Origin of the sequence: Salinimicrobium catena (assembly GCF_900102915.1) — a bacterium.
GTDB lineage: Bacteria > Bacteroidota > Bacteroidia > Flavobacteriales > Flavobacteriaceae > Salinimicrobium > Salinimicrobium catena.
In genome coordinates, this window is the sequence record NZ_FNGG01000004.1 from 114,609 (window position 1) to 172,279 (window position 57,671).

Below are 57,671 nucleotides of genomic sequence, written 5' to 3' on the forward strand. Positions count from 1 at the left end.
AGACCCTATGACGTTGCCAAGGGAAATATCTGAAAAACCATTGAGCGCTGCCTGCAGGCTCACCAGAAGTTCTGGAGCCGAAGTGGCAAAAGAGACCACTGTGAGACCTATTACCATGCGGGAAAGGTTAAGGCGAAATGAGATGGCCACCGATGACCTTACAAGGAACTCCCCTCCTATTACCAGTAAAACAAACCCCAGGAAAATAAATAAAACGCTCATCAATTTTTTTTTGCGAAGATAAAAGATTCCTGACGAACCTTTAATAAAAGCGCCTTTAAGTAAAATTTCTCAACTTGTCCTATCTTTGAAAAAACCAACCGAACATGAAAAAGCGATTTTTCAAAACTCTAGCGCGGCTCAATAAAAAGTTGTTACCCAGCTACAGCAAGAAGAGACTGGACCTGGCAAAAGCCAGCACCTTCCAAAAAGCCATTATTGGCTGGAAACTATGGGTGACCAAGAGGGCGCTTGATTAAATGGAAAGCAGGGAAACTACCTGGTAAGAATCCAGTTTGTCTTTTCCGTTAAGGAAACCCAGCTCCATTAAAAAATTGCACTGTACGATCTCTCCGCCCATTTTCTCGACCAGCTTACAGGCTGCGGCAGCCGTACCACCGGTTGCCAGGACGTCGTCATGTATCAGTACCTTTTCACCCGGCTTGATGGCATCGCTGTGGATCTCAAGCACATCCTCGCCATATTCCAGGGAATAACTTTCCTGCAAAGTATCGTAAGGCAGCTTTCCCGGCTTGCGAATTGGAATAAAACCGGCATTTAGCCTTTCGGCCAGTAAGGTCGCAAAAAAGAATCCGCGGGACTCGATCCCAACCACCTTGTCTACCTTTAGACCTCCTATTTTTTCCATAAGAGCATCGGTAGTCTTTCTGGCCGCTTCAGGGTCCTGAAGCAATGGAGTAATGTCTTTATAAACAATTCCCGGTTTTGGGAAGTCCTTGATGTCACGAATATAATCCTGTATCTTGAACATGCGAGAAATTTTAAAGCTACGAAGATAGAATTTTTCCGCAGCAAAAACCACCTGCAGCCCGCATTATTGCCACATTTTCTTACACAGGTTTGGCAAAATATCAACAAAGAATTATTACCTGTTTAACTGCGCAATGCCTCTTCATTGGTTATTTTAGACTGAACCAAAAAATTGTGAGAGATGAAAGATTTAAAAGATTTATTTGAACACGAATTAAAGGATCTATACAGTGCCGAAAATCAGCTTTTGAGGGCGCTTCCAAAATTAAAAGATCACGCGAATGACGATAAGCTCAAAAAAGCTTTTGAGAACCACCTTAAAGAAACTGAAGGTCATGTAGAACGCTTAAAGGAGATCTGTGATGAGTTAGGCATTAAGCCTACTGGGGAAACCTGCAAGGCCATGCAGGGACTGGTGAAGGAAGCAGAATCCTTCCTTGAGGAAAAAGCCGATAAAGAAGTGATGGATGCCGGCCTTATTGCGGAAGCGCAGCGGGTAGAACACTACGAGATCTCGGGCTACGGAACTGCTGTACGTTTTGCCAAAGAACTGGGCTATGATGACATTGCAGCCAAACTGCAAAAGACCCTTGATGAAGAGTATAAAGCCGATGATCTTTTGACCGATATGGCCGAAGACAGGCTCAATCGAAAAGCCAAAGCACACTAGATTTTTGCACAAGCAAATTTCAGTTTCCGGGATCGCCTGAAAAAGCATTTTTTCAGGCGATCTTTTTGTAGGAATACACAGCTTTTTCACCAAATTTTTGACAGTATCTTCTACATCTACTAAAATCCAGTTAATCAACTGAACAACAGTTGGTTGGCAGGCTAATTTTGAGTATATTACCAAACATAAAAGTCCGAATTTTCAAGCATACAAAATGAACTCCCATAACCTAAAAACAAAGCAGCTTCAACTGCTCATTGAAGATAACTTTCTGGTAGCCAAACACTGCCGAAAAACCATGGAAACCATAGCGGAAGTTTCCCTGAGATATTATTTTCAAAAGTTGGCAGCAAAAAGATCTCAATTCGCTATGGAACTGGGCACCCAACTAAATGCTTTGGGAGGCAAAAATCCCTATGTACCTACTTCGACCTTTGAAAAAAGATGGTCCGATATTTCTGAAGAGAACAAATTAAAGAATGTGAGGAAAAGCTTAAAGCTGTACAAGCAAAGTACCAGGAACTACAAAAGAGCGTTGTCGTATATCAATGACGGGTGTTGCCGCGAGATCTTAATCAGGCATAAAGCCCACTTTGCCCGTACTGTTCCAGAGCTTAAGGCTTTAAAGAACCTGATCAAGGAAAAACAGGAAAAAGCCAAAGGACAGGGTTCTCATGCCGAGATAGAGTAAATGCTTCTGAAGAAAATAAATTTTAAAAAAAGGATCTGACGCTGCTCGCGCCAGATCCTTTTTAAGTTATTCAAATTCCGTTATTTTTCCTACATTTAAGAAACTAAACTTTCTTACAAATGAAAAATATCCTGGTCGCCATCAACTTTGAAAAAAATGCCGAACACCTCATTAGTAAAGCAGAAGAAATGGCGGTGGCCTTTAATTCAAAGATCTGGATCCTTCACGTAACCGAACCCGACCCGGATGATTACCTGGGCTTGGAAGCCGGTCCCCAGTTTGCCCAGGACCGCCGAGTCGCAAAAAGAAAAAAAGAACAGGCGCTGGTAGAGGATTTGACCCAGAAGTTAAAAGACAAAGGATTTGATGCAGAAGGCCTGCTCATCTCTGGCCCTACTGCGAAAACCATCAAAAAGGAAGTGAAACGACTGGATATCGACATGGTGATCGCAGGTCATCATAAAAGGAATTTCTTTTACCAAATGTTCGTGGGCAATGTGGAACAGGACATTATTGAAGATCTCAAAGTTCCGGTTTTACTGATCCCCTTGAACTAAAAACCTTTCCCATAATATTAATTTATTATTAGTAATTTTTTTCCTACTTTTCCAACTCTTCCATTTCGATAAAAAACTCTTTAATTCGCCTTAAAAGCTGATAAAGAAGAGTTTAATTTGGAAAGATGTGGTTTTATTTTATCTTTACCTTCTTGGAAAATTAACAAAATATTAAGGTTGTTCTTCATCCCTGCTAAAGGAACACTTAAGTAGAAAGAAGAAAGAGCCGTCTTGTAGGAAGCCTATGAACACGTGCAATTGGGAAGAAATATTCAAAGCTGTTCCACTACCCTGTCTTTTACTCAAGCCACAAAACGATGGTTGTTTCCTTATCCTGGCAGCTAACGAATCATATCTGGAGCTTACAGGTACCACTCCGCAAGACTTACTTGGAAAGAAGAGTAATGAAGCCTTTCCGCAGAACCCTGATGGACCTTCACACGGCAATATCCTGTTGGAACAGACTTTACAAGAAGTTAAAAATACAGGGGGAAAAAGAAGTATAGAGAAACTGCGTTTTGACATTCCGGTGAGAGGAACCAGTCGCTTCGAAGAACGATATTGGAGTAACCAGAACATCCCCTTAACAAATACATCGGGCGAGGTGGAATTCATCTTGCACACTGTTCAGGATATATCCAAAGAAATAGCCCATGAGGAACGGGAAAAAGAACTGCAGGCACAGATAGAAGTCAACCGTCAGCAGTACAGGAACTTCATTAGGAGTAATCCGGATGGACTCTTTAGGCTTGATCTTTCAGGCAATTTCCTTCACGCCAATCAAGGTTTGGCCAAAATGGCAGAAATGCCCCTGGAGGATATCCTCAAAATGAACTTCCAGCCCTTTTGCGCGCCTCACCATAAAGATTTTATTCTTGAAAAATTTGAGCAGGCTATAGAAGGAAAGACCATTTCTTTTGAAGCAGATTACATTTCAGCAAAAGGTAACCCCCTCATCCTGAAAGTGCTTCTCATGCCTATGTACATTGATGGTAAGGTAGCTGAAGTGCACGGGATCACCAAGGATATTTCAGGTCTTAGGGAATCAGAAAAAATTGTGGTCGAGAAAAGCAGGTTCCTGGAAGTTAACGCAGCCTTTATCAGTTCCCTCCTTGAGCATGAACTGGATGACAAGGCTCTTTATGACACCTTTGAGGTCATAGCTACCACTGTCAAGGCAGACAGGATGTACTATTTTGGGGCTGACAAAGATCCGGAATCAGGAGAGATCCTCATTAGCCAAAAGGTGGAATGGTGCAGCGACAAAGCCAGTGTACAACTGGACAATCCGGAAATGCAGAACATGCCGATCAAAAAGGTGGAAGAGATCATCGCGCCGCTCACCAAGAATGAGACCTTTACCGCTACGCTTTCTCAGCTCTCAGAAGGAGATCTTAAAGATATATTTATAGAGCAGGACATACAGTCCATGTTGCTCCTGCCCATAATCGTGAGGGGACAACTTTTTGGATTTGTTGGCTTTGACGACTGCACTTCAGAAAGAACCTGGAAGGAAGAAGAAATTTCCTTTTTAAGAAGTCTCACCCAGAATCTTACCAATGCCTTCGAAAAAAGAATAGCCCTTGATCACGTAAAAAGACAGGAGGAGGAGCTTAGAAAGAGTGAACGCAAATTCAAGGCTTTGGTCCAGGAGGGATCAGACATGATAGCGATCGTTGACATGGAAGGAAAGGCAAGATTCGTGAGCGAGACCTCCAAAGCCATTTTGGGAGTAGAATCAGAAAAGCTGCTCGGGAAGAACCTTTTTGAAATGGTGCATCCCGAAGACAAGGAAAGGCTGAGAAGTGAATTCCTTCAGCTGCAGGAAAAAAAGCAGAAGAAATCCACCCCTTACAGGATCCTGAACAAAGATGGAAAATGGAGATGGATACAATCTGTAGGCACCAACCTTTGTGATGATCCTGCAGTAGAAGGCATTGTTCTCAATTCAAGGGACATTACCACGGTCATTGAGCAGGCAAGGGAGATAGAACACATCAACGAACGCTACCAGCTGGCTGCTACAGCCACCGAGGATCTTATATATGATTGGGACCTGGTAACCCGTGAAGTAACCCGTTTTCACCGAAGCATGAAAGAGCTCTTTGGCTACCCGGCCGAAGTGGTGAATAAAAGAAATTTCTGGAGAGAACATATTCATCCGGACGATTATCCTGAAGAACAACGGAAACTGGATCAGGTACTCCAGGATCCAACCCGCAACTACATCAAGACCGAGTATAGATTCAGACGTGCAGATGGCACTTACGCGCGGGTTAGCGATAAAGGATACATTCTTAGGGACAGCGAAGGCAAAGCCCTGCGCCTTATAGGTGCTACCAGCGATATCTCTGAGATCGTGGCTAAAAAAGAAGCTCTTAAGATCGCCAACAAGCGTTTCCAGATCGCCATGAAAGCGACCAATGAAATGATCTGGGACTGGGATATTGCGACAGATTCGGTTACCCGAAGCAAGGGCTATAAGAACATTTTTGGCTACGACACCAACGACGCTACCTCTGTACACTCCTTCTGGCTCACGAAGGTAGCACCCGAGGATCAGCTAAAGATAAGGGCTTCCCTCAATCGCGCTTTAGTAGACCCGAAACAGGAAAAATGGAAACTGGAATACCGCCTCATCAAGGCAGACGGTTCTATCGCCTATGTAAGCGACCGCGGATACATCATAAGGGACAGTGAAGGCAAGGCCACAAGAATGGTAGGCGCTGTACTTGATGTGACCAATTCCAGGAGGCTCATAAGGCGGATCAAGCGACAAAATACCGTACTTAAGGAGATCGCCTGGGAACAGTCTCACGTGGTACGGGCACCACTTGCCAGGATCAAGGGCTTATTGCACATCTTAGAAAATGAAGATTATGGGGAGATGTCGCGGGAGCAGGTGTTATTCCACATTCGCACCTCGGCAGACGAGCTGGATGGCATCATCAGAAACATAGTAGGCAAGACCGAGGAAATACACGTGCAGGCCTAGCCGTAAATTTTTTCAGTGATACTTCAGCTGAAAGAAGATCCTAAGGAACATTTTTTGAGCCACCGGACAGCTTCCGAAGAAATTTAGTATCTTCAAAAGAAAAATGAAAAAGATCAAAACCGCTTTGGCCGGATTTGGATCGGGAGGAAAGGTATATAATGCCCCTATCATTTCCAGCGTTCCCGGCTTCTCCATAAATAAGATACTGACTTCAAGTCCTGAAAATATAAAGGCTGCCAAAGAGGATTTTCCCAATGCCGCTATTGTCAGCGATTATTCCGAGATCATTGAAGACCCTGAGATAGAGCTGGTGATCATTTTACTGCCGAACCACCTTCACTGCGAACATGCTCAAAAAGCCCTTTTAAAAGGCAAACATGTGGTGGTGGAAAAACCTTTTACTTCCACCGTCAAGGAAGCCGAAGAACTCATCCAGTTAGCCCGACAGAACAACCTCCTGCTAAGTGTGAATCACAACCGAAGGTATGACAGCGATATCCAGACCATAAAAAAGCTGATTGAAGAGAAGAGGCTGGGAGATGTTGTGGAATATGAAGCGCATTTTGACCGCTTTAGAGACAAGGTCAAGGACAGCTGGAAAGAAAATCCGGAGCTGCCCGGGAGCGGCATTTTGTACGATCTTGGCAGTCATTTGATCGACCAGGCGCTGATGCTCTTTGGAAATCCTTCGGAAGTCTTTGCCGACATAAGAACGCAACGCGAGGGCGCAAAGGTTCCCGACAAGTTCGAGATCCTTTTGTTCTATCCTGATCTTAAGGTAAGCCTGAACGCCGGAATGCTGGTAAAGGAAAAAGGTCCGACTTACAGCATTTTTGGCACCCGCGGAACTTTTCTGAAATACGGAGCCGATGTACAGGAAGAAGCTTTAAAGAATGGAGAAAGACCACAGGACGATCCGAAATGGGGAGAAGAGCCTGAAGCCATCTGGGGAAAACTGAGTACTATGGACAGGGAGGAAAAGATCAAAAGCGAACCCGGTGATTACCGAAAGATCTACGAGAACATCTATAAGGCTATTACCGGAAAGGAGGAGTTACAGGTCACTGCAGAGCAGGCCCGGGATGTTATCAAGGTCATTGAACTCGCCTGTCAAAGCCATTCAGCCAGGAGGGCCCTGGAATTCAATGTGAGCTAGATCTTGAGCTTGGCGAAATATTTCTTCGCCTCCTTCAGTACCCTTGGCGCCATGATCAAAGTGGCCGTCATGGTAGGAATAGCCATTAAGGCAAAAAACCCATCTATCAGGTTGATCATCATGCTCAGGGAAGTCGTCGCCCCTACTAAAATACTCAGCACATAAAAATAGTTATAATAATGCTTTTTTTCAGCCCCGATCAAAAATGATAAACATTTTGTTCCGTAGTAAGAGTAAGAGAAAAGGGAAGAGATACTAAAGATGGCGATACACAGCAACAGCAGGTAATTACCATAGACAGGCATGGAAGCATTGAAAGCAGCCGCCGTAAGACTTACCCCATTGACATCTGTTGTCTGCCACACACCCGTAACAAGGATGGCCATCCCGGTAAGAGAACAAACCACAAGCGTATCAATGGCCGGTCCTAACATGGCAACCAGGCCTTCACGAACAGGCTCTGTGGTCTTTGCAGCCCCGTGAGCCATAGGTGCGGTTCCAATTCCCGCTTCATTGGAGAATGCCCCTCTGCGGATCCCCAGAATAATGATCCCGCCAAGCACACCTCCCAAAAAGGGTTCGCCGCTGTAATTTTTGGCGGCAAAGGCATCGGTGAAGATCATGGCGAAATAGTGCGGTACCATATCATAGTTCACAACGAGAATGATGAGCACAGACAGGAAATAAAGCGCCACCATGGCTGGCACCAGTCTGGACACTGTATTACTGATGCGCTGCAGTCCGCCGAAGATCACGATCGCGGTAATACCTGCCAGGATGATCCCGACTATAAGATTGGAAGTAAAGTTAACCTCTACCCCGTTCGGGCTTAACAGAATATAGTTTATCGCCTGTGTAAGTTGATTCACATTAAAAACCGGAAGGGCCCCTATCAATCCGGCAAGACTGAAGAAAGCGGCCATTGCCCACCATTTCTTCCCAAGGCCTTCGGTAATGAAATACATAGGGCCACCCTGCAACTCACCCTTGGTATCCCTGCCTCGGTACATCACCGCGAGCGTGTTGGTAAAGAATTTGGTTGCCATCCCAATCACTGCGCTCACCCATAGCCAGAACATGGCTCCCGGGCCGCCAATTGCAATTGCTACCGCTACTCCGGCAATATTCCCCATTCCAATGGTGGAAGCCAAAGCAGTGGAAAGCGCTTTGAAGTGATTTATTTCCCCCGGATCGTCGGGGTTATCGTACTTCCCCCTCAGTACTTCAATGGAATGTCTAAGGTATCTGTAGGGTAAGAATTTTGAATAGATCAGCAGATATAATCCGCCACCGGTAAGCAATATTAAAAGCGGAAGTCCCCACACAAAGGAGGCAAATTCAGCTATAAACTCGTCTAGTTTAGCCATGAAACAAATATAGCAGAAGCGTTAAGAAAACCTAAATTTTTTTCTGAAGAACCAGGAGGTTCGAAAATGGCATTTTTAACGGGATTCCTTCCGAAGCACTTCCAGTGGCGGACTTTTAATGATGCCCAGACTATTACCCAAACCGACTGCCAAAACCAGTAAAGTAATGGCCGGAAAGATGATCAAGAACGGGATGATTGACGGCAGAAAACTGGCGTCAAACAGCAGCCAGGCCAGCAGCTGACTGGCAATAAGGGACAGCAAGATCCCGGAAAGACTGCCCAGCGCACCTAAATAAAGATATTCCAAAGCGGTGATCTTCAGGATCTGCCTGCTGCGGGCGCCGATGGTCCTTAGCAAAACACTTTCCCTTATCCTTTGATATTTACTGGTCCTCACCGCGCCCAGCAGAACAATGACCCCGGTGAAGATACTAAAGAAGGCCATGAAATTGATGAGCAGGGAGATCTTATCAAGGATATCCCCTATTACGGTGAGTACCTGCCTAAGATCTATGATGGAAACATTGGGAAATTGACGGACCAGTTCCCGCTGCAGGTGGGCTGAGGATCGTTCATCAGGAACGCGAGTTGTAAGCACTTTGAATTGTGGCGCGTTTTCCAGGACGCCTGCAGGAAAGACCAGGGAAAAATTCAGCTGCATTCTTGCCCAATCCACTTTTCTAATGCTCTTTACAACAGTTGGCATCACCACTCCCTGAACATTGAAATCCACGGTGTCTCCCACGCCAACCATTGCGCTTTGGGCAAAGCCATCGCTTACCGAGATGGGAATTATTTCCTGCTCTTTATATTCAGGCACCCACTGCCCTTCCTGGAGGGTTTCCGAAGCAATGATAGAATCGCGGTAAGTCACCCTAAACTCATGATTCAGGATCCAGGTATTGACTTCGGAAGCAGTATCCTTCCGAAGCTCATTCACAGGAATCCCTCTAAGGTTCTGTACCCGCATGGTCACGATGGGAATGGTGTTTATGACCGGAAAGCCCTGTTGCCTTATAGTGGCAACAACTTTATCCCGCTGCTCTGTCTGCACATCGAGCAGGATCAAATTAGGGCTGTCTGCATCCCCCTCGATAGAAGCCTGTGCCAGTAACAGATCCCGGGTAAAATATAAAGTGCTGATGAGAAAAGCTCCTACTCCAATTGTAAGAACCAAAGTAAGCGTTTGGTTCTGCGGCCGAAAGAGATTTCGCAGGCTCTGCCTTGGAACGAAACCCCAGGATGCGGGAAAATATTTTCTTATCAGGTTCATAAAGAGACTTGCTACTCCTGCCAGAATAGCAAATGTCAGCATCATGCCTCCCACGAATCCGGCAGCATACAACCAGTCATTCAAGAGCCAAAAGGAAAAGAGATAAATAAAAAGAAATATTGCCAGAGACACCCATATTGCTGATCTTTTGGATCGCCCGGTTCCTTTTTCCCTAACCCGCAATGTCTCCAAAGGGGAAACATAAAGCGTTCCCATCAACGGGTATAAGGCAAACAATACAGAAATGATCACTCCCAGCAACAGCCCCATAAATACCGGTTGCCATGAAAAGCTAAGCTCTACCTGAAAAGGAAGCAGATCACCAAGAACCACTGGGAAGGATCGCTGCAGCAATAGGCCGAGCAAAGTCCCCATTAAGCCTCCCAGGAAACCCATAACAGCAATTTGGATAAGGTAGATCAAAAAGGTCTGTTTGCGGGTAGCGCCAAGGCACTTGAGCAAAGCCACAGCCTTTAGTTTGCCTTTTATGTAGATGTGAATGGCACTGGCTATCCCCACGCAGCCGAGCAGCAAGGCTATGAAGGCGACCAGGTTCAGGAATTTCGAGAAATTTTCATACCTGCGGCCAAGGCGTTCACTGGTGGAAGAATGTGTGTCAAGATCGGCGTCATTTTGATCTAGTACAGGATCAAGTTTTTCCTCCAGCTCCTCCATGTCAGTTCCCAGAGAGGATCTAAAGTAGAACTCGTAATCTATGCGGCTGCCCTTTTGAACCAGACCCGATTCATCAATATATTTATATGGAATGATCACCGGGGGAGCCATGGAACTGAAGAGGGAGGAGCTTCCCGGCACTGAAATAAGCTCTCCTGCAACAGGCAATTTCACCGCACCTATCTTGATGCTGTCGCCAATCTCCACTCCCAGCTGCGCCATGGCCGTAGCATCTACCAGGGCCGCATCACGTGTTCTGAAATCATTCGCTGCAGATGACGGTTTGGTTTCCAGTTCTCCATAGAACGGAAAATCCCCTTCTATTCCTCTCACCTGCACCAGTTTGGTCGCGTCAGTTCGTGAAAAAGCAGCCATTGAAGCAAATCTTATTTCCCGCGCATCGGCACCACCCAGGGAATCGATTATTTGCTGTACTCTCTCGTTTGGCGGATCTTCACTGTCTATAGTAAAATCTGCACCCATCAAGGATTTCGACTGGCTTGCGATGTTATCTTTTAAATTCTCACCAAAAGACTGGATGCCCACAACTGCTGCTATACCCAGCACAATGGACGCCATGAACAGCGTAAGTTTTCTGCTGCTCGCTTTCCCGTCCCTCCCGGCCATTTTTAAGAGCCAGGAGAAAGAACTTCGGAAAGATCCAAACTTTCTCTGCTCTTTCATGTTGCCGAAATATCTTTTGCTATTATTTTCCCACCTTTTAACCTCAGGATCTTCTGAGTTTTTTGCGCAAGTTCCATGTCGTGGGTCACGATCACCAAAGTGGTACCCAGCTCCCGGTTCAACTCGAAAAGAAGCTGTTCTACTTTTTCCCCTGTCTCGGCATCCAGGTTGCCCGTGGGTTCATCGGCAAAAAGGATCGAAGGCCGGTTAGAAAATGCCCTTGCCACAGCAACTCTTTGTTGCTCTCCTCCTGAAAGCTGCGACGGATAATGATGTAACCTGTCTCCCAGACCGACTTTTTCAAGCAACGCCTTTGCGGCTCCCGAAGCATTTCGTTCACCCTGCAGCTCCAGGGGAACGCTTACGTTCTCTAATGCGGTAAGGGTTGGCAACAACTGGAAATCCTGGAAAACAAAACCCACTTTTCGGTTCCGCAGCACAGCTCGTTCGTCCTCATCAAGAGGATTCAAATGGGTTCCGCAGATGGAGATCTCTCCGGAATCGGGCCTGTCCAGCCCGGCGCATAGCCCCAGGAGCGTGGTCTTTCCGCTTCCGGAAGGACCAACGATGGCAAAGGTTTCCTTTTCCTCCACATTGAAACTGATGTCCTGAAGCACCTTCAGCTGTTTTGAGCCACTGGAGTAGCTTTTCTCCAAATTGTCCACGGTTAATATCTTTGCCATCCTCTTTTGCCTATATTAGAACAAGAAAAATAAGGATTTGATTTTGAAAAAGAAGCTTTCACCCATGAGAAACTTAAACCCAAAACTGCTGTTGATCATTATGACCCTTTTCCTATCCTGCGGAGAGCAAAAGCAGGAACAGGAAAAACCGGCCGAAGAAAAGGAAACCAGGGAAGAGAAAAAAACCGCAAAGAACATCCTATTCTTCGGAGACAGCCTTACTGCAGGAATGGGCCTTGACCCCAATGAAGCTTTTCCAGCCGTGATCCAGGAGAAGCTTGATTCGCTGGGGTTAAATTATAATGTCATCAATGCCGGGCTTAGCGGGGAGACCACCGCAAGCGGCAAGAACCGGATAGACTGGGTCCTGAACCAGGAGGTGGATATTTTTGTGCTGGAACTTGGGGCCAATGACGGCCTTCGTGGTATCCCGCCCCGAGAGACCCGAAAGAACCTGCAGGAGATCATCAAAATTGTAAGGAAGAAAAATCCAGATACCCGAATCATCCTCGCCGGGATGCAGATCCCTCCTAACATGGGGCCTGAGTACACAGCGGAATTCAGAAAGATCTTTCCTGAACTTGCTAAGAAGAACAATGTGGAACTCATTCCCTTCTTGCTCGAAGACGTGGCCGGGAATCCGGAGCTAAACCAGGCTGACGGCATCCATCCCACAGAAGAAGGTCACCAGATCGTGGCCGAAAATGTATGGGAGGTATTGAAGCCGATGCTTAAAAACTAAATCCCACAGCCCCTTCGAAGTTCGAATTTCAGGAATAAAAAAAGGTCTGCACTTTCATGCAGACCTTTCATTTTTAGTGACCTCGCCAGGATTCAAACCTGGAACCTTCTGAGCCGTAATCAGATGCGCTATTCAGTTGCGCCACGAGGCCTTTTTGCGGGTGCAAATATAGATTTTCTTTTCAATAAACGAAAAGAAAATTCGAGAAAAAAATATCCTTTTTTTCCAAAACCCTCTATTTCTCACAGACACCAAAAAAGGATATTTATTCGAGGTCAAAAGCTGTTCAACATTTTCCTACTCATAGGAAAACATTAAAAAGAACTTTTGAGAAACATGTTTGTCCAACTAATCCAAAATTGGTTCTGTTATAATTGCTCTTTCGGCTAACCTCCTCTCCTTCATAGCAACCTGGTAAGTCTTATTTCCTCCGTCAAGGTTTTTTACTTTTAGACCATTCTCCTCGAGGATACGCGTAGCCAGGTAGCCTCTAAGACCGGCGTGACAGTATAAGTAAATGGTTTCAGAAGCAGGAAGTTCGCTGATGCGGTCTCGTAAAGTATCCAGTGGGAAGTGCACGGCACCTTCTATGTGACCGGCCTCCCACTCCTTTTCTTCTCTGACATCCAGAATAAAAGCTCCGGATTCCTGTAGTTCTGCCACGTCATACCATTGAAAAGTTTCAAGCCTACCGTCCAGCATGTTCTGGGCGACATAACCCAACATGTTCACCGGATCTTTGGCCGATGAGAATGGCGGCGCATAAGCCAGTTCCAGCTCAGGAAGATCATAAATGGTGAGGCCTCCCCTTATGGCTGTTGCCAGCACATCAATGCGTTTGTCTGCCCCTTTGGCTCCCACCGCCTGTGCGCCAAGAATAGTTCCATCTTCAGGTGAAAAAAGCATTTTTAAGGCTAGTGGCGCCGCTCCGGGATAATACCCGGCGTGGGAACTGGGGTGTATGTGCACAATCCTGTAAGCTACCCCCATTCTTTGCAGCATCTTTTCGTTATTGCCCGTGGTAGCCGCAGTAAGATCAAAAACCTTGGCAATTGAGGTTCCCAGAGTTCCTTTGTATGCAGTGGGTTTCCCGGAAATAGTATCTGCCACAATGCGCCCCTGCCGGTTCGCAGGCCACGCCAGGGGCACAAAACTGCTTTCCCCGCTTATGTAATCTTTCACCTCGATCGCATCCCCAACCGCGTAAATTGAAGGATCTGAAGTCTGCAGGTATTCATTCACCTTGATGCTCTTTCGGCTTCCCAGTTCCAGGCCGGCCTCTTCTGCCAGCTTGCTCTCCGGCTGTACTCCTGCTGCCATGATGATCATATCGGCATACAGTTCTTTACCGTTCTTCAGGATCACTTTTTTCCCTTCAGCTTCAATGCGCTCCATTCCATTATTCAGAAAAAGCTGTACTCCTTTAGCGCGCAAATGCTGCTGCACAATCGCAGCCATTTCAAAATCCAGGACCGGCATCACCTGTTCAGACCGTTGTACCAGGCTCACGTTTATACCCAAATCATTAAGGTTTTCGGCCATTTCCAGGCCAATGAATCCGCCACCCACTATCACCGCGGTTTTTGGCTGGTATTTCTCCACGTAAGATTTGATCCTGTCGGTATCGGGAATATTGCGTAGGCTGAAAAGGTTTTGGGCCTCTGCTATTCCTTCCACGGAAGGCAAAAACGGTTTTGCCCCGGGAGAAAGCAGCAGCACGTTGTAAGATTCTTCATATTCTTTTCCGGTTCTAAGATCCATGATCCTGACCGCTTTTTTGGCCCGATCAATGGAAAGTACCTCGCTCAAGTTTCGGATATCCAATTTGAACCTCCTGGACATACCTTCTACTGTTTGAACCAGCAGCTTCTCCCTCTTTTCTATGGAACCACCAATATAGTAAGGCAGGCCGCAGTTAGCGAAAGAAATATGCTCGCCCCTCTCTAAAAGGACGATATGGGAATTTTCATTTCTACGTCTTAACCTGGCGGCAGCTGTTGCCCCGCCGGCAACCCCACCTACTATCACTATTTTTTGTTTTTCCATAGGTTTACAGCACGAATTTGTTTTCAAGGCACAAAATTCAGGTGTTTTGTAGGAAAAATTTATGACTCAGGTCAGGAGGCGGGAAGTTTTGAACTGAACCCCTTCTCATTTATAGCTTACGAATGTTTGGGTAATTAATCTTATCTAATCAAACTAAAACTGCCTTTTTTAACATCAAATCCCTCTATTTTGATTTGATACCAGTAATCATCTGCCGGAAGCTCCTTACCAGCCGATGTGCCATCCCATCTAAAAGTATCCCCGTTGCCGACTTTTAGCAATTTACCATACCTGTCAAAAATTTTAATTTCGGAAGCACCAAAAAACGAAACCCCATTTAATTCAAAATAATCATTAAATCCATCATTATTGGGTGTTATGAATTCAGGTATGACCAGATGTGCAAACTTTTGGGAAACTGTTGCACATCCAAAAACATCTCTCATATAAGCAATATAAATTCCCCCATTGACCGAATCAAAAACATTGGATCTTTGAAAGGTTCGACCATTCAGTGAAAACTCAAATTCTCCTTCCTGTTCCACTTCAACGGTAACCGTTCTCTCCCTGGAGGTAATCCCTTTTATTTTTGGGAGGTCCACCTCATCAACCTTAAATTTCTGGACTACTTTGCAGCCGTAAGAATTATATATTTCTACGGAAAAATCGCCGGCACTGGACACTTCTATACTGCGGGTAGTTTGACCTGTTGACCATAGGTAAGTCATTCCTGCAGGTCCTGCCTTAAGAGAAATAGTAGAACCTTCACATAAAAACCTGTTTTCATCAGGCGAAATTTCCGGAGCAGGCAATACCTTAAAAATAACCGCGGTACGCTGTCCCGGTTGGCATAAAAACCCTTCCTTAACAGCTTCAGCATAAAAAGTGCCTTCCTTTTCAGGATAAAAAGAAGAACTTTTCTCTGCTAATAGCTGCCCGCCGAAAGGTTGGTCATACCAATTAATCCACTCCCCGGGTTCGGGAGTGACCACTAATGGCGGATATGGTTCATTGCCACAAATTATCTTATCCCCGTTATTTATTGGCGCTTGTGGTGTCTCCACTATATTCACATTGAACGGAGACGAGGCAGAACTGCAATAATTCCCTGATAAGTTATTTGGATCCTCTGCTACTTTTACTCTAAAGTAGGTATTGGTCATAATTCCATCCGTGATCAATGTTTCAGAATTTTCTCCAGGGATGTCGATCCATGTTTTCAGGTCACTACTGCTTTGCCACTGATAAAAATGGCTGGAATATACCGAAAGGTCCGGATTGGCATTTAGCTCTATTGTTCCTGGCAGATCTTCTTCACATATATCTAATTTTTCTGAAGAACCTTCTGTAGAAGAAATGGTAGTGAGATCACCACAAGACCTGAAAATGATATCATCAATAGCAAGATCATTTCCGCAGCCCCCTTCACCGTTATTATACATTTTAAGAATAATGGCATCCTGGCCCGCCTGAGAGTGAAAAGTAAGACCGAAATTTTCCCACTCCGGGGCAGTGGTTGAAATGACATTACCGGTACTCATCGTTTTCAACAGAATAGTTTCGGTAATGTCCCAGATCTCGAAACGTACATTTACGGGTATCCCTCCTTCTTCACAAGCCTCACTGCTGCGATCGTATACATTCATAAGAAAAGCCGAGAACTCATAGGTGGTATTCTGGCACAGTCCTGATATTGAGGTTTGAAAAAATTGACCCGAGTCATATGAGGCATTTACGATTAGAGCTTTACCTCCAGAAATTGCAGTTTCCGGGAAGTAAGGGTGCCAAGTTCCATTATTCTGCCCTAACTGGTCTGAAACGGTAAATTGACCATCATTGGGGTCTCCCGTAACATAGTCATATGTAGTGAAACCTGAAGGCAAAGCCGTATTCCCACCCTCAAAATCTTGATGATAGATAGGATCTCCCTTACTTCCGGCACAAAATTCATACTGTCCTAATAAAGGGCTGGTAACAAAGATTACAAACAAAACTAGCAGGGGGCGCATTTGGCAAATGTAGCCATTACGAATTCAAAAATTTAATTTCTCAAGCTGCTTCAGCTCCAAACTGGTCAAAAACTGATGAAGCTCAGCAAAATGACTTTTCTATCTGGTTCAAGGTCAGAAACTCTTCCGCTGGTTAACACCGGGACAATAACAATCGTACCGAGCACGGTTCTTTCCAAAGTTATAGCCAAGGGTAAGCTGATGAAACCCACTATTGCTTATGACATGTGAGTTAAACTGCTGACTATAGGTATAGGCAAAAAGGAATCTTTTGTACTCGAATCCAACGAAGGGAGTAAGGTATTGAAGTTGGTCATTTTTTAGATTTTCGCCATTTGAAGTATATTCCGAAGCGTCAAAACTCCTTCGGTAAGACAGGCCACCAAAAAGGGAGCCTAAACTCAGGTCACGGTAGATCTTGAAATTCAGATCAACCGTTTTTTCTGAAGTGGCTTCCTTCAGCTGAAAAAGGATAGAAGGTTCATAACTCCAATAACGGCTACGCGTTTCGATAACATAGCCGGTTGAAAAAAGATATTTCCGCTGATTATTGGGAATAGCCTCAGAGAAAAACAGTTCTCTGTTTATCGAGAGTAGGTTCTTAGCAGTAAGGTGTGCGAAAAAATTAAAATAGTAATAAGACGCCCCCACATCCATATTCGTATAAATATCTGAGTTATTCCCATTGCCTATGAGCGGATCATTACCCAAAAAACGACGCTCATCCAGAATGTGCTGGATCAAACCAGCACTAACCCCAAAAGAAAGCTGATTAAGGTCCAATTCACTCCTGGAAAACATGAGGTGATAGGCAAAACTGCCGTAGATCCCCCTGCGGGCATAATTCCCATTTTGATCATTGAAGATTATTCCCCCCACTCCGACCTTTTGGTTGAGCCTACCGTGTACACTTAAGGTCTGCAGTGAAGGAGCATCCTTGACCTCAAACCACTGCTGCCGTGCAGTTAACCTGAGCTTATTAAGGTTAGAGGCTCCAGCCATGGATGGGTGAAGTAAATACAGGTTATCTGTTAAATAATCTGAATAAGTAGGTAAAACCTCTTGTGCTTCCAATCTACTTTGTAACAAAATAAGAGGCAAAAGAATGACTATCGCAACTTGGGAAAACTTCATCTAATGGGGCTGAAAAAAGACGCGCTAAACTTCATTGTAACTTTTCTATGCGGAGTAAAAACACTGAAAAATCACCAACAAGAACTGACTCTCCAGTGTTATGCGAAGCTAATCAAATTAAATTCTCCATTCCAATTAAAAAACCCGCAACAAACGTTACGGGTTTTCCTTTCTACTTTTTATTTTTTCTGTTTCTACACGATCTCTGCTGTCAATCCTTCTTCCAGAAGCTTGCCACAGCGCGGCTCCAGGTCTTTGTAGGTGCCTGTCTTTACAGAGCATTTACCCTTGTAGTGAACGAGCAAAGCGCACTGCTCGGCCTGCTCGGGAACATGATCACATGCTACTATAAGGGTTTCGATCACATGGTCAAAAGTATTGTAATCATCGTTGTATAAAATGATCTCATGTAACTTTGACTCCTTGGTCTTAACCTCCTTCTTCTCTAAAACTTTCTCCTTCGTACTCATAATCCTTCTTTTTCAATCACAGCAATTCTAGAACTCAAAGTTAAAAAATTCTCTGCAATGTTTAGCTTTTCAGAAACCTCAGCGCTACCCATTCATCCCTCTCAAGTTGTTCATCAAACTGCATTCCAAGCCTTTCACACTCCTCCTGAATCACAGGAATATCATTGGCGTAAAAACCGCTCAAATAGAGTTCTCCGCCAGTGTTCAGTGACTTTTCATAGGTCGCCAGATCTTCCAGCAGAATGTTCCTGTTGATATTGGCAATGATGCTATTATATTTCCTACCCTCCAGCAGCTCGGCGGCCCCTTCAAATGCTGTAATTTTATTGCAGTTGTTGCGTTCAACATTCTCAATGGTGTTCAAATAACACCAATTATCAATATCAATCGCGTCAATTTCCTTAGCTCCTCTTTTTTCGGCCACTATAGCCAAAACTCCGGTGCCGCAGCCCATATCCAGGACCTTCTTCCCTCAAGTTCGTGCTTCAGTAAAAACTGTATCATCATGTGAGTAGTGGCGTGGTGACCCGTTCCAAATGACATCTTTGGCTCGATCACAATATCGTATCTCACATCAGGTTCAGGATGAAAAGGCGCACGCACACTGCAGGTCTCATTCACCATTATGGGATGAAAGTTCTTTTCCCATTCCTCGTTCCAATTCACCTGCTCTATCTCCTTTTGCGTATAGGAGATATCAAATTCAGGCGATTGCAAAATATGGATCCCGGCCATTGCTTCCGCGTCAAATTCCTCTTTGGGTATATACGCAGTGATCCCGTCTTCATTCTCCACAAAACTTTCAAAGCCTGCCAGGCCCAGTTCGGCGATCAGGATCTCTGAGGCCGGTTGCGGGGGATCAATAATAAATTTAAACTCTAAATAATTCATTCGTTCCTTTTAAAACGCGCGTACAATGGCCAGGAAATCTTCGGCCTTCAAACTGGCGCCACCAACAAGTCCGCCATCCACATCCTCTTTCGCGAAGATCTCCTCTGCATTGGCCGGCTTTACGCTTCCGCCGTACAGGATAGAAACTTCGTTAGCGATCTCTTCTCCGAATTTTTCTGAAATGGTTTTTCTTATGAATGAATGCATTTCCTGCGCCTGCTCTGGAGAAGCGGTCTCCCCTGTACCTATTGCCCATACAGGCTCATAGGCTATGACCACACTCTTCCAGGCTTCAGGAGCAATATGAAACAATCCTCTTTCCAGTTGCTGTTTTACAACATCAAAATGGTTTCCGTTCTTCCTTTCCTCCAACTCCTCTCCGCAGCAAAAGATCACTTCCATATCGTTTTTTAGTGCCGCATCTACTTTTTTGGCAAGTACCTCATCGGTTTCTTTAAAGATGGCCCTACGCTCGCTATGTCCCAGGATCACAGTTTTCACTCCCACGCTGGTAAGCATGGCAGCCGAAACTTCGCCGGTGTAGGCGCCGCTCTCATTCTCGTTCATATTCTGCGCAGCCACCTCTACCTCTGTTTCCCTTAGCGAATCAAAGGCATGATAAAGATTAGTGAAGGCAGGGGCCACTATCACCCGAACTCCCGGGTTGTTTTCCCATTGTTTTTTGATCCCTTTCAACAACTCTTCAGTCTGCGCAAGATCATTGTTCATTTTCCAGTTTCCGGCTACTATTTTTTCTCTCATTTTCAAGTATTTATGGTTGATAAGATAAAATTCATTTTTTGAAGCTTACGCTAAAACTTTACTAAAAAATGAATCAGATTCTGCCGGTATGCGCCTGTAGGTGTACAGGTACAACGCCAGCGGTACAAATATACCTATATGCCACGACAATGCCTGAGCATTTTAAGAATATGCCAGGTTGAAAAAAGAGGAAATGGAACTGCTTTTTAGAGGTCGAGCTTTTCTGAATCGTTCCAGTGTAATTTCTGAAGAATGGTGCCCTCACTCAGCTTTACGATCCCCGGATTACTGCGGATGATGGTCTTTAGGGCCGTTTCATCACTGAAGAACCATTCCAGGTCAAGATCGTATTTTTCGCTTACCTGCGATTTAAGCTCTTCGCCCGAAGCCGACAGACCAATCACCCGGTAGCCTTTGCTTTTGGCTTCCTCAATCACGGCATTCAGTTTTCTCAGACCGTCAGCCTCACTTCTTCTAAGGCTATAGGCAACGATCATGAGCAATTTATCTTCCTGTAAGAATTCTGCGGTAAAATCTTCTCCGTTCTTTTCCATCGAGAAATCGTGGATAGGCGGCACATAACCCTCCTGCACCAGTTCGGTTTCCACCTCAATGAAGTCGCCGCTTACCTGTGGATAGGACCCCTTAGTGGTCACGATCTTTTCCTCGCCATTATCCATGAATTTCCAGTGGTAGTCATAGATTGCCTCGGGCGCTCCTTCCGGAATGCTCATTCCCTGCTGAATGTTGGTGCCTTCCTTATAGGCCCTAAAGTCTATCAGCGGCAAATGCATCAGCACATAATAGGCAAAGGTGAAGCATAACATGAACGCCAGGAAAACGATCCAGCGGTGAGAGGCCGGGGCGAGATACGGGGTGAGGTATTTCCGGTTAAAGAACAGCACCAGGATCAAAATGAACAGGATCACATCTTTATAGAAGCTCTCCCAGGGTGTTAATGGAATGGCATCCCCAAAACATCCGCAATCGGTTACTTTATTAAAGTACGCCGAATAAAAGGTCAAAAAGGTGAAAAATATGATCATGAGCAGCAAGGCCCAGGTGGTGAACTTTGGCAGATAACCTATCAGGAGCATAATACCTAGCACCAGTTCAAAAACCACCAGCAGGATGGCGATCACCAGCGCAAAAGGTGCCAAAAATTCAAGATCAAGAACAGAAGGGCTAAAGTATTCTTCCAGTTTAAAGGAAAATCCTATGGGATCGTTCAGTTTTACAAACCCCGAAAAAATAAACAATAAACCTACTACCCATCGGGCAATACTTACTACTATTCTCATACTGTTCCTTTTATTTTCAGCTCACTTTACCGGTCTCATTAATATGTATGAGGGCAAAAACGGCATAATTGATCATGTCTTCGTAGTTCGCGCTTATCCCCTCGCTTACCAGGGTTTTGCCCTGGTTGTCTTCTATTTGCTTGATGCGCAATAACTTCTGAAGGATAAGATCGGTAAGAGAGCTCACCCTCATATCACGCCAGGCCTCGCCGTAATCGTGATTTTTATCCTCCATTAATTTTTTGGTCTTTTTGATGACCTTGTCATACAATTCGGAAACTTCTTCTGTGGAAAGATCAGGTTGGGCGGCCACTCCTTTTTCAAGCTGAATAAGCGCCATGACCGAGTAATTGATGATCCCAACGAATTCGGGCACTTCCCCTTCGTCTACTTTTCTCACCTCGTTCTCCTGAAGTCCGCGAATGCGCTGCGCCTTGATAAAGATCTGGTCTGTAAGGGACGGAAGCCGTAAGATGCGCCAGGCGCATCCGTAATCTTTCATTTTTTTAATAAACAAGCTGCGGCACTCCTCTACCACCGCATCATATTGAGCTGAAGTATCCTTCATAAAAACGGGTTAATTGCGTAAATTTCGCTGATTTATTTCGAATTGTCAAAGTTAATTTTTTCATCAGGAAAACAGCGCTCAAAAATGTATATCAACTGTAAAGGCCAACTGGTCGATCTTTCCACCCCAAAAGTCATGGGCATTCTCAACATCACGCCCGACTCTTTTTATGACGGCGGAAAGCGGAAAACCAAGAGGGAATTTCTTCTTCATGCCGAAAAAATGCTGAAAGAAGGAGCCACTTTTATAGACGTGGGAGCCTACAGCAGCCGGCCGGGCGCTACAGATATTCCTGAAGGAGAGGAGCTTCAAAGGATCCTTCCGGTAGTGAAATCGCTGCTCGAAGAATTTCCGGATATCCTTTTATCCATCGACACCTTCCGAAGCAAAGTGGCAGAAGAATGTGTAGCCGCGGGCGCCGCGATGGTCAATGATATTTCTGCCGGCAACCTGGACTCAAAGATGATGGAGACCATAGGTCGTTTACAAGTGCCTTACATCATCATGCATATGCGTGGTACTCCGCAAACAATGAAAGACCTCAACGAATACGAGGATCTTACAGAGGATCTTCTGAAGTACTTTTCCAAAAAGATCGCTGAAGCCAGAGATCAGGGCATTAACGATCTTATAGTGGATCCCGGCTTCGGGTTTTCGAAGAACATTGCGCAAAATTTTGAACTGCTTTCACAGCTTGAACTCCTGAAAAACCTGGAACTGCCGGTACTTTCAGCACTTTCCCGAAAATCACTTATCTACAAGACCTTCAACACCACCCCCGAAGAAGCACTTAACGGCACCACAGTTCTCAACACCATTTCCCTTTTAAAAGGCGCAAATATCCTTAGGGTACATGACGTCAAGGAAGCCATGGAATGCGTGAAATTAGTGGGACGACTGAGAAACTAGCCTAATATTTTTTACATTTACCAAAAAGCAAATCTACTTTGGAGTTTTTAGACCTGCGCATCCTGGACGTTGTTGATATAGTGCTTATCGCCGCCCTCCTCTATTATTTATACAAGCTGGTAAAAGGCACGGTGGCCGTCAACATCTTCATTGGGATAGTGATCATTTACTTTGTGTGGAAGCTTACCCAGTTGCTGCAAATGGAAATGCTGAGCAACGTGCTGGGAGAGTTCATTGGCGTGGGAATGTTCGCGTTGATCGTGGTCTTTCAGCAGGAAATAAGGAAATTCCTGCTCATGATAGGCTCCACCAATTTTGCCCGAAGAAGAAGATTCCTCCAAACCCTCAAACTTATCAAAGACGACCTGGAAACGCCGAATGACATTGAAGCCATTGTACGGGCCTGTGAGAACATGGGGAGGACAAATACAGGTGCCCTGATCGTAATTCAAAGGAGCACCAGCCTGGATTTCGTGAAGAATTCAGGAGACAGCATGAAGATCCTGGTCAACCAGCCCATTATCGAATCCATTTTCTATAAAAACAGCATTTTGCACGATGGGGCAATGATCATCGAGGATAACTACATTACCGCTACCCGGGTGGTACTTCCGGTTTCAAACGACAGGACGATTCCGCTAAGATTCGGACTTCGCCACAGAGCGGCTGTAGGCATCACCGAAAAAACCGATGCCATCGCCCTTGTTGTAAGTGAGGAAACAGGACAGACCTCTTATATAAAAGACGGGGAATTTGTGATGTATGAAGACCGGGAAGACCTGCTTCAGAAGTTAAAAGAAGACCTGGTGTAATTAAAGGGTCTCTTCTTCCTGCATGAACTGCACCTCGTATAATTTCTTGTAGTAACCGTTCTCTTTCTGCAACAGCTCCTGGTGATTACCCATTTCCACTATCTTTCCGGCATCCATAACAAGGATCTTATCCGCTTTTTTCACAGTGGCCAGGCGGTGCGCGATAACAATTGAGGTACGGCCCTGGGTGATCTTGTCGGTCGCTTTCTGTATCAATTGTTCGCTATAGGAGTCTACGGAAGAAGTAGCCTCGTCAAGCACCAGAATACTCGGGTCACTTACATAGGCTCTTAAAAATGCAATTAATTGGCGTTGCCCTGAAGATAACATGACCCCGCGCTCCTTGACGTTATAATCGTACCCTCCCGGAAGGCTGGAAATGAACTCGTGCACTCCAATATCCTTAGCCGCCTGTATCACCGACTCGCGGGTGATCTCGGGATGGTTCAAGGTAATGTTGTTCATAATGGTATCGGCAAAAAGGAAAACATCCTGCAGCACAATTGCGATCTGCGAACGCAAAGACTTCAGCGTGATATCGCGGGAATCTATACCGTCTACATAGATCGTCCCGTCCCAGATCTCGTAAGATCTGTTCAAAAGGTTAATAATAGTAGATTTTCCGGCGCCTGTCGCTCCCACAATAGCTACGGTTTCCCCGGCATTGGCTTTAAAAGAGATCCCTTTCAGCACCTCCTCTTTATCTACATATCCAAAATGGATATTTTCAAAGGCGATATCACCTTTAAGGTGATCGATCTCCAGGGTCCCTTCATCGGCAATGGAGGATTTGGTGTCGAGCACGCCAAAAACACGATTTGCCGCCACCATTCCCATTTGCAGGGTATTGAACTTATCGGCGATCTGTCTTAACGGCCTGAACAACATCTGGCTCAATTCGATAAAAGCGACAATGACCCCCAGAGTGATCGCCTCACTTCCGGCCATCACACGAAGTCCGCCGTACCAAACAATAAGACCAATGGTAATGGAAGTGGACATTTCGGCAATGGGAAAGAAAATGGAGTTGTACCATACGGTTTTGATCCAGCCTTTTCTGTGCTTGTCATTGATCTCTTTGAACTTCTCGTACTCCTTTTCTTCCCGGGTGAAAAGCTGCACGATCTTCATCCCCGTGATACGTTCCTGCACAAAGGTGTTAAGGTTGGCCACCTGAGTACGTACTTCTTCAAAAGCCAGTTTCATTTTCTTCTGAAAAACCCGGGTAGCGTACAAAATGAACGGCAGGACCAGCAATACCAGAAGTGTAAGCCTCCAGCTTTGATAAACCATAAAACCAAGTACCACCAGCATTTTCAAGAGATCACTTATGATCATGAACAAGCCCTGGCTAAAGATACTGGCGATGGTTTCGATATCGCTCACCGCCCGGGTCACCAAACGCCCTACAGCCGAGTTGTCAAAATATTTCATTTTAAACTGCAGCATATGCTCAAACAGGTTAACCCTAAGGTCTCTTATCACCTCCTGGCCCAACCAGTTGGCAAAGTATATGAAGCAGAATTGAAAGATCACTTCCAGGAACAACACTCCTGCCATAAGCGAGATGTAGAACAACAACTGGTCATTGTCCTGCGGCACGATTGACTCATCTATGGTCACCTGTAAAAGGTAAGGCCTTAATACTGCGAAAAAAGACAGCAGAATAGCCGCGATCGCCACAAAATAGAAGGTCCATTTATAGACCTGGGTGTATTCAAGAAGCCTCCTGAACAATTTAAAATCAAACGCGTTTCCCGATGATGCAGCCATTAACCTTTTATACTTTTTGGGTATTCAACTTTTGTCAAGAACAAGCCATGAGCCGGCACAGATGCGCCTGCTTCACTCCTGTTCTCACTGTTTATTATCTCGTGCATTGCCTGCACTTCTATTTTTCCGAGGCCTACTTGCAGCAGGGTGCCTACTATGGCCCTTACCATGTTCCGCAAAAACCTGTCGGCGGTAATATGAAAAACCAGACCGTGATCCTGCTTCTCCCAGTAAGCGGTTTCAATGTTACAGTTGTAAGTCCTCACATCTGTGCGTGACCTGGAAAAGCATTTAAAATTCCTATATTCCAGAAGGATCTTCGCCGCCTCGTTCATTTTCTCTACATCCAGTTCCTTCTTGACCCAGTAAGCCATATCGGTCGTGAAAACATCCTTTCTCTGCACCAGGTGATACTCATAGCTTCTTGCCACGGCATCAAATCTTGCATGAGCTTCAGGCTTTACAGGGAAAAGATCGAGAATAGCGATATCTTTGGGAAGCAGGGAATTGAGCCGGAAAACCATTTCAGCTGGCATTTCCATTTCGACATCAAAATGAGCAAAAAGCTGTTTAGCATGTACCCCGGCATCGGTCCTTCCGGCACCTACAATTTCAATGTTTTCCTGAAGCAGGGTAGAAAGCGCTTTTTCGATCACCTCCTGAACAGTTGAAGCCTCAGGTTGTCTTTGCCACCCATGATAGGCTTTTCCGAAGTATGCCAGCTCCAAAAAATATCTCAATCTAAATCTTTACTTTTACATTCAAAGACACAAAGATAAGCCATTATAAGCAACTGCACGTCTCGCGGCTGTGATAGATTTCTAATCTCTTTATAAAAAATTTCAATGAAAAAGATCCTTCTTTTAAGCGATACCCATGGACACCTTGACGACCGCATAAAAAGCTACGCCCAGGATGCCGATGAGATTTGGCATGCGGGAGATATAGGCACTACCACAATAACAGACGAGCTGAAAAAAATAAGACCGGTGCAAGCCGTTTTCGGGAATATAGATGGAGCCGAGATAAGAAAAGAATTTCCTCTAAATAACCGCTTCATGTGCGAAGGGATTGATGTGTGGATCACGCACATTGGAGGTTACCCTGGAAAATATTCCCCTGCCGTAAAAGAGGAAATAAAAGCCGACCCGCCCAAACTGTTCATCACCGGTCACTCTCATATCCTGAAGGTGATGCATGACAAGAAGCTGAACCTGCTGCACATGAATCCGGGTGCGGCAGGAAAACAGGGTTTTCACCAGGTAAGAACCATGCTGCGGTTCAAGATAGACCGAAGTGAGATCAAGGACCTGGAGGTTATTGAACTGGGGAAGAAATAGAAATTAGATTTTAGAAGTGAGAAGTGAGAATCTTTGACGATTCACTTCAGGAACACGGGATCAAAAAGAGCTTTCAAAAATGGCTTTTTTAATTACCTTTAGAAAAAAGCGTTTACCAGCCCCGTTAATGCGATACCCTACCTAAACCCAAAACCTTGAACCTTGAACCAAAAAAACCCGAAGCTTTCACTCCGGGTTTTTACGCACTAATACTACTAAGATGAAAGGTTTATCGCAGTCGGTCCACAGATTTTACAAGATCCTCATCCTTTTTGATGGCCTTATTGGCCAGCACTAAAAAAACGATAGAAATGATAGGAATCAGCATCCCAATACCTTTCTCTGAGATTTGACTCTCTCCAGATATGTTTAGGGACCAATAGACAAATAATCCTAGTAAAATTAAGTTTAATATAATATTAAGTCGCCCCAGCACGAACTGCAGCTTCCTGTTCTTGAACAAAAATATAGTAATGAACGAGATCAATGCAGAAACCAGGAACAAGGAAAATACCATAATACGGTCTTCAGCATAAACGGTTTCTCCTGCGCTGTTTTCCCAAAGAGAAAAAACAAAGATCAATCCTGCGCTTACCAGGGCAGCCAGAAAAAGATAAATGGTTTGTATTCTTTGCAGCATATCTCGTCAATGAAGGCACAAAAATAAAAGATTCTTTTTGAAAACCATATCTAAAATATTAAAATAAAATTGTATAATTGCAGTATCATTACGTAACCAATTCAACGAGGGTTACTTAGACTCCAATAATTTTTTCGGTTCTTCCTCGAGAAGGTTAATTAAACCAAAGACAAATTTTATTCAACAACATTCATGTTTGAAATTTCAGAATTAAAGGCTAAAAAGTTGCCTGAACTTCAGGAAATAGCCAAAACCCTACGCGTACCAAAATACCGCACTCAAAAGAAACTGGATTTGGTATATCAAATTCTTGATTATCAGGCTGCGAACCCAAAAAAGGTACAGGAAGCCCTGACCGATGATGAGCAATCTCAGCCGGCACAGGAAGAACAAAGCACTGCCAAAAAACAGCGCAAACCGCGTATCAAAAAAAATACAGAAGCCGAAACCAAAGAGGATACTTCAGATAAATCTGATAAAAAAGAAAGGTCAGCATCCAAAGACCAGGGAAAACAGCATTCTCCAAGACAAAAAGAGACTTCAGGAAAAGGAAAAGACCAGTCAAGAAGAGAGGATTCCAAAAAACCGGCTCAAACCAAAGACAACAGAGGTCAGCAAAAGGACACTCGAAAAGACAACCGTCAAAAAGACCAGCGTCAGCAAAAAGACAGCGGAAACAGAGACAGCGGGAACAGAGATAGTGGCAACCGCGACAACGGAAACCGTGACAACCGCAACCGTTATAAAGAACCCGATTACGAATTTGACGCGATCATTGAAAGCGAAGGGGTTCTTGACATCATGCAGGATGGATATGGCTTTTTAAGATCTTCAGATTACATGTATTTGTCATCTCCTGATGATATCTATGTATCACAATCTCAAATAAGATTATTCGGATTGAAGACCGGGGACACTGTTCTTGGGCAGGTTCGCCCGCCCAAAGAAGGTGAAAAATATTTCCCGCTTATCAAGATCAACAAGATCAACGGACTGGATCCCCAGGTGGTAAGAGACAGGGTTTCTTTTGAACACCTTACTCCTCTTTTCCCACAGGAAAAATTCAATGTAGCCGAGCGCCAGAGCACGGTTTCTACCCGCATCATTGACCTTTTCTCACCTATAGGAAAAGGACAGAGGGGTATGATCGTTGCCCAGCCTAAAACCGGTAAAACCATGCTTCTTAAGGATATCGCCAATGCTATCGCCGCGAACCATCCTGAAGTATACCAGATCATCCTCCTAATAGATGAGAGACCTGAAGAGGTTACCGATATGCAGCGTAACGTAAAAGGAGAAGTGGTAGCTTCTACTTTTGACAAAGAAGCTCACGAACACGTAAGAGTTGCAAATATCGTACTGGAAAAAGCGAAGAGAATGGTAGAATGCGGACACGATGTGGTGATCCTTCTGGATTCCATCACCCGTCTTGCGAGAGCATACAACACCGTACAACCTGCCAGTGGAAAAGTTCTGAGTGGTGGTGTTGATGCCAATGCCCTTCACAAGCCAAAAAGATTCTTTGGTGCAGCCAGGAACATTGAGAACGGAGGCTCTCTTTCTATCATCGCTACCGCGCTTACAGAAACAGGTTCAAAAATGGATGAAGTGATCTTTGAGGAATTCAAGGGTACCGGTAACATGGAACTTCAACTGGATAGAAAGATCGCCAACAGACGCATCTTCCCTGCCATTGATCTTACGTCTTCCAGCACAAGACGTGATGATATTCTACTGGAAGAAAACGTACTTCAAAGAATGTGGGTGATGCGCAAGTATCTTGCAGACATGAATCCTGTAGAAGCCATGGAATTCATCAACGACCGCATCAAGCAAACCAGAAATAACGAAGAATTCTTACTTTCCATGAACGGATAAGAAGAATTTAAGAAACATAAAAATCCGGTTTCCTCCCTGAAACCGGATTTTTTTTTCATTTTCCTGCACGAAGCATTTGCTCATCAATTGGAAGCGCAACACCATCCTGAAGATAAACAAACCAAATATATCCACTTCCATAATCATCCACCCAAAGATCAGAAGTAGATACCTCCGGCGCATATAATCTCTTCTCTATAGGAAAAGAGTAAAGCAACTGATTTTTTTGTAGAAGCTGAAAATCGATTAAAAGCTTACCCTCATCCTCTCCATAGACATAACTAAAGGTATACCAACCTGCTTCAGAAACTTCAAAGTCATTAATATAAAGCGAGCCCGCATCCTTTACAACATCAAACGCAAAATAGATAAAAGCCATTTCTCCTTGCAATTTCAAGGAGTTAGAATAAGTGAAAGCAACCCCATTATCAAACATAGCCGGATCTAAATAAATATCGAGGTTTTGAATAAATCCGCTTGACGGCCAGGTAGCACTCCACAAGTCAGGGTCCTGAGTAGCAGGGGCTCCATACTGGAACGTAGGAAGACCTTCCTCATCAGCTTCCTCACTCCAAAAGGTATTACACTCACCCCACATCACAGTGGCATAGCCATTTCCCTTAGATGGCATCACTTCACCTGTTTTCTTTGTCCAAAGCTCAATAGTTCCACACCATCCCAGCACCCCCTCAACATACTGGTCTGCCCAGGCATCTGTATTGTTATTGAAGCTTTGGTGAAAAGATTGAAAATCATCATCACTACCCTCCTTCTCATTGTTTTGTGCTTTTGCATCAAGAATATTATCCTCCAGTACAGAAAGGCTTTCTTTCTCACAAGAGCTAAAGAGAATTAGAAGAAATAAGCTGCAGAGTGCAGCTACAAAATTAAAATTCGAATTAGATAAAAAAGTTCTCATAATTAAAAGGTTTATGGTTATTAAAAATCACCATAACCAAACAGGTAAAGCTAATTGCTTCGGGACAAGCTGCGGGAGGAAAAAATGTAGGGTAAAAAGATTGAAAAAGAGGATCTTTTTCAGAAGGTATAGTGAAGTTACAAAAAACTTAAGAAAAATAAAATAAATAACTAGTTTTCAACCTATTATAATATCTACTAAAAAACATTATCAAATAAAAAAATGCCTTTCGCAGAACGAAAGGCATTCTTGTATAAATTGAACACTATTATATTAAAGCGCAGCTACGTGCTTTGCTAAACTTGATTTAAGGTTAGCGGCTTTGTTATCATGAATAATGTTGCGTTTCGCTAGTTTGTCAATCATCGAAACTACTGTAGGATACAAAGTCTCAGCCTCCTGCTTATCTGCCTCACGTAACTTCTTGATCGCGTTCCTTGTAGTTTTATGCTGGTAGCGATTTCTAAGACGCTTGGTCTCATTGCTACGTATTCTCTTCAACGCTGACTTATGATTTGCCATTACACTAATATTAAATTAATTCTTTTTCGTAGTCCGTAGGGGAATCGAACCCCTGTTACCAGGATGAAAACCTGGCGTCCTAACCCCTAGACGAACGGACCATTTTTATTATTTCAAAGATGGTTTACACGACTTGCAAACCTTTTGTAGTCCGTAGGGGAATCGAACCCCTGTTACCAGGATGAAAACCTGGCGTCCTAACCCCTAGACGAACGGACCATTTGTTTCTTAAATGCGGATGCAAAAATACAACTATTTTTCAATGCCGCAAATCTTGAACAAATTTTTTTAAAATTTTAATAAGCCTTTGCAAACAGTACCCTCTGCGAAGATGGTTTTCCCGTAAGTACACATTTTCCCTCCTCTTTTTCTACATCAAAGGGAATCAATCTAATAGTCGCTTTTGTAAGCTCCTTGATCCTCTCTTCGGTCTCTGCGGTACCATCCCAATGGGCAGAAATGAAGCCTCCTTTTTCTTTCAGGACTTTTTTGAATTCCTCGAAATCCTCTACCGGGGTAGTATGTTCTTTGCGGAAGTCCTTGGCTTTTTCAAAAAGGCTCTCCTGGATCTCGGTCATTAAGTCCTTCACCTTCTCCACTACTTCTCCCTGCGGCAAAAATTCCTTTTTCAGGGTATCTCTCCTGGCTAGCTCTACCGTTCCCTTCTCAAGATCTTTTGGACCGATAGCGATCCTCACCGGCACTCCCTGTAACTCGTACTGGGCAAATTTCCAACCGGGCTTCTGCGTATCCCTGTCATCATATTTAACCGAAATTCCCTGCGCTCTGAGATCGGCAGCCATTTTATTCGCAACTTCAGAGATCTGGTCAAGCTGCTCTGCCCCTTTGTATATAGGCACGATCACCACCTGTATTGGCGCGAGGTTTGGAGGCAACACCAGTCCGTTATCATCACTATGGGTCATGATCAGGGCACCCATAAGTCGAGTGGAAACCCCCCATGATGTAGCCCAAACATGCTCCAATCCTCCATCTTTAGAAGCAAATTTCACATCAAAAGCCTTGGCAAAGTTCTGCCCAAGAAAATGGGAAGTTCCCGCCTGGAGAGCTTTCCCATCTTGCATTAGCGCTTCAATACAATAAGTATCTTCGGCCCCTGCAAAACGTTCAGATTCGGTTTTGCGACCTTTAACCACCGGCATGGCCATAAAATTTTCGGCAAATTCAGCATAGATATTATTCATCTGCTCGGTTTCTGCCAGGGCCTCCTCTCTTGTAGCGTGAGCAGTATGACCTTCCTGCCATAAAAATTCCGCAGTACGCAGGAACAAGCGAGTCCTCATCTCCCAGCGCACTACATTGGCCCACTGGTTTACAAGAATAGGCAGGTCGCGATAAGACTGGATCCAGCCTTTATAGGTGTTCCAGATAATAGCTTCAGAAGTTGGTCTTACCACCAGTTCTTCCTCTAGTTTAGCATCCGGATCTACGATGAGCTTGCTCTTATCCTCAGGATCGGTCTTTAGCCTGTAATGCGTCACTACTGCGCATTCCTTGGCAAATCCTTCGGCATTCTTTTCTTCGGCTTCAAAAAGGCTTTTGGGAACAAACAACGGAAAATATGCATTTTCATGCCCCGTTTCCTTAAACATCTTATCCAATTGAGCTTGCATTTTCTCCCAGATCGCATAGCCATAAGGCTTGATCACCATACAGCCGCGTACGGCAGAATTTTCAGCCAGTCCTGCTTTGACAACCAGTTCGTTATACCATTTGGAATAATCCTCTTTGCGCGTTGTTATGTTCTTTGCCATCTCCTTTGTTTTGGCACAAATCTTGCACCTTATTAATTACTTTACTGTTAGCGCAAAACTAACTATTTTTATACTTTGTTCAATAATAAAAAAGAAGCCATGAAACGATATTACAAGCTTTTTAGTGTAAAAGCTCTTTTTTTCGGATTCAGTGCTCTTTTATTAGCTTCCTGTAGCTCATACCAGTATGCCGGGTACGACAATGACGGGATATATACCTCTGATCAAACCGAGGCCTATACTGCTAATGAATACGAGGAGTCTTACGAAAACGCTTTATACTACCAACAACTATTTGCTGAAAAAGCAGACCAGTTTGCCGCTGTACCCGAAGAAGGTGCAATTTTTACCGATATTGAAAGTTACAGTTCCGGGTATGGTGACGACTACATGCAGGAAGAACTGGACTACCAGGTAGGACAGGCAGCCTGGGGAACTGACCCTGACGAGATCGCGATCAATATTTATAATGATCCTTTCTATCGGCCATACTACTATCCCTATTATGCCGGATTCTATGATCCTTTCTGGGGGCCTTACCCTTATTACAGATATAGTCACTACGGATATCCTTATGGATATTACAGCGGCTGGAGCATAGGCATAGGATTTGGATGGAGCAGCTGGAGATACGGGTATTCCCCTTACTACTCACCTTACTGGGGAGGATACTACCCCTATTATAGACCTCATTATTACCCCTACCATCATTATAATTACAGGGATGTGGCTTATACCTCTACCAGGAGAAATTCCTACGGGGACTACAGGGATTATAATCGCACCAATATTGATGCCCGATCTTCCAGAATTCAGAGATATTCCAATCCTCGAGATGTAAGAGCTGTTCGAAGCAACTCAGACAGGAGAACCTATCAAACCAGGTCCACCAGAGTGAGATCCAACGACACACCCTACAGGACCAACAGGTCGAGGTCTACAGATTACAGAACAAGAAGATCTTCAGACAACTCTGTTAGAGCGGTGAGAAGTAACAGGACACGAAGCAACAATACCACCCGAGTGAGGTCTACCAGATCTTCAGGAAACAATAACGCGGTGCGTTCATCCTCAAGCACAAGATCTTCTAGCACCAGGTCTTCTTCAGGATCAAGCAGATCAAATCGGGGACGCGGAAACTAATATTTTCTAAACCACATTTTGCATGAAAAAGATACTTTTTGCCTTCATAGCCATTGCATCAATGACTATGGAGGCTCAAACAATATCAGATGCTGTTCGCTATTCAGGTGATGACCTGTACGGCACAGCACGATACCGGGCAATGAGCGGCGCTTTCGGCGCCCTGGGAGGAGATCTTTCCTCAATCAATGTTAACCCTGCGGGTTCTGCCGTTTTTTTAAACAGTATTGTGAGCCTTAGCCTGGATATTGAAAATGCCGACAACGAGGTCACTTATATGGACGGCGCTACCGGCAACTCCAATTCAGACTTTGACCTGGGACAGGGCGGAATTGCCATGGTGTTCAATAATACTGATGAAAGCAGTGACTGGAAAAAGTTCACTATCGCTTTCAATTATTCCAAAACAGCGAATTTCGAGGACGATTTTTTGGCAGCCGGTACAAATTCAAGTTCAATAGATCAATATTTCCTGGGATACGCTCAAGGAATACCCCTTGACCTGCTTGTGCCTTTAGAAGACGAATCCCCTTCAGACCTTTACTCCTATTTAGGGGAAAGGGAAGGATTTGGCGCGCAACAGGCATTTTTGGGTTATCAGTCCTTTATCCTCCGCGCAGTTGATGAAGAAGATTTCGACAACACCGAATATTACTCCACTGTGGCCCCGGGAACTTTCGATCAGGAATATTCTTATGCAGCCACGGGCTTAAATGGAAAATTCTCGTTCAATTTCGCGACCCAGTATCAGGAATTCCTTTACATGGGAATCAACCTTAACACGCACTTCATCAATTATGATCGTGTAGTTGGTTTTTACGAGAACAACAACAATGCAGGAAGCGAGATCAACAGCATATACTTCGAAGACCGATTAAGTACTCTGGGAAGCGGGTTCAGTCTGCAAATTGGGGCTTTAACTAAATTAGGTGAAAATGTCAGAGCAGGTTTTAGTTATGAATCTCCTACCTGGTACGAGATCTCAGAAGAAACCACACAATACCTGGAAACCAACAGCAATGAATTCGGCCGTGCTGTAGTAGATCCTAATGTTATTAATGTTTATCCCGATTATAAACTGCAAACTCCTGCAAATTATACAGGAAGTCTTGCGTATCTTTTTGGAGGCAGGGCTTTGTTAAGCTTCGACTACTCTTATAAAGACTACAGCAGTATGAAGTTCAAACCAAAATCTGATCCTGATTTTGCACTTCAGAATGAACTATTGGAAACCGAATTAAAAGGCGCTTCCACTTATAGGCTGGGTGGCGAGTACCGCCTGGAAGGCTGGAGCCTTAGAGGTGGATACCGTTTTGAAGAAAGTCCTTTTGAGGATGAAACCACTATTGATGACCTACAGGGATATTCCCTGGGGCTGGGATATAACTTCGGAAACATCAAACTTGATGTAGCTTATGAGACCTTTGAGCAGGACCGGAATCCGCGATTGTTCGAGACAGGCCTTACAGACCGGGCGCACATCAACAGGAAGAATAATAATGTAGTTCTTACCCTGAGCTTCGGAATCTAAGCCCAAAAAAGACATTTTTAAAGAGCGGCTTTTCAGCTGCTCTTTTTTTATCTTATAAAGAAAATGAAACTGCAAAACCTCTGCTCTGGTTGGTTATCAAAAAAGCCTCAGAATATGTATCTTTGCAAGCCTAAACAAAAAGTCCTTTGACTGTTGATTAAAAACGAGTATGAAAAAAAATAATATTGACGAGGCCATAGATGAAATGGGCGATGCTTTTGTGAGTCCTAACACAGACACTCCCATGCGCAAGGACGCCTTTGACAAAACTGATGCAGAAAAGGTAGAGATCATCCAGGAGAACGTGAAGAACATCATGGATGCACTGGGACTTGACCTGAATGATGACAGCCTTAAAGGCACTCCAAAAAGAGTGGCTAAAATGTTCGTGCACGAGATCTTTGGAGGTTTGAACCCAAAATACAAACCCAAAGCCTCAACTTTTCAGAATAAATACAAGTACGGGGAAATGCTGGTTGAAAAAGACATTACCCTCTACTCCACCTGTGAACACCACTTGCTACCCATAGTGGGTAAAGCCCACGTAGGGTACATCTCTAACGGTACAGTTGTGGGATTATCTAAAATGAACCGTATCGTTGATTTTTATGCCAAGAGACCACAGGTACAGGAAAGACTTACCATGCAGATCGTAAAAGAACTTCAGGAAGTACTGGGAACCGAAGATGTAGCCTGCGTTATTGACGCCAAGCACCTTTGTGTGAACAGCCGCGGAATTCGCGATGTGGCCAGCAGCACCGTAACCAGTGAATACGGTGGCCGCTTCAAGGATCCTGAAGCCAGAAGGGATTTTCTGGATTATATCAACCTGGAAACCGACTTTTAAAAAACCTCAATCAGCATATATGGCACTTTATAACGAGCAGGAACTAAAGATCTACAATTCCATTTCAGGAGAAAAAGAAGTCTTTAAACCCATTAATGAAGGGAATATTGGAATGTATGTATGCGGACCTACAGTGTACAGCAATGTACACCTTGGAAACTGCCGCACCTTCATTTCCTTTGACCTGGTCTTTCGTTACCTGAAACATCTTGGCTATAAAGTGCGATACGTGAGAAACATTACCGATGCCGGTCACCTGGAAAACGATGCAGATTCAGGGGAAGACAGGATCGCGAAAAAAGCCCGCCTGGAGCAGATCGAACCTATGGAGGTGGTACAGAAGTACACCGTGGATTTCCACAATATCCTTCAGAAGTTCAATAACCTGCCGCCAAGTATTGAGCCTACCGCTACCGGACACATAGTGGAACAGATCGAGATCATTAAAGAGATCATTGAGAAAGGTTACGCCTACGTGGAAAACGGATCAGTATACTTTGATGTTCTTAAGTTCAATGAATCTCATGACTACGGAAAATTGAGCGGAAGAAAGCTGGAGGATATGATCCCGAATACCCGCGAACTTACCGCCCAGAGTGACAAGAAGAATCCGCAGGATTTTGCCCTATGGAAAAAAGCCGAACCCCAGCACATTATGCGCTGGCCTTCCCCGTGGAGCGACGGTTTCCCGGGCTGGCACCTGGAGTGTACAGTGATGAGCTCGAAATATTTGGGAGAGGAATTTGATATTCACGGAGGTGGAATGGATCTGAAATTCCCGCATCACGAATGCGAGATCGCACAGGGAGAGGCGGCTACGGGAAAAAATCCGGTGCATTACTGGATGCATGCCAACATGCTCACCCTTAACGGTAAGAAAATGGCGAAAAGCACAGGTAATAATATCCTTCCAAACGAGATCTTTACAGGGGATAATCCAAACCTCGAGAAAGGATTTGCTCCTACAGTAGCAAGATTCTTTATGCTGCAGGCGCATTACCGAAGCATTCTTGACTTTTCCAATGAAGCTTTGCTGGCCAGCGAGAAAGGTTTCAACAGGCTCATGGATGCGTACCACCTGCTGGATGAACTTAAAACTTCTGAAAAGTCCTCTTTTGAAGTGGCAGCCTGGAAGCAGAAGTGCTATGATGCCATGAACGATGATTTCAACAGCCCAATCCTTATCGCACAGCTTTTTGAAGCCGTGAAACAGATAAACGTGATCAATGAAGGCAAGGCCGGGATCACTGCCAGCGATCTTGAGGAGCTGAAAAAAACCTTCCACGACTTCATTTTTGAGGTCTTAGGGCTGGTAGATACCGCCGAGGCGGCAGACAACGATACAGGAACCAAATTGGCCGGCACCGTAGAACTTTTGATAAAACTTAGAGCCGAGGCTCGTGCCAATAAAGATTTTGCCACCAGTGATAAGATCCGTGACCAACTCTTAGAACTGGGCATTCAGCTGAAAGACGGCAAGGAAGGCACCAGCTTTTCCCTAAATTAAAACCAGTGAAAACATGTCGGCAAAAAAATGGCTTTCATATCCATTGATCGGGATGGTGAAATTCTACCAGAATTTCATCTCCCCTCTTACGCCGGCCACCTGTCGCTACACTCCCACCTGCTCACAATATACCCTGGAAGCATTAAAGAGACATGGAGCCTTTAAAGGCGGCTGGCTCGGCCTAAAACGAATTGCCAGCTGCAACCCCTGGGGAGGCTCAGGTTATGACCCAGTTCCGGAGAAACTTCAAAAGAAAAAGTAAGCAGGAAAATCCTGCAAATATGTATATTTACCAACCAACCTTAAATCAACTGCATGTTCTTCAATAAGATCTACTGGAATCCTTCAGAAGGATTTGACCTGGGCTTTTTCACGCTTCATTATTACAGCCTGATGTTCGTTGTGGCTTTTACCATTGGATGGTATCTCATGAAAAGCATTTATCAGCGGGAAGGCGTTTCCCTGGAAAAGCTGGATTCATTATTCATTTATACCGTTTTGGCCACCCTTATTGGTGCAAGGCTGGGACACGTGATCTTTTATGACTGGGATTATTTCCAGAATCACTTACTGGAGATCTTTTTACCGGTGAGGTTTGAACCCGAATTCGAATTTACCGGCTTCAGAGGATTGGCGAGTCATGGGGCCGCGATAGGGATCATCACCGCGATGTACCTTTATTGCCGAAATGTGCTGCACAAGCCAGTGCTTTGGATCCTGGACCGTATTGTAATTCCTGTGGCTTGCGGAGGGATCTTTGTAAGGATAGGGAATTTCATGAATTCTGAGATCATTGGAAAGCCGACCAACAGCGACTTTGGAGTAGTTTTCGTAAAGCTGGGAGAGGATTTCGCCAGGCATCCGGCCCAATTGTATGAATCAGCAGGATACGTGCTGGTCTTCATCATTTTATGGCTCACTTACTGGAAAACCGAAAAACGTAAAGAACTGGGCTATATCTTCGGATTGTTCCTCGTATTGCTATGGACAGTAAGGTTCTTCGTGGAATTCATGAAGGAACCACAGGTTGGCGAACGAGTGAACTGGGTGCTCAATACCGGACAATGGTTAAGCCTTCCTTTTATCCTCGCCGGATTCTACTTCATGTTCAGACCCAAATCAAAGGACAGGGTAAAATAATCACGAGTTTAGAAAGCATTTTTAAGCCTCCGGTATTCCGGGGGCTTTTTTTATGCGCAGAAAGTTTCCGCACCACTAAGGCTTCGGAAGAAAACGAACAGCGAGCACTTCTCTCTTCAGAAGAAAAAAATAGCGTCCCAATAGAGGCTTTTTGAGTCGGTATCCTGCCGCAAAAGAAAAAGACTTAAAAATCACTCCTTCCGAAGACCAAACAGCGAAAGATCAGCTCTTCGGAAGAATTGCATAAACCCTTCCCTGGTCAATAGTAAGTCAAAGACTCTTTTCGAAGCACCGAATTATCACTTCAGATAAAGTACTTATAGCTTCCGAAGAGCTTCAAAAAAGTCCGATTACAGGAAAGGGTGTCTGCTCTATTCATTTAAAATAAGACAAAAAAAAAGCCCCCTTTTCAGGAGGCTTTCTTCATTTGAAATATATTCTTAAGCTACCGCTTCTTTTTTTCTTTTAAGTTTCTTTCTTTCTTCCTGCTTGTTGAAGGTGTCGTAAGTCACCGGAGTTGCAACGAAGATAGAAGAGTAAGTACCTACAAGCACACCCACAATAAGGGCAAACATGAATCCTCTGATGCTCTCCCCTCCAAAGATGAAAATGGCAAGCAGTACCACAAGAGTGGTCATCGAGGTGTTCAACGTACGGCTGATGGTACTGTTGATCGCGGCGTTGATAGCGTCTTTCTGAGTCCATCCCGGGTGCTCGTTAAAGAACTCCCTGATGCGGTCAAAGATCACCACGGTATCGTTAAGCGAATAACCAACTACTGTAAGGATAGCCGCAATGAAGGCCTGGTCTATCTCCATGTTGAAAGGCATGAACTTGTAAGTTAGTGAGAACACACCGAGTACAATTAGCACGTCATGGATAACCGCCACTACAGCCCCTAAACTGAACTGGTATTTTCTAAACCTCAACAGGATATAAAGGAAGATTACCAATAGCGAACCAAGGACAGCCCAGATAGAAGCCTGCTTGATATCATCGGCAATAGATGGTCCTACTTTGATAGACTGCATGATCCCGATCTCCCTGTCTCCTTCTCCAACCGCGAAGTCATCATAAGTAACATCTTCAGGAAGATAAGACTGAAGAGCTGAAAATAATTTCTGCTGGATCTCATTATCGATCTCAGTTCCTTCTTCGTCAACTTTGTACTTAGTCGTCACCTTGATCTGGTTGGCAGCTCCAAATGTTTTGGCATCTGCACTTCCAAATTCAGCAACAAGATTCTGTTCGATCTCGGTTGGGTTTACAGGATGATCAAACCTCACCGTATAGCTTCTTCCTCCAACAAAGTCAACACCCTGGTTCAATCCCTGAGTGAAAAGAGATCCTAAACTAATAAGAATAAAAGCTCCGGAAATGATATAGAAAGTCTTTCTCTTTCCAAGGAAATTAATATTTAGGTTACCAAACAAACCTTTGGTCATGGACGTTGAGAAATCCAGGTTCTTTCCTTTCTTACCATAACCGTCAATGAACAACCTGGTAATGAAAATAGCCGTGAACAAAGAGGTTGCGATACCAATTAATAATGTGGTAGCGAATCCTTTGATAGGACCGGTTCCAAGTACAAGAAGGATAAGACCGGTAAGACCTGTGGTGATGTTGGCATCAAGAATAGAAGACAACGCATTGTTGAAACCATCTTTAATGGCGTCTTTCTGGATCTTTCCTTTAGCATATTCTTCACGAATACGCTCAAAGATAAGAACGTTAGCATCCACCGAAATACCGATGGTTAACACGATACCCGCGATACCGGGAAGGGTTAATACCGCACCAAGTCCTGCCAAAATTCCGAAGATGAAAAGAATGTTCACTACGAGCGCGATATCCGCAAAGATCCCGGCTTTACCGTAGTAGAAGATCATCCATATCAACACAAGTACAAGGGCGATGGCAAAAGACATAACTCCGCTGTCAATAGCTTCCTGACCAAGGGATGGCCCAACCACTTCACTCTGAATAATATCTGCGGAAGCAGGAAGCTTACCTGCACGCAGTACGTTCGCAAGATCCTGACCTTCTGTAATGGTAAAATCTCCCGTGATCTCACTTCTTCCACCTGAAATAGGACCACTGGAAACACCAGGTGCAGAATACACAATGTTATCAAGTACGATAGCGATCTGGCTCTGGTTCTCTGAAGCGTAACCGGTCATCTCTTCCCAGATCCTTGCTCCTTTTCCGTTCATCTGCATGCTTACAGCCACACGACCTACCTGGTCGTAGCTCTGCATTGCATCTGTGATCACACTTCCTGAAAGAGGTGGTTCATTTTGCCTGTTTCCTTTAAGGGCATAAAGCGCAGCAACTTCGCTGTCTTCATCTGTCTTACCCCAAACGAATTTGGCATATCGTTGTTCTGCAGGAAGCAAAGAGCGCACCTGAGACATGTTCAAATATTCATTGACCTGAGCGGTATCCTCTACAGGAAAGGTAGCAAGAACAGGACCTCCCTGGAATCCAGGAGAAACCATTAGGTCGAACAACGGGTTCTTTTGTTGAGCCACTTCTGTAGTATCATCGGCAGCCTGTAAAAGAGCGTCGATCTCATCTTCTGCAGCATCGGTAGTATCTACAGTCTCTTCTTCCTGAGCCACAAGATCTTTTAGCACATTGTTAGCCTGTACAAAGAATCCCTGAAGTTCATTGCTCTTATATACATGCCAGAACTCAAGCTGAGCAGTACTTTGTAAAAGCCCTTTTACACGATCGATCTCTTTTGCTCCTGGAAGCTCAACCAGGATCCTACCTGAATTTCCAAGACGCTGAATGTTCGGCTGAGTAACTCCAAATTTATCGATCCTTTTTCTCAATACTTCAAAAGCTGAAGTAATGGACTCGTCAATTTTACGGCGAATGATAGGCTTCACCTCATCATTGCTCATTTCAAAATTGATCTCGTCACTTAAATTCTTATTTGCAAAAATGTCGGGAGAAGCAAGCTGTGCGTCAGGAATTTCTTCGAAGGCCTCAAAGAAAAGGTCTACATAATTTTCCTGGCTCTTCTTCTGCTCTTCATCGGCTTTGGCCAACGCCTGGTTAAAGGCCGGGTCTTTTGAGTTGTTGGCAAGCTCTCTAAGAATGTCTCTTACAGAGATCTGAAGGATCACGTTGATCCCGCCTTTAAGGTCAAGCCCTTTGTTAAGCTCCTTGTCTTTAGCGGTGTTGTAAGTAATACCGGCTATGATCTCTTCATTCCCAATGGAATCAAGGTATCTTTGCTCAGCCCTTTCCCGAAGCGCAACGTAGCCTTCTTCGTTATTACTGATCTTTTGCTCCGCAAATGCTTCGGCATCTTTCTCAACGTTGTTGGCGATAAATGTGAAAGACAGCTGGTAGATACATACCAGGCCAAACAAAATCGCGAACACCTTGATTATTCCCTTGTTCTGCATTATTCTTTAATTTATGTTCAATTTTTAAAAACGGACAAATATAGGTTTTCAAGAAAGAAATCCCAATTATTTTTTTTTGAAAAGATTAACTTTTAGACTAATAGAAAAAGCTGCCTGAAAATAGTGCTGAAACCTTTGTTTGTAGCATCTTTTCGGAAATTCTCACTCCCGAAAAACAAGAGTTATTTAAATCAGATCCTTTTACTAAAGAAGATCCTAAATTGCCAAGGTACTTCAGTTATTTTCAAGCAGCTTTTCCACTAAAAGCTTTAGATATAATTACTTCTTAAGGTCCAAAAGGCCATTGGTCTTGGAAACCCCTTCAGAGCTTTCCTTTAACTTGGCTTTTTCGGCCTCATCAAGTTCTAATTCCACGATCTCCTCGATCCCGTTCTTCCCAAGGATCACAGGAACTCCTATACAAAGATCATTTAGCCCATACTCCCCTTCTAAAAGGGCAGAACAGGGGAACATTTTTTTCTGATCGTTAGCGATGGCCTGTACCAGCGAAGAAACCGCTGCACCAGGCGCATACCAGGCACTTGTACCCAACATCTTGGTAAGGGTTGCCCCTCCTACTTTGGTGTCTTCTGAGATCTGGTTGATCCTTTCTTCGGAAAGGAAAGCAGAAACCGGCACCGAATTCCTTGTTGCCAAGCGGGTCAAAGGCACCATACCAGTGTCGCTGTGACCTCCAATTACCATTCCTTCAACATCTGAAGCCGGGCAATCCAGAGCTTCGCTAATGCGGTACTTGAAACGGGCGCTATCCAAAGCTCCACCCATTCCTATGATCCTGTTCTTTGGAAGGTTCGTGGTCTTGTGCACCAGGTAGGTCATGGTATCCATAGGATTACTCACTACTATGATGGTTACATCTGGAGACTGCTCGATTAGACTGGAAGCAACAGATTTTACGATATCGGCATTGATCCCGATCAATTCTTCACGGGTCATTCCCGGTTTTCTTGGAATTCCGCTGGTGATCACAGCAATGTCAGATCCTGCTGTTTTTGAATAATCGTTTGTAGCTCCGGTGATCTTGGTGTCGAATCCCAACAGGGAAGCAGTCTGCATTAGATCCATCGCTTTACCTTCAGCATAGTCCTCTTTGATATCTACCAAAACAACTTCTGAAGCAAAATTCTTGATGGCGATGTATTCTGCGCAACTGGCTCCAACAGCTCCCGCACCAACTATAGTAACTTTCATAATTTATATTGTTTGATTAATAGTGTTGCGAAAATACAAATAATACCTAAGTTTTAATAGGATTACGGGGCAAAAGAAGCGCTTTTAAATACGGACATGAAGGCCCAGATTGGCATTGAAAAATTTCCCTGCGGTTCCCATGGCGCTTAACCTGAATCTACCGAGGTGAATGTTGAAGCCGAGATCTGTTTTGAAGTAAGCCTCCACATCGCCCAACTCCTGCAATTGGGTGTTCACCGTGATCAAGGCAGGACCATCGCCTCCCATCACATAATCAAAAGAAGAACTGGCCGCGCCAAGAGCTCCAAAAAGTTCAAATGCCCCCCATTGTTTAGAGGCTATAGCTTCAGCCATCCAAAGGTGGGCATCTACTTTAATCAGGTTCATCATTACCAGATCTTCCACCTCTATGGCATCAAAAGCGTATTCCACATCAAATTTGCTGTAAGTCAGCGCCGCGGCTAACTGAAATCCCTCCGGAGAATAATTGCGGAAATACTGACTGAAATTATGCTTAAGTCCCAACCCAAAAGTGCTGGCAGTCACATCATCTATGGTCACCTGAGGCATGGCCCTCACGGTCACCTCAGTGCCTGCAGGCAAGCCGATCGCCACCTGAAGAAAAGCGTGAGGCACATAGTCCCTGTCGATCCCGTCAAAGCCTTTAAACCTCACCGCCCTGGTCTCTGTATTTCCTGAAACCGGGTTTTCAAAAGTAACTTCCCCGCTAAAGAAAGTGGCGGTTTGAGTTCCGAAGGCGGTCGGGAGCCGAACGTTTTGAGATCCTTCGATCTCCAAAAGCTGAAGATCTGCATTGGAAAGAGGAAAGGTTTTCCTGTCGTCAGGAATAAAAAGGGCGTTACCATGAACTGAAAGCCTGAAATCCCACTTTTCAAGAGTGGCAGCCGAACTGTACCACCCGGCACTGGCCTGATAGGCAGCACCTTCAGATGCAGGTTTTGCAAAATTATCGGCCAGGGTAAGCATATCTGCTATGAACAATTCGGAATTATCCTGGGCCCGGACAGCACCTGTACCTAGCAAAAAAGCAACTAACAAAGGAAAGATTATCTTTTTCAAAATGATCGGTTTTCAGTAAAAATAGCAAAAAATCTTCAGCTTCTTCAGCAACAAAAAAACCCGCAATAAATGCGGGTTTTGAATAATATTGTAGGTAAGAACCTACTAAAAGCCCAGGTGAAGCCCTACAGATAAAGCATCGTATTCCTGGAAACTGTAATCTCCCGTGATCTTGAAAAAACCTAATTTCAAGGCCATCCCCAGGTTTGCTTTTATCCCATTGATATCATCTACTATAGTGAACGGATCTTCGATCTCGTCGATCACGATCCCTGTGTTTTCGTCTTTGATAATATAAGTACCCAACATGGCAGAATCTGAAGAACCGGTCATATAGCCCAAACCTCCGTAAAAATTGATAACAGGCAGATTGGTAGACACTATCCCTGAAAACAACCAGGAATCCATATTGGTCTTGATCCTTTGGTTCTCACCATCTAAATAGTTCTGCTCGGTAAAATCATAAGAACCGTTCATCCTGGTGTATCCAACAAGGCCCGACACTGCAACCGGAAGCTCTGTAGGGAACCAGCTGGTGATCTCATGCTGAAGAGCTGCTCCATAAAGTTCTGCCTGCACATTATCATAATTCACCTTCGGGAAGTAACGCGCCTTCACTTCTGTTCCTTTAAACACCCCTAAACGTGCCTGAAGGAAAGCCGCCGGCACCATTTCAACACCTGCTGCAGCCAGTCCGTCAGGAAGGGTAATTTCAGCTTGTTGTTTCCCCAAAGGAGTATCATACTCCAGATATACGTTTACCGGCTCAGGATTATGACCTAAAAGTGTAGAAACATTTTTTTCCGAAGAACCGTCCACAAACTGAATGTTTTGATAATCTACAGTTCTCATATTAAAGGACTGGTGATCCCCCAGATTAACCGCCGCATTTCCGATAATCGAAAATTCAAACCCAAGTTTATCCTTAACTTCAGCAGACTGATACCAGCCGTTCGAAAGGTTAAAGACCGTCGCCTGAGTTCCGGGGCGCAGATATTCGGTAGCAAAGGTCTTGGTGTCCTCAATTCCCGCAGCCAAAAGTCGGCCCAGGTTGTCTTGCGCCCAGGACTGGACACTGCACAGCATTACTGCTGAAAGAAGTAAAATCTTTTTCATAAGTAGGTTTTTAAAATGTTTTTTGTGGAGGCACAAATATAAAGGAAATAAAAAACCCGGAGCAGAACTCCGGGCTTTTAACCTTTTACGCGTCTATGTTCGCATAGACCGCGTTCTTTTCAATGAACTCCCTTCGAGGCGGCACCTCGTCACCCATTAACATGGAGAAGATCCTGTCGGCCTCTCCGCTATTGTCAATGGTTACCTGGCGCAGGGTCCTGAACTCAGGGTTCATGGTGGTATCCCATAACTGCTCGGCATTCATCTCTCCAAGACCCTTATATCGCTGAACACTCACTCCACCACTGTATGATGCGGCGATCTCATCCCGCTCACGGTCATTCCAAGCGTAACGCTTTTTGCTTCCTTTTTTGATAAGGTAAAGAGGCGGGGTCGCAATATAAACGTGACCGGCTTCGATCAATTCTTTCATATACCTAAAGAAGAAGGTAAGAATAAGGGTGGCAATGTGAGACCCATCTACATCGGCATCACACATGATCACGATCTTATGGTACCTCAGCTTACTAAGGTTAAGCGCCTTGCTGTCTTCCTCGGTACCAATGGTCACCCCAAGAGCGGTATAAATATTCTTTATTTCTTCATTTTCAAAGACCTTGTGACTCATAGCCTTTTCCACATTAAGGATCTTACCTCTTAAAGGAAGGATAGCCTGGAAATGACGGTCACGGCCTTGCTTTGCAGTTCCACCTGCCGAGTCTCCCTCTACAAGGAACACTTCACTCTCATGCGGATCTTGCGAAGCACAGTCTGATAATTTCCCCGGAAGGCCTCCCCCGCTCATCACTGTCTTACGCTGCACCATTTCACGCGCCTTTTTGGCCGCATGACGTGCCTGCGCGGCAAGGATCACCTTCTGAACGATTGTCTTCGCATCATTGGGATTCTCTTCAAGATAGATCTCCAGCATTTCGGAAACTGCCTGGGAAACCGCAGAAGTAACTTCCCTGTTCCCAAGTTTGGTCTTGGTCTGCCCCTCGAACTGAGGTTCAGAAACCTTTACCGAAACAATAGCTGTAAGCCCTTCCCGGAAATCATCTCCGGAGATCTCGAACTTCAGCTTATCGAGCATTCCCGAAGCATCTGCGTATTTTTTCAAAGTAGTGGTCAAACCACGACGGAATCCCGCCAGGTGTGTCCCCCCTTCGTGAGTATTAATATTGTTTACGTAAGAGTGCAGGTTTTCATTAAAAGAGGTATTGTAAACCATGGCAACCTCAACAGGAATGTCATTTTTCTCTCCTTCGATCGAGATCACATCATTAATGATAGGCTCTCTTGTTCCGTCCAAAAAGCGGATGAATTCCTTCAACCCTTCTTCTGAATGAAAAACTTCAGAAACGAATTCGCCTTTATCATCTTTTTGCCTTTTGTCCGTTAGAGTTATAGAAATCCCTTTGTTCAAAAAGGCAAGTTCCCGCATACGGCTGGCAAGCGTTTCATAGCTGTACTCAGTTGTTTGCTGAAAGATGGTAGCATCTGGCTTGAATGTAACGATAGTTCCGTTAAGAGAGGTCTCTCCAACAGACTTTACAGGATAAAGCGGTTTTCCTCTTTCATATTCCTGTTCCCAAATAGTACCGTCACGGTAAACCGTAGCCTTAAGATGATCTGAAAGTGCGTTCACACAACTCACCCCAACTCCGTGAAGACCTCCGGAAACTTTATAGGAATCCTTATCAAATTTACCACCTGCCCCGATCTTGGTCATTACCACTTCAAGAGCAGAAACACCTTCTTTTTTATGCAGGTCAACCGGGATACCTCTTCCGTTATCCTCGGTAGTGATGGAATTGTCTTCGTTTATGGTTACTTTGATGTTGTCGCAATGCCCGGCAAGAGCCTCATCAATAGAGTTGTCTACCACCTCATAGACCAGATGGTGCAATCCTCTTACTCCAGTATCCCCAATATACATCGATGGTCGCATGCGCACATGCTCCATCCCCTCCAGCGCCTGAATACTGTCAGCCGAATAATTGCTTCTTTTAACCTCTTCGCTCATACTTAAATTCGTTAAAATTTTGTCAAATCCTATAACGAACAAATATACTAAAAAGCATGCTTTAAAACCACTTTTTGCAGTAATAACCACTCCAAGTTATCAACAATTCTATGTGAAAAAATAAGCTATAACCCACTAATTCATCTTTCCTCCTTTTCCAGAGTGTGATCTGATTTTGAAAAGGTTATTTCTTGAAAAACTCATTTTTTAGAGTCTTCGGAAAATCTGATTTATTCACAACTTAAGAAGCTGAAAATGACAATTAGAAAAGCTTCATTTTAGACATCCAATCCCTATTTATTTTATTTAGTTTTATTTAACTAATATTAAATAGATATTTAACGGGAATTCCCCTGCCATAAAACTATATTTAGACACTAACTTAAAAAACCTTAGAAATGAAAAAATTAATAACTGTTGTTTTCTTTTTCCTGGGAGTAATAGCTATTCCACAGATGAATGCCCAGGACACTACTGAAACTTTAAAAGATAATGACGGACCCAATTTTTCCAAACTTGATGTAAGTCCGCTCGATGTGATCCTCTTTAGAGGAGAGAACAACGAGCCTTTCGCAAGGGTACTTTATAGCCGACCCCAGACCCGCGACAGGGAAATATTTGGTAAACTTGTTCCTTATGGGGAAGTATGGAGAACGGGCGCCAATGAAGCCACTGAAATCACTCTATATCAAGATATGATGGTCTCAGGGAAGAAGATCAAAAAAGGAACTTACACTTTGTTCACCATTCCAAAAGAAAATGAATGGACCATTATTCTTAACAACAGTACCAACATTTGGGGGGCCTACGATTACCAGGTGGAAAAAGACGTGGCAAGGATCACTGTACCGGTAAAAAAAGCTAAAGCACCCATTGAAGCTTTGTCTATGTCATTTGAACCTATTGACAACGGCGCAAAATTATACATAGGCTGGGATGACCGCTATGTTGAAGTTCCTTTTAAAAAGGCAAATTAGAAGAACCGGAATTATTAATATAAAAAAGCCCCTTTTCAGGGGCTTTTTCAGTTTATGGGATATTCAGATATTTATGAGTTTGTAAGGATACCTTCCACTTAGGGTTCTGCATCACATAATCTACAATAAGCGGGATCATTTTTTCCCTGTTGCTCCATTCTGGCTGCAGATATAGGATGCAGTCTTCATTTACTCTGGCCGCCTGTTCTTCAGCGAATTTGAAGTCATGTTTGTTAAATATGATCACCTTTAATTCATTGGCCTTTTTGTAGACCGTCTCTGTAGGCAGCTTTATCTTTTTAGGAGAAAGACAGATCCAATCCCAGATTCCTGTAAGAGGATATGCTCCTGAAGTCTCTATGTGTATCTTTGCCCCTTTGGCCTTTAATCCGGAAGTAAGTTTGGTCATATCCCATGTCAGGGGCTCCCCTCCTGTCACCACAACTGTTTTGCTGTACTTTACCGCATTTTCTACGATCCTATCAACCTCTGTTGGCGGGTGAAGTTTGGCATTCCAGCTTTCTTTCACGTCACACCAGTGGCAGCCTACATCGCATCCTCCTATCCTAACAAAGTATGCCGCAGTTCCCTTGTGGTAACCCTCCCCCTGAATAGTATAGAATTCCTCCATCAAAGGCAGCATTTCTCCGGCAGCGACAAGCTCGTTTATTTCATTCTCTTTCATAGGCCGCAAAGGTAATTAAAAACAGCATCAATTAAACTGAAGGGAAACGGAAATAGTCAGTATACAGATACCTATCTTCAGAAGAAAATTGGCAGATCTGCAGTTTTCCCGATCAAATTTTTACTTTTACAACTGTTAGCTTTTTCCAGATCACAAGAAACATGAACCTAAAGCCCCACCCAATTCCTCTTTTAAAAAATACCCTTCAGGCTTTTTTTGTGTTATTACTTACAATTCTATTCTCCTCCTGCTCCGGTAGCAAAAGCACTTTCAGATCTGTAGAAAAACAGTTGGAAAGATCCCCGGTTTTTGAAAAAGGCTTTCCCGGACTCATGGTCTATGATCCTGAAAACAGGAAGGTACTTTATGAATACAATTCTGACAAATATTTCACACCGGCCTCAAACACAAAACTTTTCACCTTCTACACAGGCTTGAAGATGTTGGGAGACTCCGTCCCTGCACTGCGGTACACTGTGAAGAATGACTCTCTTATCTTCAAAGGCACCGGAGATCCCTCTTTATTAAATCCATACCTTCCGGAATCGCGGGTAATCCCATTTTTAAAACAAGCCGAAGCCGAATTGTTCTACCTGCCGCCGGTCGTACAGGAAACTTTCTTTGGCCCGGGCTGGGCGTGGGATGATTACAACGACTATTATTCGGTGGAAAGATCGGCATTCCCTGTCTACGGAAATGAGGTCACTTTCACACCTTCCGAACTTCAGGAAAAACCGGAAGCTTTTCCTGCCCTTTTCCGGGAAGCCTTAACGGCTGATACCTTGCTTCAAAAAAGGATCAGAAGAGATCTTTTCACAAACCAATTTCGCTACCCAAAAAATTTCAGCAAGGAACAAACTGTTCCGTTAAAGACTTCCGCAGAGACAGCAATAAGATTACTAAGCGACACTCTGGTGCGACCGGTTCAGATCCTTAGCATTAATCCTAATATCACTTTTCAGAAAACACTCTACAGCATTCCTACAGACAGCCTGTACAAAAGAATGCTGCAGGAAAGCGATAACTTCATCGCCGAGCAGACCCTGTTGCTTGCAGCCAATGAAATTTCAGATAGCCTAAGAACCGGAATCGCTATAAAGCACATGAAGGAACACTTTTTAAAAGACCTCCCTGACGAACTTAAATGGGTAGACGGATCTGGCCTGTCCCGGTATAATCTGACCACTCCCCGAAATATGGTACGGCTGCTTGAAAAGATCAAAAAGGAAGTCTCTCAAAAAAGGCTTTTTCACCTCCTTCCTGCCGGCGGAAGATCGGGCACTATAGAGAAACAATTCAAAGCAGATGAGCCATGGATATTTGCAAAAACCGGCTCACTTAGCAACAATTACAGCCTTAGCGGCTATATGATCACGAAAAAAGGAGAGCTCCTGATATTTAGTTTTATGAACAGCAATTATGTAGTGCCTTCTGCCGAACTCAAGGAGCAAATAGAGGTCATTTTGCGGGCCATCAGGAACAACAACTAACAAGTATGGAAAGAAGGAAATTCATTCAGAACCTCGGAATTGGCAGCCTCGCCTTGCCACTGAACTTTTTTGGCACCACTGCAGATCCGGAGGACATCAGTGCCAGAACTATTGTTCCGAAGAAATTACAACCGGGCGACACCATTGGGATAATAAGTCCCGCAAGTGCCATTTTCGAGACAGAACCTTATGAGATCGCCAAAGAAACCTTTGAAGCGATGGGGCTAATAGTTAAATTTGGAAACTTTACCAAAAGCAGGTATGGACACCTCGCCGGTACCGATGATGAAAGGGCTAATGAGCTGATGGACATGTTCAAGGATGAAGAAGTGAAGGCCATCATTGCTCTTCGGGGAGGCGCAGGTTCGGCGCGGTTACTTGAAAAGCTCGATTACCGGGTAATAAAAAGGAATCCAAAGATCTTTATTGGCTATTCAGACATCACAGCCCTGCACCTGGCCATTCATAAAAAAACGGGCCTGGTCACCTTCCACGGGCCGGTGGCGGTTTCAACATGGAATGAGTTTGCTTATTCCCACCTCAAAAAACTGCTTTTTGAAGGAGAAGCCATGTTGTATGAGAATCCTTCAGACAAAGGCGATCAACTGGCTCAAACCAAGAACCGGATAAGAACCATTACACCCGGGACCGCAAAAGGGGAATTACTGGGCGGAAATCTTTCGGTACTTACAGGAATTATGGGATCTGAATATTTTCCGAAGAACTGGAAAGGAAAGATCCTTTACCTCGAAGACATAGGAGAAAAGATCTATGCGGTTGACCGAATGATGTCTCAGCTGCAGCTGGGAGGAGTCTTGAGCGAAATAGCGGGCTTTGTTTTTGGAAAATGCAGTGATTGTGACCCCGGCGGAAGCGGTTACGGCTCCCTCACTCTTGAAGAAGTCATTGACCACTACATTAAACCGCTGGGAATTCCGGCATTTTTTGGAGCCATGATAGGCCATATTGACGATAATGCGACCATTCCCAATGGGATCGAAGCAGAAATCGATGCCAAAAAAGGGACCATCAAATTATTAGAGCCTGCTGTAAAATAAGTTAACAACTTCAGGAGTTTTGAACTTCATATCGGCCACATTACGCCGACAATTCTTACTTTTATAAAAAATTAAAAAGCTCCCCTTTCCTTTACAGGCAGGAGAGACATTTCAGTAAAATTTAAATTCGATCATGAAAAAAAGTCTTCTTCTATTGTTAATTTCCGCAGGCCTGTTCACCTCCTGTGATAAAGAACAAGATCCATTCCTCATCAGCGCTAACAGCATTGGACATTTGACCAAAGAGGTACAGATAAGAGAACTGGATTCGGTCTTTGCTCAGGATTCCATTGTAAGGCAGGTAAGCGAAGGGGAATTATACAGAAGCAATAATGAAATAGAAGTTTACGATAAGAAAGGAAAAAAGATGTTGTTGCTGGAACCGGTACAGGCATTCGACTCTACCAGCACAATAGGGTTTGTACAGGTTCTTGACCCAAGGTTCAAGACCGCAAAAGGCCTAAACACCCAGAGCACCTTTAAAGACATCGTAGAAAACTACAATATTTCCAGAATTGAGAATACCCTGAGTGCGGCTGTGATCTTTATTGATGACCTCAACATCTATGTGACCATTGATAAAAAGCAGTTGCCAGCCGACCTGCGCTATGACACTCAAAAAAGGATAACGGCTGCACAGATCCCGGATGAGGCGAAGATCAAATATTTCATGATCGACTGGGACTAAAGGAAAATTGAAAGAAAGATCTATGGCAGAGGAAAATCTTACCCGTCTCAATAAATATCTAAGTGAAGTGGGCTATTGTTCCCGCAGAAAAGCCGATGCGCTTATTGAACAGGGCCGGGTAACGATCAACGGCGCAGTACCCCAAATGGGAACCAAAGTAGCTCCGGGAGATGAGGTAAGAGTAAATGGAGAGCTTATAGTCCCTCCAAAGAAGGACAATGTTTACCTGGCGTTCAACAAGCCTATTGGTATTGTTTGCACCACTAATCCCAAAGAAAAAAAGAACATAGTTGATTACATAAATTTCCCTACCCGCATCTTCCCAATAGGCCGATTAGACAAACCCAGTGAAGGCCTTATCCTCATGACAGATGATGGAGACATAGTGAACAAGATCCTGAGAGCCAGGAACAATCACGAAAAAGAGTATATAGTTACCGTTGATCGTAATATCACCCAGGACTTCATAGAGAGAATGAGCAACGGTATTCCCATTTTGGATACCGTCACCAGGAAGTGTGAGGTAGAGCAGCTCACCCGGAATACCTTCAGGATCGTACTTACCCAGGGACTCAACCGCCAAATCCGCAGAATGTGTGAGTATTTAGGATATGAGGTGGTCAAACTGAAAAGGATAAGGATCATGAACATTCCGCTGGATGTGCCCGTGAGCAAGTACCGGCATTTAACTGAAAAAGAACTGGCAGACCTCAACAGCCTTTTGGGAGAATCAACAAAGACCGAAGAAGGTTCGCTGCCGGGACCAAATAAACCTGAAAAGGCTCCAAAAACCTCTGCTCCCAGATCTCGAAAGCCGGAAAGGTCTTTAAAGAAAAAAGAAGGCTTTAGAAAAAACCGCCGGCAAAAAGGAGAATCTTAACAGAGAATTAAGCCGATTTCTTGGCATATCTGCTTATTTTTAAGAAAAAAGTTATGCCAGACAATCGCATCAAGAACGAAGATCAATACGAAGCTCTTAGAGACAAAGGAGCAAGTAAAGAAAAAGCGGCACGAATAGCCAACACTTCCAATTCGGGTAAAAAAGGAGGCAGTTCCAACAAATATGAAGGCCGCAGCAAAGATGAGCTGTATAAAAAGGCCAAGGAAGTGGGGATCGAGGGCCGTTCAAAAATGAGCAAAAAAGAACTTATCAACGCACTAAGGAATCATTAATACATGGGAAACATCAACCCCTTTCACCTGGCTATCCCGGTGAACGATCTTGAAAAAGCCAGAACTTTTTACCGCGATGTGCTGGGCTGTGAAGAAGGCCGAAGCAGTGAGCATTGGGTGGATTTCAACTTCTTTGGCCATCAACTGGTCATTCATTACAAGGAAGCTTCAGAAACAAAACCTGCAGCGACCAATCCAGTAGACGGGAAAGATGTTCCTATTCCTCATTTTGGAGTAGTACTGGACTGGAATGTTTTTCAGAAGTTCTCAGACGAACTCGAAAGCAAGCAGGTTTCCTTTGTCATTGAACCCTATATTCGATTTGAAGGACAGGCGGGGGAACAGGCAACCATGTTCTTTAAGGACCCAAGCGGAAATGCCTTGGAATTCAAATCTTTTAAGAATATGGATCAGCTGTTTGCAAAATAAACCAATTAAATGAACAGATTAAAACCGTCTTTAGTACGTCAGCTTTTCGTATTACTCCTGATCCTGTTCTTACTGGTTTTAATTTTTAAGGAGATCGTTCCTTATTTATCGGGTGTCTTGGGGGCCATCACCTTGCATGTCATCCTCAGGAAAAGTATGGGCAAACTGGTTAACAAGGGCTGGAAGCCCGTGGTCGCTGCCTCCTTTCTCATTTTCCTATCTTTTGTGGGTATTCTGGTCCCTATTAGTCTCACCGTGATCATGCTTACCTCTAAAATAGGTAAAGCAGTAGCCAATTCCGAAAAAGTACTACAAGCAGTAAAGAACCAGATCAATGAAGCCGAAACATACGTGGGCTATGATCTGAGTAAAGGGATAGACTCTGCCAGGGTGGCAAACTGGCTGTCAAATAACCTGCAGTCGCTGGGAGCCGGAACCTTTAATGCCTTTATCGCCATTGGGATCATGTATTTCATGCTTTATTATATGCTTATTCACAGGGACGAATTGAAAAAACTGGTCATTTCCTATATTCCTTTAGGTGAAGATAATTTAAGAACGATTGGGGTTGAAGGTGACGAGCTGGTACGATCTAATGCACTTGGTATTCCGCTAGTGGCATTCTTCCAGGGAATTGTAGCCTTGATAGGTTACCTGATCGTGAGCGTACCCGATCCGCTCTTTTGGTTCGTGATCACGGCAATAGGCGCCATGATCCCGTTCATTGGAACAGCCGTTGGTGTTGTGCCGGTGGCCATTCTCTTGTTTTCGCAGGGAATGGACTGGCAGGCCATTTTTATTCTCATTTATGGCTTTGTCATTGTGGGGATCACAGATAATATTTTAAGGCTCTACATCCTGAACCGGCTGGCCAGTGTACATCCTCTTATCACGCTATTCGGGGTGGTTGTAGGAGTACCGCTGTTCGGATTCATAGGTTTAATATTTGGTCCCCTGTTAATCTCCCTGTTTTTGCTTATCTTAAAGATATATAAACACGAATACGGAAAAACTGAAGACAAAATTTAAAAAATCAATGCTATGTTGGAAAATATGAAAAAGAAGATCGATGAGGAATATGTTAATTCTGAAGTTTCCAGGATCGAAGACGGAGACCTGGATATGGTCATGAAGAACAAGGAAGAGATCGATAAGAAGTTCGCCGGCACCGGATTAAAGAAGTACGCCGAAATGGGCAAGATCATGTTCGGAATGCTGAAGGACTATAAAAAAGGGGAATTCAAGCAGGTACCCTGGTTCTCTATAGCCGCAGTCGTTTTCGCCATGCTATACATTTTCAATCCGCTAGACATAGTTCCCGATTTTATTCCCGGACTGGGATATGTAGATGATTTCGCCATCTTCACTATCGTGCTGCGGTTCATCGAAACCGATCTGCACGCTTACCTGGACTGGAAAATAGACGAAGCTAAATCTTAAAGCTTAAAGCGCATCCTTCTTCGCCTTGTGCATTTCACGGGCAAGAAGGGTATTTTTTAAGAGCATGGCAATTGTCATGGGCCCCACTCCTCCGGGAACAGGGGTTATAAAGGACGCCTTTTTACTCACGTTCTCAAAGTCCACATCCCCTTCGAGCCTGTAGCCTCTAGGACGGCTCTCATCTTCTACACGGGTAATTCCCACGTCGATTATGACCGCGTCATCCTTGACCATTTCAGCTTTTAGGAAACCGGGATTTCCAAGAGCGGTAATGATAATATCTGCCTGTGAGGTGATCTGGGTGATGTTTTTGGTATGACTGTGGGTAAGAGTTACGGTTGAATTTCCGGGGAAACCTTTTCTTCCCATCAGGATACTCATCGGCCTTCCTACAATATGGCTTCTTCCAATCACCACCGTATGTTTCCCTTCGGTTTCCACATTATAACGCTCCAGAAGCTCCAGGATCCCGAAAGGGGTCGCAGGAATAAAACTGGTCATATCAAGGGCCATTTTTCCGAAGTTGGTCGGGTGAAATCCGTCTACATCCTTATCGGGATCTACTGTTAAAAGTACTTTTTGAGTATCAATTTGCTTTGGCAGCGGAAGCTGCACAATAAACCCGTCAATATCGTCATTCTCGTTAAGTTCCTTGATCTTTTTGAGCAGTTCCAACTCACTGGTGGTGCCGGGCAATCTGATCAAAGTCGATTCAAACCCCACGCGCTCACAGGCTTTCACTTTACTGGCAACATATGTGAGACTCGCACCATCATTCCCCACAATTATGGCGGCAAGGTGAGGCACCTTTTCCCCGCGGTCTTTGATCTTCTGCACTTCGGCAGTGATCTCGTCTTTGATCTGGTTACTTACTTTCTTACCGTCGAGGATCGTCATAATCTTATAATTTAAAGGGGGTTAAAAATGCGGTTTTATAAACCGATACTTTATCTCATGTTCTTCATCATCTGCATCATCTTGCGGCCACCGCCTCCCTGCATCATCTTCATCATTTTGCTCATTTGGTTGAACTGCTTCAACAACTGGTTGACCTGTTGTACAGAAGTTCCAGAACCTTTTCCTATACGTTTCTTTCTGCTGGCATTTATCATGGATGGCTTAGACCTTTCAGCAGGGGTCATGGAGTGAATGATGGCTTCAATGTGCTTAAATGCGTCATCATCAATATCTACATCTTTTAGCATCTTCCCAGCTCCCGGGATCATGCCCATAAGATCTTTCATAGATCCCATTTTCTTGATCTGTTGTAGCTGATTCAAGAAATCATCAAAACCGAATTCGTTCTTGGCGATCTTCTTCTGAAGTTTCCTTGCTTCCTCCTCATCATATTGCTCCTGCGCTCTCTCCACAAGAGATACCACGTCTCCCATCCCAAGGATACGGTCGGCCATACGAGAAGGATAGAACACATCAATAGCATCCATCTTCTCACCGGTACCGATGAACTTGATAGGCTTATTGACCACAGATTTGATCGAAATAGCAGCACCCCCGCGGGTATCACCATCCAATTTTGTCAGGATCACCCCGTCAAAGTTCAGTCTTTCATTAAAGGCTTTTGCAGTGTTAACCGCATCCTGACCCGTCATGGAGTCAACCACGAAAAGAGTTTCCTGAGGTTCGATAGCCTGGTGAATGTTCGCGATCTCGGTCATCATGGCCTCATCTATTGCCAAACGACCGGCGGTATCAATGATCACGACATTGTTCCCGTTAGACTTGGCATGAGCGATGGCCGCTTTTGAAATAGCAACAGGATCCTGATTTCCTTCATCGCTATATACCTCAACACCTATCTGCTCTCCCACCACGTGCAGCTGATTGATCGCCGCAGGTCGGTACACGTCACAAGCTACCAGTAAAGGATTCTTTGATTTCTTAGTCTTTAGATAGTTAGCGAGTTTCCCCGAGAAAGTGGTCTTACCACTACCCTGCAATCCAGACATCAGGATCACAGAAGGATTTCCCGAGAGATTGATCCCTTCGGCTTCCCCACCCATAAGTTGGGTAAGTTCATCCTTCACGAGCTTCACCATCATCTGTCCCGGCTTAAGGGCTGTAAGCACGTTCTGCCCCAGGGCCTTTTCCTTTACGGTATTGGTGAACTCCTTGGCAATTTTATAGTTAACATCGGCATCAACCAATGCGCGTCTCACCTCCTTAAGGGTTTCGGCAACGTTCACTTCGGTGATCTGGCCGTGCCCCTTCAGGACGTGTAAGGCACTATCTAACTTATCGCTTAAACTATCAAACATAATCTCTCTGTTTATTAAGTACTGTCACGTATGACAGTTGCAAATTTAATGATTTGAGGCTGAAGTGAAAAGTTTTTCCTCACCACTTCATTCCTCCTTTTTTCTTCGGAAAAGAACTGCAAAGAACTATTTTAAAGGTTCCTGAAAGATGGCATTTTGGGCACTTCTTTTTTAGAACTTTTCCTGCTTTCTTCTCGATA

At 44.3% G+C, this 57,671-nt stretch carries 52 protein-coding genes, 3 tRNA genes and 1 pseudogene (1 of these 56 only partly in view); 26 read left to right on the forward strand and 30 right to left on the reverse strand.

Annotated features, from left to right (window positions below):
* Positions 1-222, reverse strand: partial view of a calcium/sodium antiporter gene (locus BLS64_RS09985; protein WP_093113394.1) — the beginning only. Its footprint begins 726 nt before the window's first position; 222 of the gene's 948 nt are visible here — the first part of the coding sequence; its start codon is at positions 220-222; its stop codon lies beyond the left edge, outside the window.
* 104 nt (positions 223-326) lie between these two features.
* On the opposite strand from BLS64_RS09985, the gene BLS64_RS09990 reads away from it, so the two are divergent.
* On the forward strand, positions 327-479 hold the full coding sequence (locus BLS64_RS09990; protein ID WP_093113395.1) for an SsrA-binding protein: 153 nt from the start codon (positions 327-329) through the stop codon (positions 477-479).
* Here BLS64_RS09990 and BLS64_RS09995 read toward each other — a convergent pair.
* Complete coding sequence (locus tag BLS64_RS09995) at positions 476-991, reverse strand: adenine phosphoribosyltransferase (protein WP_093113396.1); 516 nt, start codon at positions 989-991, stop codon at positions 476-478. The two genes, BLS64_RS09990 and BLS64_RS09995, sit on opposite strands and share 4 nt — an antisense overlap.
* Positions 992-1,171: 180 nt before the next feature.
* Here BLS64_RS09995 and BLS64_RS10000 point away from each other — a divergent pair, with 180 nt between their 5' ends.
* From BLS64_RS10000 to BLS64_RS10020, 5 genes are all read left to right on the forward strand, one after another.
* Positions 1,172-1,660 (forward strand): YciE/YciF ferroxidase family protein, encoded by a 489-nt coding sequence (locus tag BLS64_RS10000; protein WP_093113397.1) that lies wholly within the window; start codon positions 1,172-1,174, stop codon positions 1,658-1,660.
* A gap of 214 nt (positions 1,661-1,874) precedes the next feature.
* Positions 1,875-2,351, forward strand: a complete 477-nt coding sequence (locus BLS64_RS10005) for a hypothetical protein (protein WP_093113398.1) — start codon at positions 1,875-1,877, stop codon at positions 2,349-2,351.
* 119 nt (positions 2,352-2,470) lie between these two features.
* Positions 2,471-2,908, forward strand: coding sequence for a universal stress protein (locus BLS64_RS10010; protein WP_093113399.1), 438 nt, complete (start codon positions 2,471-2,473; stop codon positions 2,906-2,908).
* A 244-nt stretch (positions 2,909-3,152) separates the two neighbouring features.
* On the forward strand, positions 3,153-5,903 hold the full coding sequence (locus tag BLS64_RS10015; protein WP_093113400.1) for a PAS domain-containing protein: 2,751 nt from the start codon (positions 3,153-3,155) through the stop codon (positions 5,901-5,903).
* A gap of 103 nt (positions 5,904-6,006) precedes the next feature.
* Complete coding sequence (locus BLS64_RS10020; protein ID WP_093113401.1) at positions 6,007-7,059, forward strand: Gfo/Idh/MocA family oxidoreductase; 1,053 nt, start codon at positions 6,007-6,009, stop codon at positions 7,057-7,059.
* Here BLS64_RS10020 and BLS64_RS10025 read toward each other — a convergent pair.
* The 3 genes from BLS64_RS10025 to BLS64_RS10035 form a co-directional block, all read right to left on the reverse strand.
* On the reverse strand, positions 7,056-8,426 hold the full coding sequence (locus BLS64_RS10025) for an alanine/glycine:cation symporter family protein (RefSeq protein ID WP_093113402.1): 1,371 nt from the start codon (positions 8,424-8,426) through the stop codon (positions 7,056-7,058). The two genes, BLS64_RS10020 and BLS64_RS10025, sit on opposite strands and share 4 nt — an antisense overlap.
* Positions 8,427-8,501: 75 nt before the next feature.
* On the reverse strand, positions 8,502-11,060 hold the full coding sequence (locus tag BLS64_RS10030; protein ID WP_093113403.1) for an ABC transporter permease: 2,559 nt from the start codon (positions 11,058-11,060) through the stop codon (positions 8,502-8,504).
* The gene (locus tag BLS64_RS10035) at positions 11,057-11,743 is read right to left on the reverse strand and encodes an ABC transporter ATP-binding protein (RefSeq protein WP_093113404.1); all 687 of its coding nucleotides are present in this window, start codon (positions 11,741-11,743) and stop codon (positions 11,057-11,059) included. Before BLS64_RS10035 ends, BLS64_RS10030 begins: the two co-directional genes overlap by 4 nt.
* 64 nt (positions 11,744-11,807) lie before the next feature.
* Between BLS64_RS10035 and BLS64_RS10040 the strand changes: the two genes are divergently transcribed.
* The gene (locus BLS64_RS10040) at positions 11,808-12,485 is read left to right on the forward strand and encodes an arylesterase (protein ID WP_093113405.1); all 678 of its coding nucleotides are present in this window, start codon (positions 11,808-11,810) and stop codon (positions 12,483-12,485) included.
* A 77-nt stretch (positions 12,486-12,562) separates the two neighbouring features.
* Here BLS64_RS10040 and BLS64_RS10045 read toward each other — a convergent pair.
* From BLS64_RS10045 to BLS64_RS10085, 9 genes and pseudogenes are all read right to left on the reverse strand, one after another.
* Positions 12,563-12,636: transfer RNA gene (locus tag BLS64_RS10045), tRNA-Arg, on the reverse strand.
* 197 nt (positions 12,637-12,833) lie between these two features.
* Positions 12,834-14,531, reverse strand: coding sequence for a CoA-disulfide reductase (locus BLS64_RS10050; RefSeq protein WP_093113406.1), 1,698 nt, complete (start codon positions 14,529-14,531; stop codon positions 12,834-12,836).
* Between the two features lie 140 nt (positions 14,532-14,671).
* Positions 14,672-16,540 (reverse strand): T9SS type B sorting domain-containing protein, encoded by a 1,869-nt coding sequence (locus BLS64_RS10055; protein WP_093113407.1) that lies wholly within the window; start codon positions 16,538-16,540, stop codon positions 14,672-14,674.
* 114 nt (positions 16,541-16,654) lie between these two features.
* Positions 16,655-17,674: a PorP/SprF family type IX secretion system membrane protein gene (locus BLS64_RS10060; protein ID WP_093113408.1), complete on the reverse strand. Its 1,020-nt coding sequence runs from the start codon at positions 17,672-17,674 to the stop codon at positions 16,655-16,657.
* A 194-nt stretch (positions 17,675-17,868) separates the two neighbouring features.
* Positions 17,869-18,144, reverse strand: coding sequence for an ATP-dependent Clp protease adaptor ClpS (locus tag BLS64_RS10065; RefSeq protein WP_093113409.1), 276 nt, complete (start codon positions 18,142-18,144; stop codon positions 17,869-17,871).
* Between the two features lie 61 nt (positions 18,145-18,205).
* A pseudogene (gene prmA / locus BLS64_RS10070) lies at positions 18,206-19,035 on the reverse strand (50S ribosomal protein L11 methyltransferase).
* A 9-nt stretch (positions 19,036-19,044) separates the two neighbouring features.
* Positions 19,045-19,797: a triose-phosphate isomerase gene (tpiA, locus tag BLS64_RS10075; protein WP_093113410.1), complete on the reverse strand. Its 753-nt coding sequence runs from the start codon at positions 19,795-19,797 to the stop codon at positions 19,045-19,047.
* Positions 19,798-20,003: 206 nt separating this feature from the next.
* Entirely contained in the window at positions 20,004-21,098 is a 1,095-nt protein-coding gene (locus BLS64_RS10080; RefSeq protein WP_093113411.1) for a BT_3928 family protein, read from the reverse strand.
* Between the two features lie 16 nt (positions 21,099-21,114).
* Entirely contained in the window at positions 21,115-21,666 is a 552-nt protein-coding gene (locus BLS64_RS10085; protein WP_093113412.1) for a DUF1599 domain-containing protein, read from the reverse strand.
* Positions 21,667-21,750: 84 nt separating this feature from the next.
* On the opposite strand from BLS64_RS10085, the gene folP reads away from it, so the two are divergent.
* Together folP and BLS64_RS10095 are read left to right on the forward strand one after the other, a co-directional pair.
* Positions 21,751-22,575 (forward strand): dihydropteroate synthase, encoded by an 825-nt coding sequence (gene folP / locus BLS64_RS10090; RefSeq protein ID WP_093113413.1) that lies wholly within the window; start codon positions 21,751-21,753, stop codon positions 22,573-22,575.
* A gap of 38 nt (positions 22,576-22,613) precedes the next feature.
* Entirely contained in the window at positions 22,614-23,387 is a 774-nt protein-coding gene (locus BLS64_RS10095; protein ID WP_093113414.1) for a diadenylate cyclase, read from the forward strand.
* Here the strand turns inward: BLS64_RS10095 and BLS64_RS10100 are convergent, their stop codons facing one another.
* Together BLS64_RS10100 and truA are read right to left on the reverse strand one after the other, a co-directional pair.
* Positions 23,388-25,160: an ABC transporter ATP-binding protein gene (locus tag BLS64_RS10100; RefSeq protein ID WP_093113415.1), complete on the reverse strand. Its 1,773-nt coding sequence runs from the start codon at positions 25,158-25,160 to the stop codon at positions 23,388-23,390.
* On the reverse strand, positions 25,160-25,900 hold the full coding sequence (gene truA, locus BLS64_RS10105) for a tRNA pseudouridine(38-40) synthase TruA (RefSeq protein ID WP_093113416.1): 741 nt from the start codon (positions 25,898-25,900) through the stop codon (positions 25,160-25,162). Before truA ends, BLS64_RS10100 begins: the two co-directional genes overlap by 1 nt.
* Before the next feature lie 105 nt (positions 25,901-26,005).
* On the opposite strand from truA, the gene BLS64_RS10110 reads away from it, so the two are divergent.
* The gene (locus tag BLS64_RS10110; protein WP_093113417.1) at positions 26,006-26,500 is read left to right on the forward strand and encodes a metallophosphoesterase family protein; all 495 of its coding nucleotides are present in this window, start codon (positions 26,006-26,008) and stop codon (positions 26,498-26,500) included.
* A 229-nt stretch (positions 26,501-26,729) separates the two neighbouring features.
* Here the strand turns inward: BLS64_RS10110 and BLS64_RS10115 are convergent, their stop codons facing one another.
* Positions 26,730-27,140 (reverse strand): DUF4293 domain-containing protein, encoded by a 411-nt coding sequence (locus tag BLS64_RS10115; protein WP_093113418.1) that lies wholly within the window; start codon positions 27,138-27,140, stop codon positions 26,730-26,732.
* A gap of 192 nt (positions 27,141-27,332) precedes the next feature.
* Here BLS64_RS10115 and rho point away from each other — a divergent pair, with 192 nt between their 5' ends.
* On the forward strand, positions 27,333-29,018 hold the full coding sequence (rho, locus tag BLS64_RS10120) for a transcription termination factor Rho (protein WP_093113419.1): 1,686 nt from the start codon (positions 27,333-27,335) through the stop codon (positions 29,016-29,018).
* 55 nt (positions 29,019-29,073) lie between these two features.
* Here rho and BLS64_RS10125 read toward each other — a convergent pair whose 3' ends face one another.
* From BLS64_RS10125 to proS, 5 genes are all read right to left on the reverse strand, one after another.
* Positions 29,074-29,937: a hypothetical protein gene (locus BLS64_RS10125; protein ID WP_093113420.1), complete on the reverse strand. Its 864-nt coding sequence runs from the start codon at positions 29,935-29,937 to the stop codon at positions 29,074-29,076.
* 273 nt (positions 29,938-30,210) lie between these two features.
* Positions 30,211-30,459 carry a 30S ribosomal protein S20 gene (gene rpsT, locus BLS64_RS10130; protein WP_093113421.1) on the reverse strand — a complete coding sequence of 83 codons (249 nt, stop codon included), beginning with the start codon at positions 30,457-30,459 and terminating at the stop codon, positions 30,211-30,213.
* A gap of 29 nt (positions 30,460-30,488) precedes the next feature.
* Positions 30,489-30,560 (reverse strand) — tRNA-Glu (locus tag BLS64_RS10135).
* A 46-nt stretch (positions 30,561-30,606) separates the two neighbouring features.
* Positions 30,607-30,678 (reverse strand) — tRNA-Glu (locus BLS64_RS10140).
* A gap of 77 nt (positions 30,679-30,755) precedes the next feature.
* A complete protein-coding gene (gene proS, locus BLS64_RS10145) occupies positions 30,756-32,234 on the reverse strand; it encodes a proline--tRNA ligase (RefSeq protein WP_093113422.1) in 1,479 nt (492 codons plus the stop codon).
* A gap of 99 nt (positions 32,235-32,333) precedes the next feature.
* Here proS and BLS64_RS10150 point away from each other — a divergent pair, with 99 nt between their 5' ends.
* The 6 genes from BLS64_RS10150 (at position 32,334) to lgt (ending at position 38,402) form a co-directional block, all read left to right on the forward strand.
* The gene (locus tag BLS64_RS10150; protein WP_143019300.1) at positions 32,334-33,377 is read left to right on the forward strand and encodes a hypothetical protein; all 1,044 of its coding nucleotides are present in this window, start codon (positions 32,334-32,336) and stop codon (positions 33,375-33,377) included.
* Between the two features lie 22 nt (positions 33,378-33,399).
* Entirely contained in the window at positions 33,400-34,908 is a 1,509-nt protein-coding gene (locus BLS64_RS10155) for an OmpP1/FadL family transporter (RefSeq protein ID WP_093113424.1), read from the forward strand.
* A gap of 169 nt (positions 34,909-35,077) precedes the next feature.
* Entirely contained in the window at positions 35,078-35,755 is a 678-nt protein-coding gene (gene folE / locus BLS64_RS10160; RefSeq protein ID WP_093113425.1) for a GTP cyclohydrolase I FolE, read from the forward strand.
* Positions 35,756-35,774: 19 nt separating this feature from the next.
* Entirely contained in the window at positions 35,775-37,262 is a 1,488-nt protein-coding gene (gene cysS, locus BLS64_RS10165; protein ID WP_093113426.1) for a cysteine--tRNA ligase, read from the forward strand.
* A gap of 13 nt (positions 37,263-37,275) precedes the next feature.
* Positions 37,276-37,524 carry a membrane protein insertion efficiency factor YidD gene (yidD, locus tag BLS64_RS10170; protein WP_093113427.1) on the forward strand — a complete coding sequence of 83 codons (249 nt, stop codon included), beginning with the start codon at positions 37,276-37,278 and terminating at the stop codon, positions 37,522-37,524.
* Between the two features lie 53 nt (positions 37,525-37,577).
* Positions 37,578-38,402 carry a prolipoprotein diacylglyceryl transferase gene (gene lgt / locus BLS64_RS10175; RefSeq protein WP_176763471.1) on the forward strand — a complete coding sequence of 275 codons (825 nt, stop codon included), beginning with the start codon at positions 37,578-37,580 and terminating at the stop codon, positions 38,400-38,402.
* 440 nt (positions 38,403-38,842) lie between these two features.
* On the opposite strand, the gene secDF is transcribed toward lgt, so the two are convergent.
* The 5 genes from secDF to gyrB all read right to left on the reverse strand — a co-directional run bounded on the left by secDF (position 38,843) and on the right by gyrB (position 47,255).
* The gene (gene secDF / locus BLS64_RS10180) at positions 38,843-41,821 is read right to left on the reverse strand and encodes a protein translocase subunit SecDF (RefSeq protein ID WP_093113428.1); all 2,979 of its coding nucleotides are present in this window, start codon (positions 41,819-41,821) and stop codon (positions 38,843-38,845) included.
* A gap of 279 nt (positions 41,822-42,100) precedes the next feature.
* Entirely contained in the window at positions 42,101-43,033 is a 933-nt protein-coding gene (gene mdh, locus BLS64_RS10185; RefSeq protein ID WP_093113429.1) for a malate dehydrogenase, read from the reverse strand.
* An 84-nt stretch (positions 43,034-43,117) separates the two neighbouring features.
* Positions 43,118-44,113 (reverse strand): DUF6588 family protein, encoded by a 996-nt coding sequence (locus tag BLS64_RS10190; RefSeq protein WP_093113430.1) that lies wholly within the window; start codon positions 44,111-44,113, stop codon positions 43,118-43,120.
* Positions 44,114-44,218: 105 nt separating this feature from the next.
* The gene (locus BLS64_RS10195) at positions 44,219-45,229 is read right to left on the reverse strand and encodes a DUF6588 family protein (RefSeq protein ID WP_093113431.1); all 1,011 of its coding nucleotides are present in this window, start codon (positions 45,227-45,229) and stop codon (positions 44,219-44,221) included.
* A gap of 85 nt (positions 45,230-45,314) precedes the next feature.
* A complete protein-coding gene (gene gyrB / locus BLS64_RS10200) occupies positions 45,315-47,255 on the reverse strand; it encodes a DNA topoisomerase (ATP-hydrolyzing) subunit B (RefSeq protein WP_093113432.1) in 1,941 nt (646 codons plus the stop codon).
* A 398-nt stretch (positions 47,256-47,653) separates the two neighbouring features.
* Between gyrB and BLS64_RS10205 the strand changes: the two genes are divergently transcribed.
* Entirely contained in the window at positions 47,654-48,232 is a 579-nt protein-coding gene (locus tag BLS64_RS10205; RefSeq protein ID WP_093113433.1) for a DUF2911 domain-containing protein, read from the forward strand.
* 52 nt (positions 48,233-48,284) lie between these two features.
* Here the strand turns inward: BLS64_RS10205 and BLS64_RS10210 are convergent, their stop codons facing one another.
* A complete protein-coding gene (locus BLS64_RS10210) occupies positions 48,285-48,917 on the reverse strand; it encodes a 7-carboxy-7-deazaguanine synthase QueE (RefSeq protein WP_093113434.1) in 633 nt (210 codons plus the stop codon).
* A 161-nt stretch (positions 48,918-49,078) separates the two neighbouring features.
* Here BLS64_RS10210 and BLS64_RS10215 point away from each other — a divergent pair, with 161 nt between their 5' ends.
* From BLS64_RS10215 to BLS64_RS10250, 8 genes are all read left to right on the forward strand, one after another.
* Positions 49,079-50,407: a D-alanyl-D-alanine carboxypeptidase/D-alanyl-D-alanine-endopeptidase gene (locus BLS64_RS10215; protein ID WP_093113435.1), complete on the forward strand. Its 1,329-nt coding sequence runs from the start codon at positions 49,079-49,081 to the stop codon at positions 50,405-50,407.
* A gap of 5 nt (positions 50,408-50,412) precedes the next feature.
* Positions 50,413-51,465, forward strand: coding sequence for a S66 peptidase family protein (locus tag BLS64_RS10220; protein ID WP_093113436.1), 1,053 nt, complete (start codon positions 50,413-50,415; stop codon positions 51,463-51,465).
* 133 nt (positions 51,466-51,598) lie between these two features.
* Entirely contained in the window at positions 51,599-52,153 is a 555-nt protein-coding gene (locus tag BLS64_RS10225) for a hypothetical protein (RefSeq protein WP_093113437.1), read from the forward strand.
* 22 nt (positions 52,154-52,175) lie between these two features.
* Positions 52,176-53,033, forward strand: coding sequence for a 23S rRNA pseudouridine(2604) synthase RluF (rluF, locus tag BLS64_RS10230; RefSeq protein WP_093113438.1), 858 nt, complete (start codon positions 52,176-52,178; stop codon positions 53,031-53,033).
* 53 nt (positions 53,034-53,086) lie between these two features.
* On the forward strand, positions 53,087-53,326 hold the full coding sequence (locus BLS64_RS10235; RefSeq protein WP_093113439.1) for a DUF7218 family protein: 240 nt from the start codon (positions 53,087-53,089) through the stop codon (positions 53,324-53,326).
* 3 nt (positions 53,327-53,329) lie between these two features.
* Positions 53,330-53,755: a VOC family protein gene (locus BLS64_RS10240; protein ID WP_093113440.1), complete on the forward strand. Its 426-nt coding sequence runs from the start codon at positions 53,330-53,332 to the stop codon at positions 53,753-53,755.
* A gap of 9 nt (positions 53,756-53,764) precedes the next feature.
* Positions 53,765-54,784 (forward strand): AI-2E family transporter, encoded by a 1,020-nt coding sequence (locus BLS64_RS10245; RefSeq protein WP_093113441.1) that lies wholly within the window; start codon positions 53,765-53,767, stop codon positions 54,782-54,784.
* A 24-nt stretch (positions 54,785-54,808) separates the two neighbouring features.
* On the forward strand, positions 54,809-55,195 hold the full coding sequence (locus BLS64_RS10250) for a YkvA family protein (RefSeq protein WP_245693428.1): 387 nt from the start codon (positions 54,809-54,811) through the stop codon (positions 55,193-55,195).
* Between the two features lie 3 nt (positions 55,196-55,198).
* Here the strand turns inward: BLS64_RS10250 and BLS64_RS10255 are convergent, their stop codons facing one another.
* Together BLS64_RS10255 and ffh are read right to left on the reverse strand one after the other, a co-directional pair.
* Positions 55,199-56,092 (reverse strand): bifunctional 5,10-methylenetetrahydrofolate dehydrogenase/5,10-methenyltetrahydrofolate cyclohydrolase, encoded by an 894-nt coding sequence (locus BLS64_RS10255; RefSeq protein ID WP_093113443.1) that lies wholly within the window; start codon positions 56,090-56,092, stop codon positions 55,199-55,201.
* A 50-nt stretch (positions 56,093-56,142) separates the two neighbouring features.
* Positions 56,143-57,471, reverse strand: coding sequence for a signal recognition particle protein (gene ffh / locus BLS64_RS10260; RefSeq protein ID WP_093113444.1), 1,329 nt, complete (start codon positions 57,469-57,471; stop codon positions 56,143-56,145).
* Positions 57,472-57,671: the final 200 nt, after the last annotated feature.

What these genes read in the sequence shown, in the direction of transcription:
- rho (WP_093113419.1), top strand. Translation starts at nt 27,333, where the DNA reads ATGTTTGAAATTTCAGAATTAAAGGCTAAAAAGTTGCCTGAACTTCAG.
- BLS64_RS10025 (WP_093113402.1), bottom strand. Translation starts at nt 8,426, where the DNA reads ATGGCTAAACTAGACGAGTTTATAGCTGAATTTGCCTCCTTTGTGTGG.
- cysS (WP_093113426.1), top strand. Translation starts at nt 35,775, where the DNA reads ATGGCACTTTATAACGAGCAGGAACTAAAGATCTACAATTCCATTTCA.
- BLS64_RS10000 (WP_093113397.1), top strand. Translation starts at nt 1,172, where the DNA reads ATGAAAGATTTAAAAGATTTATTTGAACACGAATTAAAGGATCTATAC.
- BLS64_RS10125 (WP_093113420.1), bottom strand. Translation starts at nt 29,937, where the DNA reads ATGAGAACTTTTTTATCTAATTCGAATTTTAATTTTGTAGCTGCACTC.
- BLS64_RS10255 (WP_093113443.1), bottom strand. Translation starts at nt 56,092, where the DNA reads ATGACGATCCTCGACGGTAAGAAAGTAAGTAACCAGATCAAAGACGAG.
- BLS64_RS10040 (WP_093113405.1), top strand. Translation starts at nt 11,808, where the DNA reads ATGAGAAACTTAAACCCAAAACTGCTGTTGATCATTATGACCCTTTTC.
- BLS64_RS10080 (WP_093113411.1), bottom strand. Translation starts at nt 21,098, where the DNA reads ATGAGAATAGTAGTAAGTATTGCCCGATGGGTAGTAGGTTTATTGTTT.
- BLS64_RS10020 (WP_093113401.1), top strand. Translation starts at nt 6,007, where the DNA reads ATGAAAAAGATCAAAACCGCTTTGGCCGGATTTGGATCGGGAGGAAAG.
- BLS64_RS10010 (WP_093113399.1), top strand. Translation starts at nt 2,471, where the DNA reads ATGAAAAATATCCTGGTCGCCATCAACTTTGAAAAAAATGCCGAACAC.
- BLS64_RS10155 (WP_093113424.1), top strand. Translation starts at nt 33,400, where the DNA reads ATGAAAAAGATACTTTTTGCCTTCATAGCCATTGCATCAATGACTATG.
- BLS64_RS10030 (WP_093113403.1), bottom strand. Translation starts at nt 11,060, where the DNA reads ATGAAAGAGCAGAGAAAGTTTGGATCTTTCCGAAGTTCTTTCTCCTGG.
- folP (WP_093113413.1), top strand. Translation starts at nt 21,751, where the DNA reads ATGTATATCAACTGTAAAGGCCAACTGGTCGATCTTTCCACCCCAAAA.
- proS (WP_093113422.1), bottom strand. Translation starts at nt 32,234, where the DNA reads ATGGCAAAGAACATAACAACGCGCAAAGAGGATTATTCCAAATGGTAT.
- BLS64_RS10245 (WP_093113441.1), top strand. Translation starts at nt 53,765, where the DNA reads ATGAACAGATTAAAACCGTCTTTAGTACGTCAGCTTTTCGTATTACTC.
- BLS64_RS10005 (WP_093113398.1), top strand. Translation starts at nt 1,875, where the DNA reads ATGAACTCCCATAACCTAAAAACAAAGCAGCTTCAACTGCTCATTGAA.
- secDF (WP_093113428.1), bottom strand. Translation starts at nt 41,821, where the DNA reads ATGCAGAACAAGGGAATAATCAAGGTGTTCGCGATTTTGTTTGGCCTG.
- BLS64_RS10150 (WP_143019300.1), top strand. Translation starts at nt 32,334, where the DNA reads ATGAAACGATATTACAAGCTTTTTAGTGTAAAAGCTCTTTTTTTCGGA.
- BLS64_RS10110 (WP_093113417.1), top strand. Translation starts at nt 26,006, where the DNA reads ATGAAAAAGATCCTTCTTTTAAGCGATACCCATGGACACCTTGACGAC.
- folE (WP_093113425.1), top strand. Translation starts at nt 35,078, where the DNA reads ATGAAAAAAAATAATATTGACGAGGCCATAGATGAAATGGGCGATGCT.
- BLS64_RS10015 (WP_093113400.1), top strand. Translation starts at nt 3,153, where the DNA reads ATGAACACGTGCAATTGGGAAGAAATATTCAAAGCTGTTCCACTACCC.
- BLS64_RS10060 (WP_093113408.1), bottom strand. Translation starts at nt 17,674, where the DNA reads ATGAAGTTTTCCCAAGTTGCGATAGTCATTCTTTTGCCTCTTATTTTG.
- gyrB (WP_093113432.1), bottom strand. Translation starts at nt 47,255, where the DNA reads ATGAGCGAAGAGGTTAAAAGAAGCAATTATTCGGCTGACAGTATTCAG.
- yidD (WP_093113427.1), top strand. Translation starts at nt 37,276, where the DNA reads ATGTCGGCAAAAAAATGGCTTTCATATCCATTGATCGGGATGGTGAAA.
- rpsT (WP_093113421.1), bottom strand. Translation starts at nt 30,459, where the DNA reads ATGGCAAATCATAAGTCAGCGTTGAAGAGAATACGTAGCAATGAGACC.
- BLS64_RS09995 (WP_093113396.1), bottom strand. Translation starts at nt 991, where the DNA reads ATGTTCAAGATACAGGATTATATTCGTGACATCAAGGACTTCCCAAAA.
- BLS64_RS10235 (WP_093113439.1), top strand. Translation starts at nt 53,087, where the DNA reads ATGCCAGACAATCGCATCAAGAACGAAGATCAATACGAAGCTCTTAGA.
- BLS64_RS10240 (WP_093113440.1), top strand. Translation starts at nt 53,330, where the DNA reads ATGGGAAACATCAACCCCTTTCACCTGGCTATCCCGGTGAACGATCTT.
- BLS64_RS10195 (WP_093113431.1), bottom strand. Translation starts at nt 45,229, where the DNA reads ATGAAAAAGATTTTACTTCTTTCAGCAGTAATGCTGTGCAGTGTCCAG.
- lgt (WP_176763471.1), top strand. Translation starts at nt 37,578, where the DNA reads ATGTTCTTCAATAAGATCTACTGGAATCCTTCAGAAGGATTTGACCTG.
- BLS64_RS10250 (WP_245693428.1), top strand. Translation starts at nt 54,809, where the DNA reads ATGAAAAAGAAGATCGATGAGGAATATGTTAATTCTGAAGTTTCCAGG.
- BLS64_RS10035 (WP_093113404.1), bottom strand. Translation starts at nt 11,743, where the DNA reads ATGGCAAAGATATTAACCGTGGACAATTTGGAGAAAAGCTACTCCAGT.
- BLS64_RS10065 (WP_093113409.1), bottom strand. Translation starts at nt 18,144, where the DNA reads ATGAGTACGAAGGAGAAAGTTTTAGAGAAGAAGGAGGTTAAGACCAAG.
- BLS64_RS10055 (WP_093113407.1), bottom strand. Translation starts at nt 16,540, where the DNA reads ATGCGCCCCCTGCTAGTTTTGTTTGTAATCTTTGTTACCAGCCCTTTA.
- BLS64_RS10205 (WP_093113433.1), top strand. Translation starts at nt 47,654, where the DNA reads ATGAAAAAATTAATAACTGTTGTTTTCTTTTTCCTGGGAGTAATAGCT.
- BLS64_RS10215 (WP_093113435.1), top strand. Translation starts at nt 49,079, where the DNA reads ATGAACCTAAAGCCCCACCCAATTCCTCTTTTAAAAAATACCCTTCAG.
- mdh (WP_093113429.1), bottom strand. Translation starts at nt 43,033, where the DNA reads ATGAAAGTTACTATAGTTGGTGCGGGAGCTGTTGGAGCCAGTTGCGCA.
- BLS64_RS10050 (WP_093113406.1), bottom strand. Translation starts at nt 14,531, where the DNA reads ATGGAAAAACAAAAAATAGTGATAGTAGGTGGGGTTGCCGGCGGGGCA.
- BLS64_RS09990 (WP_093113395.1), top strand. Translation starts at nt 327, where the DNA reads ATGAAAAAGCGATTTTTCAAAACTCTAGCGCGGCTCAATAAAAAGTTG.
- tpiA (WP_093113410.1), bottom strand. Translation starts at nt 19,797, where the DNA reads ATGAGAGAAAAAATAGTAGCCGGAAACTGGAAAATGAACAATGATCTT.
- ffh (WP_093113444.1), bottom strand. Translation starts at nt 57,471, where the DNA reads ATGTTTGATAGTTTAAGCGATAAGTTAGATAGTGCCTTACACGTCCTG.
- BLS64_RS10225 (WP_093113437.1), top strand. Translation starts at nt 51,599, where the DNA reads ATGAAAAAAAGTCTTCTTCTATTGTTAATTTCCGCAGGCCTGTTCACC.
- BLS64_RS10085 (WP_093113412.1), bottom strand. Translation starts at nt 21,666, where the DNA reads ATGAAGGATACTTCAGCTCAATATGATGCGGTGGTAGAGGAGTGCCGC.
- BLS64_RS10220 (WP_093113436.1), top strand. Translation starts at nt 50,413, where the DNA reads ATGGAAAGAAGGAAATTCATTCAGAACCTCGGAATTGGCAGCCTCGCC.
- BLS64_RS10100 (WP_093113415.1), bottom strand. Translation starts at nt 25,160, where the DNA reads ATGGCTGCATCATCGGGAAACGCGTTTGATTTTAAATTGTTCAGGAGG.
- BLS64_RS10210 (WP_093113434.1), bottom strand. Translation starts at nt 48,917, where the DNA reads ATGAAAGAGAATGAAATAAACGAGCTTGTCGCTGCCGGAGAAATGCTG.
- BLS64_RS10115 (WP_093113418.1), bottom strand. Translation starts at nt 27,140, where the DNA reads ATGCTGCAAAGAATACAAACCATTTATCTTTTTCTGGCTGCCCTGGTA.
- rluF (WP_093113438.1), top strand. Translation starts at nt 52,176, where the DNA reads ATGGCAGAGGAAAATCTTACCCGTCTCAATAAATATCTAAGTGAAGTG.